The following is a 57,671-nucleotide window of genomic DNA, read 5'->3' on the forward strand; positions in this document are numbered from 1 at the left end:
GGGCGACCGGCGATGCGGTGACGACCTGTTCGACGTACGACGAGGTGAGCGCCTGATGGGCGCTGGTCACGGGCACGGGGCTGGTCCGATGTCGTCCGGGTCGATGTCGGCAGGGGCGCGTCATCGCACCCGGATGCTGATTTCGTTCGCGTTGGTGGCGTCCTTCTTCCTGATCGAGCTGGTGGCGGGTCTGGTGACGGGCTCGTTGGCGCTGATCTCCGATGCCGGTCACATGGCCGCCGACGTGGTGGCTCTCGGGGCGGCACTCCTGGCGACCCGGATCGCGGGCCGTCCGGACCGGACCGGTCGACGCAGCTACGGGTCCTACCGCGCCGAGATCTTCGCGTCGGGATTCACGGTGCTGTTGATGCTGGGCGTTTCGGCGTACGTCGTGATCGAGGCGTTGGGTCGGATGGGGGAGACCGTCGAGATCGACGCCGTGCCGGTGCTCGTCGTCGGAGCGATCGGACTGCTGATCAATCTGGTCACGCTGGTCCTGCTCCGTAGTGGGTCGAGGGAATCGTTGAACGTGAAGGGTGCCTACCTCGAGGTCGTGGCCGACGCCGTCGGCAGCGTCGGGGTGATGGTCGCCGCGGTGCTGGTGCTGACGACGGGCAACGGGGTCTGGGACACCGTGATCGCGCTGGCGATCGGCGCGTTCGTGTCCGTGCGGGCCGTCTTCCTGGGCCGTCAGGTGCTGGCCGTGCTGGGACAGCACGTGCCCGAGGGGCTGGACATCGAGGTGGTGGCGGCCGACCTGAGCGCTCTCGATGGGGTGGGGGATGTGCACGATCTGCACGCCTGGACCCTCACGTCGGGGATGAATGTGGCGACCGCACACCTCGTGCTGAGCGAGGGTGCCGACGCTCAGACCGTTCTTGGCGCGGCCCAGCAGGTGCTCAGCCGCGACCACGCCATCGACCACGCGACGCTCCAGGTGGAGGACCAACCGTTGGCGGCCTGCCACGAGGTCACCTGGTGAGGGATCACTTCCTGGGCTGACTGCGGCCATCTCGGGGACGTAGGGGCCGTGGCTGACGTACTTTGTTGCCACCGTTCAGCCAAGGGAGCCCCTGTGTCCACCGTCCGATCTCGTCTCGCGGCCAGCATGCTGGCCCTCACTCTTGCCGGCGCCGTTCTGGTGCCCTCCGCTGCCTCGCCTGCGGGCACGGAACGTCCCGGACCGCTGAGGTACGTCGCCCTCGGCGACTCCTACAGCGCCGCGTCGGGAGTCCTCCCCATCGACCTCACCGATCCCACCGCTTTGCAGTGCACCCGATCCACGCGCAACTATCCGAAGGTGATCGCCAAGCGGATCGGAGCCACGCTGACCGATGTCACGTGCGGCGCGGCGGACACCAACGACTTCACGGGGTCCCAGCAGCCGGGGGTCGCTCCCCAGCTGGACGCGCTGCGCAAGAACACGCAACTGGTGACGATGACCATCGGTGGGAACGACAGCAGTGTCTTCATCAACTCCATCCTGCGGTGCGGCGCGCTGGGGATCGCCTCAGCGGGCCAGGGGAGCCCCTGCAAGGACGAGTACGGCGCCTCGTTCGTTCGCACGATCCGCAAGAAGACGTTCCCTGCGTTGAAGCGTGCGCTGCGTGCGGTGCACCGGAAGTCGCCGCGCGCCCGAGTGGCGATCCTGGGCTATCCGAGGATCCTTCCGCCGACCGGCGGTTGCTTCCCGCTGATGCCGGTGGCGACAGGCGACGTGCCTTACCTGTTCAAGCTCCAGACGGTTCTCAACAACAAGGTCCGCCAGGCGGCCCGTAAGACCGATTCGATCTACGTCGACGTGCCCCGTGCGTCGCGCGGACGCGACGCGTGCCAGTCGATACCGAAGCGCTGGGTCGAGCCGGTGCTCGTGGGCACGAACCCGGTGATCGTGCATCCCAACGCCCGCGGGGAGGCCGCGATGGCGCGGTTGACCATGAAGCGACTCGGCTTGCGCTAGGCGCCAAGGACCAGCTCGTAGCCGCGGATGATGTCGATGACGACGCGTTCGGCGGGGGTGTGTGGTGGGTGTCCTTTGGCGGGTGTGGGTGCTCGGGGTGCGGTGGAGGTGTAGCGGTGGCCGCTCGGGGTGATCGTGGTGACTTGATGTCGGTGGCTGTGGGGGTCGGTGGTCTGGGTCCAGCCGGGGGCCTGTTTGGCGTGGTTGCAGGCCTCGCAGAGACCTTGACCGTTCTCTGCGGACGTTTCTCCACCGGTGTCGGCTGTGTGGATGTGGTCGGACTGGGCGATCGGGGCGTCACACCAGGGGGTGCGGCAGATCCCTTGGTCGCGTAGTCGCAGGAACTCGGCGATGGTTGCGGTGTGGAGGCGTTGTTTGGTGGTCATCGCGACCAGGCGGCCGTGGGGGTCGGCGTACAGGCCCCGGATGAACGTGATGGCCTCGGAGTCCATGGAGTTCGCGATGAGGTGGCGGGCGATCTCGGCCGGGACGGGTCCGTAGCCAGGGACGTCGGCGGGTTCGTGTCCGCCGCCGAAGAGGCTGGTATCGGACATCACGACGTTCACGGTGATCGGTGCTTCGGGCGCCTGTTCCTGACCGGTCAGTCGGGCGACGAGGGTGTCGGCCATGATCTGGCCCTTGGACCGGTCATCGCCAGCGGCTTTCGCGGCAGCGACTGCGTGTTGCAGCGCGGCCCAGCAGGCGATCCCCTGGGTGGCGGGGAGTGCCCCGGTGAGGTAGGACATCGTGTCGGGGGCCGGCCGCAAGGACACAGTGCGTTCGGATGCGGCCTTCCGGTTCCGACGGGTCACCGCGGCCGGGTCCAACCGGGCTGCGTGGGACCGGAGCATCGCGACCAGACGCCGGGTCCCGACTCCTTCCAGCACGGTCTCGTCGGCACACATCGCCTCATCGACCCATCGGCGGTCCTCGACGGTGAGGCAACTGGTTTCGCGGACCATCAGCGTCGCGGCGTACTCCGAGAGTCTGCCGGTGTGTAACGCGTCCGCGGTGTGGGGCATCTCGGCCCGCAGGGTCTTGGCGACGGCGAGAAACACCTGCCCCCGGTGCGGGGACTCCCGGCGGGCCAGGGCGACCTGGTGGGCCACCCCACGTCCCTGCCGTCGTGCGGGTTCCCCGGCCGCTGCCTGCTGGGCTCGTTGGGAGGTGTCGAGGTCGACGGCGAGGTCACCCTGGAGGGCGGAGATCGTGTTCTTCAGATCCTCCAACGTCTCCAGCATCGCGACCCGTTCGGCGTCGGTGACGCCGTCGCGACCTTGCGGCAACGCGGACTCCATCGCGTGGCGGTGCCACGTTTCGAGGGTTCCGAGAGCCAGGGTCATACCCTCAATTGTCGTCGAACACCTGTTCGATGACAAGGGGTCGAAGCAATCTGTGGAGAACTATTTCGCCCTGCACGAGGGCTCTCGCTCTCGAGGGTCGAACTCGGAATCAGATGGGTGCCCCCGACAGGATTCGAACCTGTGACCGGCGGATTAGAAGGCCGCTGCTCTATCCAGCTGAGCTACGGGGGCGGGGGATCGGAACAACAGTCGGAAGACCCGGAAGATTACCCCGCTGTAGTGCCGATCGGCTTTCTGAGCCAGCCAAGAGTATCGCCTGGCCGGCCGCATCGACTGACTGCTCCCTCTTCCGGGGCCGGCGGAGTGGTGTCAGAATCCGGGAATGAACGCACCGCTGACGGATCGTGTCGCACTCGTTGCGGGAGCGACTCGCGGAGCAGGTCGCGCCACGGGACCATCGGAGATCGATCGACCGGAGACCATCGAGGACACTGTGACCCCTGGGTGGTTACGGTCGGAGCAGATGCTCGAGAACTTCGACGTCACCGAGGCGAACTGGGCTGAGGCGGCTGATCGGATCCCCGGGTTCGGGGTGTCGGAAACGCCCACGTACGTCGCTCGGGGCGTGACCGCCCTTGCCGCCGACGCCGATCTGTCTCGACATCACGGCGCCGTCCTCACCGTCCGGGAGCCCCGCTAGATCCGACCCAAACGTCACCGAGCAGCGAGCGGGCCCCGGGCATCCGCGGTGTCGTCGGAACTCTCCGACTCACTGGGGTCCTCGCTCGGGTCCGCGTCCTCGGTCTCGTCGCCGGGCAGACCGGCCATCTCGCCGAGTCGTTCGACCAGGAGGTCGTTGAGTCTGACCAGTTCGGAGAGTTCGTCGGGGTTGGGGCCCACGGAGGCGATCTGGATGCCCACGACGTTGTTCTCGATGCGGGTCAGCGTGTAGCGGTAGGACAAGTCCTGCGTCACGCCGCTCTCGGTGATCGAACCGGTCCCGAGCACGTTGAGCTGGTCCTGGGCGTCGTCGTTCGTGGTGGTCTCGTTGAAGATGAGCTCGACGTCGTAGTCAACGCCGTTGCGGGTCTGGGTGAACTGTTTGCACGAGCGCAGGGCCTTGCGGAAGCGCAGGATGTCGCCCTTCGGGGCCCCCACCGTGGAGTACGTCGAGACTTGGCTGGTGACCGTCACCCCGTCCTCGACGAACTGTGACTCCACCTCGAACTGCTGGTTGGTCTGGGCCTGATCGAAGATGCCCAGGCAGCCGTTGGTGTCCGACTCGAGGTCCGGGATGTCCGGTTGGGACTCGAACCCCTTCCCGATGTCCGGCCCGGTGAGCAACAGGTCCTTGGCGTCGCTGATGCGGAGGATCTGGGGTCCGTCCGCAGCCACGGGCTTATCGGAGTCCTTCTCGGACGTCGTCGCGCCCTCGGTGGCGCAGCCCGCGAGGGCGGTCGTCAGGACTGCACTGAGCATCACAGCGGCATACCGCCGCTTCGTGAGGTGTTTCATCCGCGGGTGCTCTCCATCCACGCCTCGATGTCGTCAGCGGACCGAGGTAACGACGCCGACAGGTTCTCGTTGCCCGTGTCGGTGATCAAGATGTCGTCCTCGATCCGGATCCCGATGCCGCGCAGCTCCTCGGGGACCAGAAGATCGTCCTCCTGGAAGTACAGACCCGGCTCCACGGTGAGAACCATGCCGGCGGCCAGAGTCCCCTTGGCGTAGGACTCCGGGGCAGCGCGGCCACAGTCGTGGACGTCCATCCCGAGCATGTGGCTGGTGCCGTGCAGGGTCCACCGGGCGTAGACCTTCGATTCGGGGTCCAGAGCTTCCGCCGCGGGCACAGGCAGCAGTCCCATGTCCTCGAGGGCGTGAGCCAGCACGCTCATCGCCGCCTCGTGCCCGGCCATGAACGGTACGCCGGGCCGCACCGCCTCGATCCCGGCCTGTTGAGCGGCCAGCACGATGTCGTACAGCTCGCGCTGCAGCGGGCTGTAAGTGCCGCTCACCGGCAGGGTGCGGGTGATGTCGGCGGTGTAGAGGTTGTTGCCCTCGACGCCCATGTCCAGCAGCGCCAGCTCGCCCGGCGTGATCGGCCCGGAGTTCTCGATCCAGTGCAGCGTGGTGGCGTGCTTGCCTCCGGCCACGATCGAGTCGTAGCCGATGTCGTTGCCCATCGCCCGAGCACGGCGGAAGAAGGTGCCCTCCAGCCAGCGCTCACCGAACTCGATCACGCGGTCCCACTCACGTACGGAGTCCTCGAACCCGAGCGCGGTGATGTCGCAGGCCTCCTGCAACTCGCCGATCTCCCAGGCGTCCTTGATCAGGCGCATCTCCGAGACCACCCGGGCCAGCTCCTTGTCCAGACCATCGTCGGCGGAGACCATCCGGTCCACCGAGGACGACACCCCACGGTGCACCCGCGTCTTGGCCTGACCGGACAGGACGTCGGGCAGCCGGTCGATGTGGCGGACCTCCAGCCCCAGGGCCGAGGAGATCTCATCGAGGGAGGGTCGTCGCCCGGCCCAGAGTTCGCCGTACTGGCGGTCGCGGAAGAACTCGTCGGTGTCGCGGTCCGACCGCGGACGCGCGTACAGGACCGACTCGCCCCCTTCGATCACCACCACCGCATCGGAGGTCTGGTTGCCGGTGAAGTAGGTATGGGCGGTGTCGGGCCGGAACCGGTAGTCGGTGTCGTGCGAGCGGACCTTGAAACCGCCCGCGGGGAGAACCAGCCGCTCACCGGGGAACGCCTCGGCCAGACGAGCCCGGCGATCGGCGGCGAAGGAAGCCACGGGGTGGACGGGCACGTCCAGGTCGCGATCGCCCCAGCCCTGTCGCATGAAGGTCGAGTAGGCCTCGGGCACGGCGGGGTCGTGGGTTTCGACCGCGACCGGTCCGGCCTGCTCCCCGGCGGGGGCGTTCTGCGTGGAGGGGTCCTGCGGGGTGGGTGTCTGCTCGCTCACGCGCGGAAGTCTACGCCGGGGGGCCGGTCGAACCGAGGTCAGTGGATAGGCTGGGGCACATGCCGACGGCCCGACGAGACAATGCTGCCTTCACGGCGGTGGTCTCGGTCCTTGTCGGACTGGGCGGCCTCGCGATGCTGATCGTGCTGGCCCTCTCGGGGGCGCCCGCGATCACCTTCCTCGCCACGGCGTTGGCCGTGCTGCCGGTCTTGCCCCTGGTGGCGTGCTACCTCTGGTTGGACCGCTACGAGCCCGAACCACGGTCACTGCTCCTGATGGCACTCGCCTGGGGCGCCTTCGTGGCCACCATCGCCGCCATTCTGATCGGCGGCATCGGCGGCATGTTCGTCGGATTCACCGAAGAAACCTCGCTCGCGGTGGTCGCCCCGGTGACCGAGGAGGCCAGCAAGGGACTCTTCCTGCTGCTGCTCCTCTGGTGGCGACGAGCCGAGTTCGACGGTGTCCTGGACGGCATCGTGTACGCCGGCATGGTCGGCATCGGGTTCGCGTTCACCGAGAACATCCTCTACCTCGCGGCGGCCTACAACGGCAGCGACGGGATGGGACCCGGGGGAGTTGCGGGCATCACCACGACCTTCGTGATCCGCGGTCTGTTCAGCCCCTTCGCCCACCCGCTGTTCACCACGTTCATCGGCATCGGGATCGGGATCGCGGTGTCGACCCGCATCCCCGCGGTCCGGTTCCTGGCGCCCGTGATGGGGTTCGTCCTGGCCGTGCTGGCCCACGGCCTGTGGAACGGATCGACGATCTACGGGGTCAACGGATTCATCGGCGTCTACCTGATCTTGATGGTGCCCGCGTTCATCGGCCTGATCTGCCTGGCGGTGTGGATCCGCAGCAGGGAACGGACCCTGCTGACCCTGGCGCTCCAGGACGCCGCGAGCCGCGGACTGATGCCCGCGACGGACATCGGGTGGCTGGTGGACCTCAAGGCCCGTCGCGCGGCCCGCACCCACGCCCGTCAAACTGGTGGCGTCGACGGCCTACGTGCGATGAAGGACTACCAGCAGGCAGCCATCGAACTCGGCTTCCTCCACCACCGACTACTTCGAGGGACCGCACCTGATGACTACCGGGTCCGAGGCCAGGACTTTCTCCTGCGCATCGAGACGAGCCGTCCCCACGTTTCCTTTCCAGGGCAGGTGGCACCCACACGATGACCAGGGCTGAACGACGATCCGCCGAAACGGCTGCGGGTGCGCCCCGAGACGGCGACACGAACAAGATGCTCACCGCTCTGGTGCGGCTGCGTGGAGCGCTTCAAGCGGTCTCGCTGCCTCTGGAGACCCCCGGGGTGGAGCAGCATCGTGAGTCGCTCCTCGAAATGATCCACCAGCTCGAGGACTACATCATCCCGCGGCTGATGACCATCGAGGCGCCGCTGCTGACCGTGGTCGGGGGCTCTACCGGAGCCGGCAAGTCGACTCTGGTCAACTCCCTGGTCGGCCGCAGGGTCACGGCCCCGGGCGTGCTGCGCCCCACCACCCGCTCGCCCGTGCTGGTGCACCATCCCGACGACTCCCACTGGTTCGGGCAGGACCGGTTGTTGCCCGACCTCAACCGGGTCACCCACAGCACCAACGACCCGGACGCCCTCCAGCTGGTCGCCTCGGACACCGTCCCGGCCGGGCTGGCCATCCTGGACGCACCCGACGTGGACTCTGTCGAGGAGCGCAACCGTCAACTGGCCGCACAACTCCTGGCTGCCGCTGACCTCTGGCTGTTCGTCACCTCCGCCGCGCGGTACGCCGACCAGGTGCCCTGGGAGTTCCTCAAGCAGGCCGCCGAGCGCTCGACCGCGGTGGCCATCGTGCTGGACCGCACCCCGGACGAGGCGATCGAGACGGTGTCGACCCATCTCGCCCGGATGCTGGCCAGTCGGGGTCTCAAGGACTCGCCGCTCTTCACGGTCACCGAGGGAGAGGTCGACGACGAGGGGCTGCTCGACCCGGCCAACGTGGCCGACATCCGCCGTTGGTTGGACTCCCTGGCCGCGAACGCCGACGCTCGGACAGCGGTCGTCCGCCGGACCCTGGAGGGGGCGATCCGCTCCCTGACGCGGCGTACCTTCCCCGTGGCCGACGCCTGGACCGAACAACTCAAGGTCTCTCAACGGCTGCGTCACGGCGCCGACGAGGCCTACGACCAAGCGATCCTCGCGGTGGGCGAAGCATCGGCTGACGGCACGCTGCTTCGCGGAGAGGTCCTGGCCCGCTGGCAGGAGTTCGTCGGCACCGGAGAGCTGCTCAAGTCCCTGGAGACCCGGGTCAGTTGGGTCCGCGACCGCGTGGTCAACGCAGTGAAGGGCAAGCCCCAGCAGGCCGAACGCGTCACCGTCGCGGTCGAGTCGGGCCTCGAGACGCTGATCCTCGAGCACGCCGAGGCTGCGGCCGAGCGGGCCAAGGCCTCCTGGCAGCAGACCGCGGCCGGGCAGGCGCTCCTGGCCGGGACGCAGGAGGACCTCGGACGAGCCTCCCGCGACCTGCGCCGCCGGGCCGAACGGGCCGTGCGCGACTGGCAGGCCGATGTCCTGGACATGGTTCGTGCCGAGGGTGCCGACAAGCGCACCACGGCCCGGTTCCTGGCCTTCGGCGTGAACGGCCTGTCCGTCGCGCTCATGGTGGTCGTCTTCGCCCACACCGCCGGGGTCACCGGGGCCGAGGCCGGCGTCGCCGGCGGATCCGCGGTCCTCGGACAGAAACTTCTCGAAGCCGTCTTCGGCGACCAAGCGGTGCGCTCCCTGGCCGAACGCGCTCGACTCTCGCTGGAGGAGCGGGTACGAGCACTGCTCGAGCAGGAGCGGGCCCGTTTCCTGGCCCTTCTCGGCGATCCCGCTGTCGCGGGTCCCGACGTGGCCGAGCAGGTACGCACCGCGTCGCGTCGGGTCGAGGACCTGCGCTTCGCTTCCAAACGACCCCTGGGTGACTCATGAGTGGCTTGATCGAAGGCGCGCGGCGCCTCTTGACGCGCGAAGGCACGGACATCGGGAAGCAGATCGAGGGTCTGCAGACCGCCGCCCAGGCGGCGCGCGGACGGCTCGACGACAACGTGGTGGACCGCTGTGAGGGCGTGGCGCACCGGGCGGCCGAGCGGTTGCGGCTCTCGGCCGACCACACCGTGGTCGCGATTGCCGGTGCCACCGGTTCGGGCAAGTCCTCCACCTTCAACGCCCTGACCGGTCTCGAGTTGTCCTCGGTCGGGGTGCGTCGGCCGACGACCTCCTGGGCCACGGCCTGTGTGTGGGGACAGGAGGGGGCCGCAGGGCTCCTGGACTGGCTCGAGATCCCACCGCGGCACCAGACCATGCGCGACTCGATGCTGGACACGCGACGTCACGACGTGGCTCTGGACGGGGTGGTCCTGCTCGATCTGCCCGACCACGACTCCACGGAGGTCTCCCACCACCTCGAGGTCGACCGGTTGGTGCAGATGGCCGATCTGTTGATCTGGGTGTTGGACCCGCAGAAGTACGCCGACGCCGCCATCCACGATCGTTACCTCGCTCCGTTGAAGAGCCACGCCGGCGTCATGCTGGTCGTCCTCAACCACATCGATTCGGTGGCCGAGGACCGGCGAGAGGCGATGTTGGGCGACGTACGCCGCCTCCTCGACGCCGACGGGCTCAGCGAGGTCCCGCTCCTGGCGGTGAGCGCTCGGCACAACATCGGTATCGAAGAGCTGCGCCACGAGATCATCAGCCGTGTGGACGCCAAGAAGGCGACACGTGCCCGGATGCAGGCCGATCTGGTCGCCGCCGCGGCGGACCTGGCTGCCGAGGGGGGCCGGGACCAACCCCGTGGTCTGAGCGATCGGCAACTGCAGGATCTCGACCAGGCGTTGGCCGAATCGGCCGGAGTGCCGACCGTGGTGGACGCCGTCGAACGCTCCACCCGTCTGCGAGCCGGTCGAGCCACCGGCTGGCCGGTCGTGTCCTGGCTCTCCCGGCTGAAGCCGGACCCCTTGAAGCGTCTGCACCTCGACCTCGGTTCAGCCGGACGCGAACTGACCGGTTCGGCCCGGACCTCGATGCCCGAGACCGGCCCGGTCCAGCGCGCCCGCGTGGACACCGAGGTCCGCCTCTTGGCCGACGAGGCCGCGACCGGACTGGCCCGCCCCTGGGCGGACAGCGTCCGGCGTGCCTCGACCTCCCGCGTGGACGACCTGGGCGACAGCCTCGATCGCGTCCTGGGGGCCACCGACCTGGGAACCACCAATATCCCCGCCTGGGCCGGGGTCGTCCGGGCCCTGCAGTGGGCCCTGATCGTCACCGCCGTGGCCGGGCTCCTCTGGCTCGGTGGGATCGCCACGTTCGGCTACCTCGGACTACCGGAGATCGAGTCCCCCCGGATCGGGGTGGTCCCGGTGCCGACGCTGATGTTGGTCGGCGGCGTGGTGCTGGGGGTCCTGTTGGCGTTCTTCTGCCGCTTCCTGGTCGGGATCACGGCCCGGCGACGGGCCTCGGCGGCGGACAAGCGACTGCGTGCAGCGGTCCACGACGTGGCCACCGAACTGGTGGCCACGCCGATCGAGGCCGAGCTGGCGGCGTACGAGGCCTATCGCGGGGGCCTCACCGCAGCCCTGCACTAGCGCAGGGCTCCTGGGGGCAGACCACGAGGTGCCCCCCGGATGGCGCGGTTCCGTGCTCCAACTAGTCTCACGCCATGGCCGAATACGTCTTCACCCTGCGCAATGTGCGCAAAGCCCACGGCGACAAGGTCGTCCTCGACAACGTCACGCTGTCCTTCCTCCACGGAGCGAAGATCGGCATCGTCGGACCCAACGGCACCGGGAAGTCGACCCTGCTGAAGATCATGGCGGGGCTCGAACACGCCAACAACGGGGACGCCATCCTCGATCCCGGGGCCACGGTCGGGATGCTCCAGCAGGAACCCCCGCTGACCGAGGGCAAGACCGTGCTGGAGAACGTCGAAGAAGCGGTCGGCGAGCTGAAGGCCAAGATGGCCCGCCTCGAGGCGGCATACATGGAGATGGGCGACCCGGACGCCGATCAGGACGCTCTGATGGTCGAGACCGGCGATCTGCAGACCGAGTTGGACGACGCCAACGCGTGGGACATCGACAGCCGTCTGAACCAGGCCATGGACGCCCTGCAGTGCCCCCCACCGGACTCGATCGTGGACTCCCTCTCCGGTGGTGAGCGCCGTCGCGTCGCCCTGTGCAAGCTGCTGCTCCAGCAGCCCACCCTGCTGCTGCTCGACGAACCCACCAACCACCTCGACGCCGAGTCGGTGCAGTGGCTCGAGGGTCACCTCGCCTCCTACCCCGGTGCCGTCCTGGCCATCACCCACGACCGGTACTTCCTGGACAACGTCGCCGAGTGGATCTTGGAGCTCGACCGCGGAAAGACCCACCCCTACGAGGGCAACTACTCCACCTACCTGGAGACCAAGAAGGACCGCCTCAAGATCGAGGGTCAGAAGGACGTCAAGCGCGCCAAGATGCTCGAGCGCGAGCTGGAGTGGGTGCGGTCCAACGCCAAGGCGCGCCAGACCAAGAGCAAGTCGCGACTGGCTCGCTACGAGGAGATGGCCGCCGAGGCGGACCGGATGCGCAAGATCGACACCTCCGACATCAACATCCCGGCCGGACCGCGCCTGGGCGACGTCGTGCTCGAGGTCAAGAGCCTCACGAAGGGCTACGAGGGCCGGACCCTGATCGACGACCTCAGCTTCTCGCTCCCGCGGGCCGGCATCGTGGGTGTCATCGGTCCCAACGGTGTCGGTAAGACGACGCTGTTCAAGATGATCACCGGTGAGGAGCAGCCCGACGAGGGCGAGTTGAACGTCGGCCAGACGGTCAAGATCTCCTACGTCGACCAGAGCCGGGGGGGACTGGACCCCAAGAAGAACGTCTGGGAGGTCGTCTCCGACGGGCTGGACCACATCAAGGTCGCCAACTTCGAGATGAACTCACGCGCCTACGTCGCTTCGTTCGGCTTCAAGGGCCCCGACCAGCAGAAGCAGGCGTCGGTGCTCTCCGGTGGAGAGCGCAACCGCCTGAACCTCGCGCTCACCTTGAAGATGGGCGGCAACATGCTGATGCTCGACGAGCCCACCAACGACCTGGACGTGGAGACCCTCTCCGCCCTGGAGGACGCTCTGCTCGACTTCCCCGGGTGTGCCGTGGTCACCTCCCACGACCGTTGGTTCCTGGACCGGATCGCCACCCACATCCTGGCCTGGGAAGGCACGGATGAGAACCCCGCCCAGTGGTACTGGTACGAGGGGAACTTCGCGGCCTATGAGGAGAACAAGATCGAGCGCCTGGGCGCCGAGGCGGCCCGCCCGCACCGGGTCACGCACCGCCGCCTGACCCGCGACTGACGACTTTCCGCAGCGCGGTGGATCCGGGGTTAGTCCCCCCGGATCTCCATACCCGGCCGACTCGCGACCAGGTGGTCGGCCACGAGGTTCATCACGCGACCCATCGTCGCGAGGTCCGCGGGGTCCACGAGGTCGACCAGATGGGCCCGGACGCCTTCCACGTGGAAGGGGGCCAGGTTGTTCAGCATCAACCACCCCGTCTCGGTCAGGCTGGCGGTGATGCCGCGCCCGTCCTCGGGGGAAACGCACCGATCGACCAGGTGGGCCTTCTCCAGACGCTTGACCGTGTGGGTGACCCGGCTCCGACTGTGGGCCAGTGAGTCGGCCAGTTGGGCCATCCGCATCTGCCCACCCTCGCGCTCGGAGAGCCGGACGAGGATCTCGTACTCGGTGAGCGACAGGTTCGAGTGGCGGCGCAACTCGTCATCGAGTTGGTCGAAGAGCAGTTGACTACCCAGCACCAGGGCGCGCCACGAGTTCTGCTGGGCTTCGTCGAGCCACCGTGGCTCGTCTCCGATATCGGGCATTGGGCGAGTTTAGGGGCTGCCGATAAAAGCAGTTCGTCCGGCCGGGGAACCCGGCCGGACGAACTGTTGGTACTGACAAGCGGCGAAGCCTCAGATGCGCTCGAGGATCATGGCCATACCCTGGCCGCCGCCGACGCACATGGTGATCAGGCCGGTGGACTTGTCGTGCCAGTCCAGCGAGTTGATCATCGTGTTCTGCAGGCGGGCGCCGGTCATGCCGAAGGGGTGACCGACGGCGATGGCGCCACCGTTGACGTTCAGACGGTCCAGATCGATGCCGAGGTCCTGGTAGGACGGCACGACCTGGGCGGCGAACGCCTCGTTGATCTCGACCAGGTCGATGTCGCCGATGCTCATGCCGGCGTACTTCAACGCGTTCCGGGTCGCCTCGACCGGGCCGAGGCCCATGATCTCGGGGGACAGGCCGCTGACGCCGGTGGAGACGATGCGGGCCAAGGGCTTCAGGCCGAGCTCGGCTGCCTTGGTGTCCGACATGACGATGACCGCTGCGGCCCCGTCGTTCAGGGCGCAGCAGTTTCCGGCGGTGACGACCCCATCGGGACGGAAGACCGGCTTGAGGTCCTTGATCGCGTCGTAGGTGACGCCGGCGCGCGGGCCGTCGTCGGCGCTGACCACGGTGCCGTCGGGGGTCGTGACCGGGGTGATCTCGCGGGCCCAGAAGCCGTCAGCGATGGCCTTCTCAGCCAGATTCTGGGACCGGACACCGAACTCGTCGAGTTCCTTCTTGTCCAGACCCCGCATCTTGGCGACGTTCTCGGCGGTCTGACCCATGGCGATGTAGGCGTCGGGCAGCAGGCCGTCCTCGCGGGGGTCGTGCCAACCCTGGCCGCCCTCGGCGGTCTTGTCGGTGCGCGCCTTGGCGTCGTCGAAGATGTGGTTGTGGGTGTCGGGCCAGTGGTCCGAGGTGCCCTTGGCGAACCGGGAAACGGTCTCGACCCCGGCGGAGATGAACACGTCACCCTCGCCGGCCTTGATGGCGTGGAAGGCCATCCTCGAGGTCTGCACCGAAGAGGAGCAGTAGCGGGTGATCGTGGCGCCGGGCACCGCGTCGAGGCCCATCAGAACGTTGACGATGCGGGCCATGTTGTTGCCGGACTCGCCGCCCGGCAGACCGCAGCCGAGGTAGTGGTCATCGATGGTGTTCGGGTCGAGCTCGGGGATCTTGGCCAGCGCGGCCTGGATGATGGTCGCAGTCAGGTCGTCGGGACGCAGGTCCTTCAAGACCCCCTTGTTGGCGCGACCGATGGGCGAACGGGCGGCAGAAACAATGACGGCCTCGGGCATGGATGAATCTCCGATCTCGGGTTGGATGTGCGCCCTCACAGTAGCGCCCACCCGGTCGGCGGCTAGGAGCGGCGCAGGGGGCGGATGATCTCGCCGACGGCGAGGTCGAGGAACGCGGTCCGTGCCGCGGTTGGCTTCAGCAGTGCGGCCAGCAGCACCCCGTCGTACGCCGCCACCATGACCTCGGCCCGACGGGCCGCCCCATCAGCCTGGTCGCCCTGATCGGCCTGCTCGGCGCCGTGGGCCAGCAACACCTGCGCGACCAGGGCGACGATGCGTTCGCGTCCGCCGCGCAGGATCGCTGAGAGTTCGGGGTCGCGGGTGGCCTCGAGCACCAACTCGATTCGTGCGTGGATCAGGCGCCCGTCGTGAAGCCACTCGGCGAAGCGCGCCGCGATGAGTTCGACCGCTCGAGGATCGTCCAGATCGCAGGCCTCCAGGTCCTCGGCCAGGGCGGCCACGTCGTCACCGAGTCGCTCGGTCACGTAGGCGGCCAGCGCGGACTGCAGGGCCGACCGGCTGCGGTAGTAGGCGGAGGTCGTCCCCTGGGGCAGTTGCGCCTGTCGATCCACCGCGCGATGGGTCAGCCCGCGCAGTCCCTGCATGGTGATGACGTCCAGTGAGGCCCGGCGCAGCGCCTGATGGCGTTCGGAGACTGTCATGCGGAACACACTGCCACGGGGATGATCTCGATAGTGGAAGATCTTCTACAGATGTAGGCTTCTACACAAGTAGAAAACAACGAAAGGGTTCACCATGAGTTTCGAACTGCTTCCCGGTCTGGCCCCGTGGCTCTACGGCTTCATCGCCGTGAGCATCCTGCTCACCGCGATCGCCGTGGTTGGCCTGAGCGTGCTGGTGCTCGGCAACCGTCGGATCCGCGTCTCTCGTCACGAAGGTCTGGGCACCTACTACGGGCGAATGGTCTTCAGCCACTAACCTCGAGGGGTGCGACACCTTTACGAATGTCCGACGCGCTGGGCCGACCTCGACATGCTGGGTCACGTCAACAACGTGACCTACGTCGACTACCTCCAAGAGGCGCGGGTCGATTTCATGCGTTCGATCCTCACGCCCACCGAGGCGGACCAGGACCTCAGCGAGGGTGCGGTGGTCGTGCGACACGAGGTGTCCTACGTCCATCCCCTCGTCTTCGGGTTCAGCCCGGTGCAGATCGAGTGCTGGGTCACGGACGTGCGGGCCTCTCGTTTCACCATGGCTTACGAGGTCTTCCACGAGGACCCAGAGGCGCCCGGAGGCCGCAGGGTCTATCTGCGGGCGACCAGCGTGTTGGCCCCCTTCGTCTTCGCCACCGAGAGACCCCGACGGTTGTCACCCCTGGAGCGAACCGCCTTGGGGCCCTACCTCGAGGGGTCGGACCTCGAGCCCACCGCTCGTTGTGGGCGGATCGATCTCGACGGGCCGCACCTCTTCGAGTTCCCCGTGCACGTGCGTTTCTCCGATGTCGACGTCTACCGCCATGTCAACAACGTGAAGTACTTCGAATACCTCCAGGAGTCCCGTATCCGGTTGATCCACGACCTGGCAGCGGGACGGGACCTGCCTGCGATGAGTTTCGTGGTGGGCGCCACCGACGTGGACTACGTGACCCCGATCCTGTTGCGGGGTGAGCCCTACCGGGTGGTCTCCGAGATCTCCCGGGTGGGGCAGCGGTCCATGACGGTCGACTCCGAGATCCTCGATGGCGAGCGAACGCTGGCCAGAGCGCGGGTCGTCGTGGTGTTCTTCGATCTCGAGACCCAGCAGTCGACGAATCCGCATCCTGTGGTGCGGCAACGCCTACTCGATCTCGTGCGTCCGCTTTAGCGAGGCTGCGAGACCGACGAGGCGTCGCGAAGCGGCGGTGGCGACTCGAGGATGCCCCGAAGTCGACGTAGGCCGCGGTGTCGCGCCACTCGCACAGCAACAGGGGAGATCCCCAGGGCTGCGGCCGTCGACGAGATATCGAGTCCCAGTCCATCGACACATCCGACCACGTCCCGTTCACGTGGCGGCAGGCTCATGATCATCTCGCGCACCCAGGCGTCTCCTTCGGGCGAGTTCTGCTCAGCCGGGCCGACCAAAGTGTCGTCCACGGTGGTCGGGTCGGTGCGCCTGCGGTGACTGCGTCTGACGGCGTTCGACGCGAGATTGCGCGAGATGCCGAAGAGCCATCCGGCAAAGTCCGAGGAGGTGCCCTCGAACTCGGGGATCCGTTCAGCAGCCACCAGCCAGGCTTCGGAAGCCAGATCCTCGGGGGAGAGGGAAGCATCTCCAGTCGGTCGCGTGCGCAACCATGCGACCAGTCGCCCGGCGTGCGCTCGATACAGCTCACGCCACGCCTGAGCCTCGCCCTGCTTGGCTCGCTGAATCGTCTCGTCGTCTGTCACCTGGTCAGTCGTTCGTGCGTCCCTGGTCGGGAACGGGCAGGGGGATGGGTGCCACCGGGCCGGCACGATCGGCGTCTGCGGCTGAGCGATTGCCGTTGCCGCGCGGCGCTTGGTCGTCCTTGCCGGAGTTGTCACCACGGGCGATGTGGCCCTCTTCCCCGTTGCCGCGTGGTGCCGGATCGGCCTTGCCCTGGCCCCGGACGGGTCCCTGGGGGGTCCCCGGGTCGGTGTTCGCCTGCGTGGGGCGGTCCTCCGGGGGGCGGCCGGGGGAAGGGATCTCGGGGGAGGAGCGATCTGGCGCTGTCGACCGGTCCTTTCCAGGCGTCGGATCGGACTGCGCGGGAGCCCCCGGCATGCTCAGGTTCGGGCGGGGCGTCGGGCGGGGCGTCGGGCGGGGCGTCGGGCGGGGATCCGTCGTGGTCAGAGGAGGGACAGAAGGGGAGGGGGTACCCGCCGAGCCGGGGGGTAGCTCGGCGGGTAGTCCCTCCCCGGGAGCGCGCGGCGATGGATCAGCCGGCGAAGGAGTGGGGGGCGGTGTCTGCGGCAGGGTGATGTGGCCCGTGGCCCAAGCACCGCCGACCGAAACAGCGACCAGAGCAGCCGCCGCGGCGCCGATCCGAGCCGGACGGGTGCGAAGCCCGGTGGGCTGACCCGTGGGCTGTGCAGCCTCGGTTCGCGATCGAGCGGCAGCCGCCGCCGAGATGGCGGACAAGCGCTCGACGAACTCGTCGTCGGGCTCGTGCACGTCCACCGTCAACCGGTAACGCGCGGACTGCCTGCTCATGGTGCTCCGCTTCGGCCCGCGCTAGCGGACTACTGGTGGGTGGAGGCTACTTCTTGCCGGACTCGGCGCCGCGCTCTTCTCGCTGGTTCGATCGATCCTTCGACGCATTGTCGTTGGGGTGATCACCAGCATTCTCGCTCGGCCCACGGCGGCCCTTCGGTCCCTGCGCCGATCGGTCACCGGGGTGGGCGAAGGCGTTTTCGTCCGGCTTGTCGCCGGCCTTCTCGTTGGGTCCCTGCTTCGGGCCCTGCTGGTGATCGCGATCCTTCAGATCGGTGTCGTCGGCCTCCGCTGCATCGGATGAGTCGGCAGGGGTGGCTTCGTCGCTCGTGTCGTCAGTGTCGTCAGTGTCGTCAGTGCCGTCTGAGTCGTTCTCGGCCGGCTGGTCTTCCTTCTGATCGGCCTTGCGCGCGTCGCGTTCGGCCTTCTGCTCGGCCTTGCGTGCGTCGCGTTCGGCCTGCTTCTCGGCCCGCTTGGTCTCCCCGGTCGAGCGGGCCTCGGTGGCCCGGGCCTGACCGTCTGCGGCGTTCTCGTCGACCTCGTGGCCGGTCTTGTTGACCACGGAGATGGTCGGCTGGGCGTCAGGCTCGCTCGGAGATGCGGTGACGGCGTACGCGCCACCGGCGAACAGGGCGGCGACTGCGGCGCTGGCGACGGAAAGGGTCAGTGAAGACTTGCTGGGCATGAAGTACTCCTCGAATCGGTGTCATCTGTACATGTCACCCGACCCGCGGTCTGTTACGTGCTCGGAGAAACTTCTTCAGGGGGTTCCGGCAGCGTGTTCACCATGAACTGGGCGGCGTGTTCGACGTACGCCCAGAACTGCGCGTCCTGCTCAGCGGTCAACTCCACGGCGTCGAGACCGGCGCGGAAGTGCACCAGCCAGCGGTCCTTGGCCTCGGGCGTCACCGCGAAGGGTGCGTGCCGCATGCGGAGTCGGGGGTGACCCCTGGTGTCGGAGTAGGTCGTGGGTCCGCCCCAGTACTGCACCAGGAAGAGCAGGAATCGCTCCTCCGCGGGGGCGAGATCCTCCTCGGGGTAAAGAGGTCGCAGGATCTCGTCCTCGGCGACGCCGGCGTAGAACCGGGACACGATGGTGCGGAAGGTGTCGAACCCGCCGATCTCCTCGTAGAAGGTGGAGGTGTTCATCCGGCCATCATGCCGTTCGGCTCCTCGAGGGCGGTGTTCGCCCTCAGTCCTGCTGCTGCTTGGTCGCGGCCGGGCTCTCGCGGTGCCACACGACGCGCTGGGGGAAGGGGATCTCGATCCCCTCGTGATCGAAACGCGCCTTGATGCGCTCACGCATCTCGCGGGCCACCGCCCACTGGGCGCCCGGGGTGGTCTTGAGGACGACACGCATCGTGACGGCGTCGGCGGCCAGCTCCTGCACACCCCACACCGAGGGCTCCTCGATGACGTCGCGTTTGAGGTCCTCCTCCTCCCACAGATCGTGAGCGACCTCCTCGAGCACCTTCTTCACCCGGACCAGGTCCTCGCTGTAGGAGACGCCCACGTCGAGCACGGTGCGGGACCAGTTCTGGCTCTGGTTGCCGACCCGGACGATCTCCCCGTTCGGCACGTACCAGACGGTGCCGTTGATGTCGCGCAGTCGGGTCACCCGCAGACTGACCGCCTCGACGGTCCCGGTGGCCTCGCCGATGTCGATGATGTCTCCGACCCCGAACTGGTCCTCGAGGATCATGAAGACCCCGGAGAGGAAGTCCTTCACCAGGGATTGTGCGCCGAAACCCAGGGCGATGCCGATGATTCCGGCGCTGGCGATGATCGGGGCGATGTCGACGCCGATCTCGCTGAGCATCATGGTTCCGATGACGGCCACGATCAGGCCGGTGACGATGCTGCGGAACAGGCCACCCATGGTCTGGGCGCGTTGCGCGCGCCGGGCCGAGGCGTGGGGGTTGGCCCGGTCCGGCATCACTCCGTGCTCGGCGCGCTTGACCACCCGTCCGATTCCCTTGTGCAGACCCCATCGGAGCCCGAGGCCGAGGATCAGCAACCCCACCAAGGCCAACGGTTTGCCCACCACCACCTCCGCGGCGTTGGCGACCTGTTGGTTTCCGGTGATGTCATAGGTCAATCGACAGATGGATTCACCTTCGGCGGAGCACTCACGTGTAGCAATCACAAACATGGGCCCCAGTAAACAGGCCGGTCGATGGCGATAGGCTGAGGCATGACCACGTTGCGCTCGACTGTTGCTCGACTCACAGCCGGAACCCTGCTCACGTGCGGTGTGCTGGCGCTGACCGCCCTCCCCGCCGCCGCCGAACCCTCTGTGGGCTGGCCGGACAGCGCCCCTGTCGACGGGGTCCGTGCGGTGTTGTTGCTGGGCGGGATCCCGGTGCTGTTGTTTCTCGGGATCCTCGCGTTCGTGATGCTTCCACCGATCATGCGTGGCGAAACGGTGCGTCCGGAATGGTCCCTGCCCTCCTCGGATCAGTGGCTCGGCGGTCCGCAGCGGGACGTGGGACAACTCGCGGCTCCCGACGACAAGTCATCGGAGGCTGGTGGGGCAAGTGGCCGCTGGTGAAACGCTTTCCAGCGCGCAGCGAGGCGCGTTGGACGAGACGATCCGTCAAGCGGAGCAACTGTGCCGCTTCGAGTTCTCGGTCTTCGTGGGCGCGGCTCAGGAGAGTCCCCGCAACCACGCGACCAGCCTGCACAACTCTCTGGTTGCCCCGGCCCGCAGCATCCTGATCATGGTGGACCCGGGCCAGCGGGTCCTGGAGATCGTGACCGGAGGCTACGTACGCCGCACGCTGAGCGACCACGAGGTCGAACTGGCCGTCGCCACCATGCAGAGCCTCTTCGCCGCAGGTGACCTCGTCGAAGGGCTCAGGCGCGGCATCTCGTTCCTGGCCGACCACGCCGTGGCGGCGGACGCGCTACACACCGAGTAGCGCGCCCAACCGCTTATTGCGCGTCCGCGGCCTGGGCCGCGATGGCACGCGCCACGTCTGCCCGCGCCTCGCGCACGTAGCGCAGGGCTCCCGGGTTCGCCTCGGCCGTCTCCAACCACGAGTCCAGGGTGTCCAGCAGCGCCGGCGAGGCCAACACGTGCGGGAACATGTACTGCAGGGCCACCGCACCCTTGTGGGCGCCGAGTCGGTCCCAGGCGGTCGGCACGGCCTCGAGGTAGGCCTCGACGTACGGAGCCAACACCTCGTCCTGCCCGTTGCGGGGGAACGCCAGGGCGACGCTGCGGTGAGTCTCGTTGGCTGTGCCTGGGTCGACCATGACCTGTTCCCAGGCGCGGGCCTTGGCCGCAGCCGTCGGCATCGACGCCCGAGCGGCGGCGGCCTTCTCCTGGCCGGAGATGGTTTTGTCCGCTTCCAACTCCTCATCGAGGCGGGCGTCGTCGATGCGACCCAACCGAGCCAACGCGGTCACCAAGGTCCAGCGCAGGTCCGTGTCGATGGCGAGGCCCTCGAACGTCAGGCTCCCGTCCAACAGTGCTTCGAGCTCGGCGGCCGCATCGTCGCTGATGGCCGCCCCCGCGAAGGAACGCGCGAAGGTGAGTTGGTGATCGCTGTCCGGTTCGGCGGACTCGAGCAGAGCCCGTAGGCCGGACTCCCAGGTGTGCGACAGGGCGTCCCGATTCGCCGGGGACGAGTAGAGCGTGACCGCTTGTCCGGCCAGGGTCGGGATCCGGCTGACACCCCAGGCGTCGGACTCCTCCCCGATGTTGGCGAGTACGAGCGCCAGGTAGTCGGTGGCCGACATCTCGGCGTCGCGCGTCATGTCCCACGCGGCGCCCCACACCAGGGCCCGGGCCAGGGAGTCCTGCATGCGGGCAAGTCCGTCGATAGCGGTGGCCAGGGACCGGTCGTCGAGGCGGATCTTGGCGTAGGCGAGGTCGCCGTCGTTGAGGAGCAGCAGGTCGGGGCGTCGTAGGCCCACGGCCTCGGGAATCTCGGTGACGGCTCCCTCGACGTCGACCTCGATGTACTCGGTCCGGGCGATGGGGCCCTCAGCGCTGTCCGAGGCGTAGAAGCCGATGCCCAGTCGGTGGCGACGCAGGGTCGGCCAGTCCGGGTGGGCGCTCTGGTGGACCGCGAGGCGGGTCAGCACGCCGTCGTCGTCGGTCTCCAGCTCCGCGCGCAGGGTGTTGACCCCAGCGGTCTGCAGCCACTCCTCGGCCCATCCGGAGAGTTCCCGCCCCGATGCCTTCTCCAGGGCGGCGAGAAGGTCGGAGAACTCGGAGTTCCCGTACTCGTGGTTCTTGAAGTACTGGCGCAGCCCGGCCAGGAAGGGATCCAGGCCGACCCAGGCGACCAGCTGCTTGAGGACGGAGGCGCCCTTGGCGTAGGTGATCATGTCGAAGTTGACCTCGACCGCTTCGAGATCGACGTTGTCGGCCGCGATGGGGTGGGTGCTGGGCAACTGATCGGCGCGGTAGCCGGTCTGCTTGCGAGCGTTGGCGAACCCGGTCCACGAGTCGGTGTACTCGGTCGCCTCGACCTCGGCGTGATAGCAGGCCCACTCGGCGAACGACTCGTTGAGCCAGAGATCGTCCCACCACTTCATGGTCACCAGGTCGCCGAACCACATGTGTGCCATCTCGTGCAGGATCACCGAGCAGCGGAACTCATAGAAGGAGCGGGACTGACGGCTGCGGGGGAGGTACTCGTCGCGCAGGGTGACGCAGCCGGCGTTCTCCATGGCTCCCATGTTGTATTCGGGGACGTAGAGCTGGTCGTACTTCTCGAAGGGGTAGGGGTAGTCGAAGGCCTCCTCGAAGAACTCGAAGCCCTGCTTGGTCTGCAGCACGATCTGGTCGCGATCCCGCTCGAGGTACTCCACCAGCGACTGGCGGCAGTAGTGCCCGAGGGGGATGGTGCCGTTCTTGCCCTCGTAGACGTCCTGGATCTCGTGATACTCCCCGGCGACGACGGCGGTGATGTACGTCGACATCGGCTTGGTGGTCGGGAAGCTCCAGACCGCGGTCCCGTCGCCGGCCGGGGTCGGCTCGGGGGTGGGCGCGTTGGAGACCACCTTCCAGTGCTCGGGAGCCGACACGGTGAAGGTGAACACGGACTTCAGGTCGGGTTGTTCGAAGGTGACGAAGACACGCCGGGCGTCAGGCACCTCGAACTGGGAGTAGAGGTAGACCCGGTCGTCGGCCGGATCGAAGAACCGGTGAAGACCCTCGCCGGTGTGGGAGTAGGTGCAGTCCGCGCGCACGACCAACGTGTTCTCCGCGGCCAGATCGGTCAGAGCGATCCGACTGTCGGCGTAGGCCGAGAGGTCGACCGGCGCGCCGTTGAGTGTGATCTCGTGCACGGTGGCGTCGACGAGATCGACGAAGGTCTCCGCGCCGGGATCGGTGCAGGTGAACCGCATGGTGGTCGTGGAGCCGAAGGTGGGGGTGTTCCGATCGGGGGCCCCCGTCAGGTCCAGATCAACGGCGTACGAGGTGACGTCGACGAGGGCCGCGCGGGTGGCGGCCTCGTCCCGAGTGAGGTTGGTTCCAGGCATGCCCGCGATCATGTCATTGTGCGAAAATCGGGCGCCTCACCGGTCCGTGGCGGATGGGGCTGGAGGGGGTTGTCTGGCCAGTGGGATCAGAGTTACACCGTTGATCTTATGTGGATTTTGTTGCGAAACACCCCTGATGTGCTTGACAGTGCTCTGTGTGCCCCCCGACTCCCCTCGCTTTCGCTCGCCCTTCCGCGCCGTCGTTGCCTTCGCGGTGACCGGTTTGGTCGCCGTTCTGCTGCCCCTGATGGCGGCACCGTCGGCCCAGGCCGGTTCGACGATCCTGTGCAGCGGCTACTCGTCGTGCGCCCAGGAGCGGAAGTTCAACGGTGGCTACAAGGGCGACCAGGGCAACATGTACTGGCGGATGTACTCCGGAACGAACTGCACCAACTACGTGGCCTACCGCCTGATCAAGAACGGGATGACCAACGAACGCCCGTGGTCGAGCACCGGCAACGCCTACAACTGGGGCCTGGCCAACTCTCGGATCACAGACAACGTTCCCGCAGTGGGCTCGGTGGCCTGGTTCAACCGGGGCGTTTCCGGAGCTGGATCGGTGGGTCACGTGGCCTACGTCGAGGAGGTCGTGTCCCCGACGGAGATCGTCGTCTCGGAGAGCAACTGGCGCGGTGAGTTCGACTGGCGCCGCATCACCAAGGACTCCTCCTCCTGGCCGAGCGGCTTCATCCACTTCAACGACAAGGCCATGAAGAACACCGCTCCTCCGGTGATCACGGGTGATGCGGCGGTCGACGAGCGGATGACGGTCAGCGCCGGTTCGTGGTCACCGACCCCCACCACCGTGACCTACGCCTGGCTGGCCGATGGGGTCGCGATCGCCGGAGCGACCTCGTCCTCCTTCATCCCGACCGAGGCCGAGCGCGGCAAGCAGCTCAGCGTCCGGGTCGCCGCAGCCGCCACCGGCTACCCGGGCGGGGCGGCGTACTCCGCGCCGACCGACGCTGTGGCTCGGGCCCGCTTCGACCTCGCCGCGCCGCCCCAGGTCAGCGGTAGGGCCGAGATCGACGAGGTGCTGACCACGACCCCCGGTGGCTGGTCGCCGGCGCCGGCGACCATCGCCTACGCCTGGTCGGCGGACGGGAAGCCGATCCCCGGCGCCAACGGCCCGCAACTGGCGATCGACAACTCCCTGGCCGGCAAGCGGATCGTGGCCAGCGTGCTGGTCCGCCGTGAGGGCTACATCAAGGGCCAGGCAGGGTCATCCGCCGTCGGTCCGGTCGTCGCGGGAACCATCGAGACTCCCGAGCCGTACGCCGTGTCCGGTCGGCCGCGCGTGGGCAACACGGTCTCGTTGCGGGGTAGCTACACCCCCCAGGACGCGACGGAGACCTACACCTGGCTTCGAGACGGCAAGCCCATCGCGGGAGCCAACGACCCCTCTTACCGGTTGAGCGTTGCCGACGCCGGCCGGGAGGTCGTGGGACAGGTGGCGTTGTCGAAGCGCAACTACCTCACTCGGGTCGAGCGCGTCTCGCGCGGTCCGGTCACCTCGAAGGCCGACGTGCGTCTCAAGGCTGTCGGCAAGACCCGTCAGGTGTTGGTCGTAGTGCGTGTCAGTGGCCGTGGCTTCGGCCGCCCCCCGGGTGAGGTCAAGATCAAGATCGGTCGGCGCCAGGTCCAGGTTCCCCTGGTCCGGGGCAAGGCCAAGGTCTGGGTCCGCCAGGTGCGGCCGGGCAACGCCCGGGTCGTGGCGAAGTACCTCGGTTCCGACATCGTCGCGCGAGGCAACGCGGTTCAGCGGACCGACGTCCGACGCTGAGCCGCGGGAACAAGTCGGGCCTGCGTCGACTTGATCAGACATGACACAAGCTGACTTCTGGTTCGACCCCGTCTGCCCCTTCGCCTGGATCACCTCCCGTTGGATTCGAGAGGTGGAGCAGGTTCGAGACATCGACGTGCACTGGCACGTGATGAGCCTGTCGTACCTGAACAAGGACAAGGACATCCCTCAGGACTACCGCGACATGCTGGAGCCGGCGTGGGGCCCGGTCCGGGTGTGCATCGCTGCCGCCCAGAAGCACGGTGACGAGGTCCTTCTGCCGCTCTACGAGGCGTTCGGCACGCGGATTCACAACCAGGGCCAGGAACTCAGCCGCGAACTCGTCGCGGCTGCGGTTGCCGATGCGGGGCTCGAACCCGAACTGGTCGATGCCATGGACGACTCCTCACTCGACGAAGCCGTCGCGGCCTCGCACCACACGGGCATGGACCAGGTGGGCGACGACGTCGGCACCCCGGTGATCGCCATCGAGGGCGTCGCCTTCTTCGGGCCGGTGATGTCGTCGATCCCGCGCGGAGAACTAGCAGGTGAGCTCTGGGACGGGGCGGTGGCCCTGGCCAAGTTCCCGGACTTCTACGAGCTCAAGCGCTCCCGGACCGGGGACCTTGATTTCAGTTGACTTCAGCTAGAGGTCTGGGAGGCCGCGACCGCCGCGGCCTTGGCCCGGATGGTCGGCTTGTTCTCCTCGCTGGCGGCCGCCTCGAGGTCGTTGAACATCTCGATGAGGCGCCGAGGGATCTGCAGGCTGGAGGAGCCCCAATGGTCGATCTCATCCACGGCCAGATCGAAGAACTGAGCGAAGGTCCACTCCGAGGTGACCAGGCGGACCACGCCGTCGTCGTCGAGTTGCACTCCGACGGCGGCGGGTTCGCCGACCATCCGACGCAGGATGTCGTGCAGTTCGTCGAGGGCTTGCACGGCGGTGGTCGGGTCGTTCGTCCCGGGGGAGAGTGCGCGCTCGGCGATGTCGACCAGGCGGCGGAACCCGTAGCTGAGGTCCTGTTCCATCGAGCGTTCCCGAGCGAGAGTGATCCCGTCCGCGGTGAGCGTCTCCCAGTCCGCGGCAGCCACGTCGGCCTTTCCGTGGATCAGGGCGAGGGGTGAGCCCTCCGGGAGAAAACTCCCCAGGGGCCAGAGGATCTCGATGCGTACATCGTGCTGTCGGGCCAACGCGCACAGGGTGACGGCGTCCAGCCGGTTGAGATATCCGGTGTGGGGCGCGACCACGACACTCTGCCCGGGCAGGTGCGACAACTCCGGAGGGGTCGAGGGCATGGCCCCTCGACGATCAGCGCTACGCACCAGTAGTCGTCGGGTCTGGTCGCCGGCCTGATGGATGACGGTGGAGACCGCGATCGACTGGGTGATGTGGTGGATGAAGGCCAAGAACATGCCGACCGCCCCCAGGACCAGGAAGAACGAGACCGTAACGGCGAGTTGCGGAACCGAGTCCTTGATGTCGGACAGGGAGCGGATCACGGTGAGGGCGTACAGGAAGGAGGCCGAGAAGACTCCCAACGTGTGCTGGGTGACCCGGTCCTGCAGGAAGGTCTGCAGCACCCGCGGAGAGAACTGGCTGCTGGCCAGTTGCAGGACCACGATGGTGATCGAGAAGACCAGGCCGGTGACCGAGATCATCGCGCCGGCCGTCGTGGACAACAGCGTTCGGGCACTCTCGATGCTCCCGTTGAACAGCAGCGGGATGCCGTTGCCCACGGACTCGTCGAGCAGGGGAAGGCCCAGCCCGGCCAGGACGCTGAAGACCGACCAAGCCGCGGGCACGACCCAGAAGGGTTCGAGGAGCAGGCGGACGCGTCGGCGTACGCGGTCGGTCTTCGGCGGGGCCGACGGGGCCAGGATCGGTGTGGTCACGGGGCGGGTCGAAGGCACCATCTATTAGTACCGGGTTCGTGGTCTAAGTGTTGGCTCTGTGACGGATGTGGCGCATGATGTTTGTCTATGGCTATCTCGGGTACTCGCTCACTGCTCTCGTTGGCGATGATGGTCACCCTGTTCGTGGTGTCCGCGCCGCGGGAGCAGGCGCCGGCTTCAGCTTCCGCGGTCACGACGCTGGCGGCCACCGACGACGGCCTCGACGTCATCGATCTGCGGGTCACGCCTTCCCGACTCGACCGCACGATCGAGACCACGGGCTTCTCGATGGTCGGACTGACCTGGCGGGGGTCCTCGCCGGTCATCCGGGTGCGGGTGCGGGCCGGGGACAGGTGGCGGGCCTGGCGTACCCCAGCGGTGCTCGGCGACGGCCCGGACCGACGATCACGTGAAGGAGATGGGCGCAACGCCACCGCCCTGTTGTGGGTGGGCCCGGCCGACGCGATCCAGATCGACGTCCTGGGGTCCCGTCCGCGCGATCTGCGGCTGACGCTGATGCAGGCCGACGACGGCGCCACGTCTCGTCGGGCCGCCGCCGCGGCCTCCGCCTCTCCCGGGCCGACAACACCCCCGCAGTCCAGTAGGGCCGGCACGCCGACCTCTCCCCCCAGGCCGCAGTTGCGCGGACGACGCAAGTGGGGAGCCGATCCCCGTCTGCGAGACGGGCGCGCGACGTTCAACCGGACGATCCAGCAGGTCCACCTGCACCACACGGCGAGCAGCAATCGCTACACCGCCGGTCAGGTGCCGGGCATCCTGCGCGGGATCTACCGCTACCACACGGTCAATCTCGGCTGGTCCGACATCGGCTACAACTTCCTCGTCGACCGCTTCGGGCGGACCTGGGTCGGACGTGCCGGGGGAGCCAAGCGCCCGGTCCGCGGTGCGCACACCCTCGGTTTCAACAGCACCTCGACCGGGATCGCGGTCATCGGCAACTACGAGGTGACCCGGCCGAGCCGCAAGGTCCGCACCGCCCTGGTCCGGTTGATGGCCTGGAAACTGGCCCGTTACGACCGGCACGCCGCCCAGCGAGTGCTCGTCTACTCGCACGGCAGCGACAAGCAACCGGCCGGCCGGAAGTACCGGCTCCCCACGATCGACGGGCATCGGGACACCAACGCCACCGCCTGCCCCGGCGAGAAGCTCTACGACCGGTTGCGGGGGTTGCGTAAGCGGACGGGTGATCGGGTGCGTCGCTTCAGCTAGGCATCACTACGATCAGCCCATGAGTTCCGAGAGCACCACGAGCCCCGTGACGGGCGGCCGCAGAAACGTCCTGTCCGCGGTTGCCTGGCCCTACGCCAACGGCCCGCGTCACATCGGCCACGTCGCCGGTTTCGGCGTACCGTCCGATGTCTTCAGCCGCTATATGCGGATGGCCGGCCACGACGTCCTGATGGTGTCCGGAACCGACGAGCACGGCACCCCGATCCTGGTCGCGGCCGATCAGCAGGGTGTGACTCCCCGGGAACTGGCCGATAAGAACAACGCCCTGATCGTCCAGGACCTGGTGGACCTCGGACTGTCCTACGACCTGTTCACCCGCACCACGACCGGCAACCACTACAACGTGGTGCAGGAGATGTTCACGACCGTTCACGACAACGGCTACCTCGTCGAGCAGACCACGCGGGGGGCGATCTCCCCCTCCACCGGAAGGACCCTGCCGGATCGCTATATCGAGGGAACCTGCCCGATCTGTGGATACGCCGACGCGCGAGGGGACCAGTGCGACAACTGCACGAACCAGTTGGATCCGACCGAACTGATCGACCCGCGTTCCAAGATCAACGGCGAGACCCCCGAGTTCGTGGAGACCCAACACTTCTTCCTGGACCTCCCGGCTCTGGCTGACGCCTTGGGCGAGTGGCTCGACGAGCGTGAGGCGACAGGGCTGTGGCGGCCCAACGTCATCCGCTTCAGCCAGAACATCCTCAAGGAGATCCGACCTCGCGCGATCACCCGGGACATCGACTGGGGAATCCCCATCCCCCTCGACGAGTGGCGCGACCAGCCGACGAAGCGGCTCTACGTGTGGTTCGACGCCGTCATCGGCTACCTCTCGGCCTCCATCGAGTGGGCACGCCGTTCCGGTGATCCCGAGGCCTGGCGCGCCTGGTGGAACACCACCCCCGGCGAGGAGGGGCCTCTCACCTACTACTTCATGGGCAAGGACAACATCACCTTCCACTCCCAGATCTGGCCGGCCGAGCTGCTGGCCTACAACGGCGCTGGCAGCCGCGGCGGCGAACCCGGCCCCTACGGCTCCTTGACCCTGCCGACCGAGGTGGTGTCCTCGGAGTTCCTGACGATGGAGTCGCAGCAGTTCTCGACCAGTCGTGGCCACGTGATCCTGGTCAGCGATGTCCTGTCGCGCTATCAGCCCGACGCGCTGCGCTACTTCATCTGCGCGGCGGGCCCGGAGACCTCCGATGCAGACTTCACGTGGGCGGAGTTCGTGCTGCGCACCAACTCCGAGCTCGTCGCGGGCTGGGGCAACCTCGTCAATCGCACGGCGACGATGATCGCCAAGAACTTCGGTGAGATCCCTGCGTGTGGTCCGCTCGAGGAGGTCGACGAGTCGGTGCGCGCCGCAGTGCTGACCGGTTTCGAGGTGGTGGGGGATCTCATCGCCCGGCACCGTCAGCGGTCCGCGATCAGCGAGGCCATGCGCGTGGTGGGAGAGGTCAATCGGTACATCGCTCTGACCGAGCCGTTCAAACTCAAGGGAGAGGACCAGCGTGAACGACTCGGGACCGTGCTGCACGTGGCGGCCCAGTGCGTCCTGGACTGCAACACGATGCTCTCGCCCTTCCTGCCGCACTCCTCGAACGAGGTCTGGGCCGCCTACGGCGGGGAAGGGATCTACATGCCGATGCCTCACATCGAACGGGTAGAGGACCTCGATCCCGGTGACGGTGCGCCCGCGGTCGGCGCTGACTCCACCTACCCGGTCATCACCGGCGACTACACCGCCACGCCCAGGTGGGTCTCACGACCCGTGGAGGTCGGAACCCCCATCGCCAAGCCGAGCCCCATCTTCACCAAACTCGATCCCGAACTGGTCGAGGCGGAGCGGGAACGGCTCCGCAAGTGACCTCGTGACCCAACTGGTCTAGACCAGTTGGGTCGACTTTGTGGCTGCACCAGATTTATAGCCGACGATCCCGTTGAATTATCGGCGAAGCACATCCCCCCGTGGTTCGAAACTCCCCCCACGTTGCCCCCGCAACTCCGGTTTCGACGCCACCCTTCGAGAGGAGGGGTCATGCTCGCAGCCCTCGTGGTCACCGGTCTGATGATTCTGGCCTGGCCGCTCGCAGTCGGTGTCTCCCGACCCGCCACGGTGCGCACCCGCGGCCGAGACGCGGACCGGCGTACCCGGTTCGTGGCCCGCAACCCGCACGAGGTGAACGCCGGCGACATCCGCCGCATGCTGACGGCCGGCGGACTGGGACCCGAGCAGGTCGACTACGTCTCGAAGCGAGCAGCGGAACTGGGGATCGGGCCCTTCATGATGCTGGTGTGGCTCAAGCGGTTCGATGCCCAGGCGCTGGCCACCGTCGTGGCCGCCGATCTCTCCCAGCACGAACTGATCGCACATATCTCGAACGGGACGGTGCCGGACCTCGAGGAGTTGCGGGTTTTCGCCGAGCTCAACGGATACACCGCGGTGCCCGTTCCCCGATCGAGCCCGCTCGCGCCGACGCCCGAGCCCCCGACCGACCGGATGACCGCCGGCCCCTCTGCCGAGGAGTGGGCCATCGAGGACGGTGTCCCGGTCACCCTCGAGTCGATGGGCCTCTACCACGCGCCCTCGACCTCGCAGGACGGCGAGAGTGACGCCAATCAGCACATGACCTGAGTCGTCGCGCACCTACTCCACCATTGAAGGGGCGGGCCGCGTCGACGAGGTGTCGATCGCGACCGTTCACAGTCGGCCACCGGACATCCCCCCATCCGGTGGCCGACTGACATTTGTCCCACCCCGTCGAGACGGTCGAGGTGGAGGCGCAGGAGCGGTCCCGAGCGCTCTGCCAGACTGCGGTCATGCCGGACCCGTCGCCCACTGAGAGGCCACACATCGCCCGCGTCGTCGAGGACCGGTGGAACGCCGGACTCGGGGCGCTGCTGTCTCGACGCGGATGGGACCACCGGATCGTGCCGCATGTGGGGTACGCCGGCTCCGGATTCATCCGGGTGTTCGCGCGGGTCCTGTTCGCTCCCGAGAGCCGCGATGAGTCGCCCCGCCGGCAGCCGGAGGATCCCGATGCCTCCCTGGACCGCCGAGGCTGGCGCAACTTCATCACCGCCGAGGCCCAGTCGGTGGACATCGAGATCGGGGTCGGGGACGAGACCTACACGGCGCGCACCGACTCCTCGGGAAACCTGGATGCCCGCATTCCCAATCCCGGCCTCTCCCCGGGGTGGCACCGCATCGATCTGCGCAGCGAACGATCAGCCACCGTGCCGGCCCGCATCCGGGTGATCGATGACGAGGCGAGTTTCGGCATCGTCAGCGACATCGATGACACGGTGCTCTCGACGCTGCTGCCGCGACCCCTGGTGGCGGCGTACAACACCTTCGTGGCTCGGGAGGAGGCACGCAGCCCGGTGAGCGGCATGGCGGTCCTCTACCGGGACCTCCTGCGGCATCGATCCAACGCACCCACGATCTACGTATCGACCGGGGCGTGGAACACCGCAGGGACCCTGCGGAGGTTCCTGGCGCGCAACGCCTTCCCCGACGGTCCGATGCTCCTGACCGACTGGGGTCCCACGAACACCGGATGGTTCCGCTCCGGACGGGCTCACAAGGAGCAGTGCCTGGAAAGTCTCGCCGAGGACTTCCCGAACATCTCGTGGGTGCTCGTCGGGGACGACGGTCAGCGCGACCCGTTGATCTACGGCGACTTCGCACGGCGGCGACCCGAGCGGGTCCGGGCCATCGCGATCCGCGAACTCTCGTTGGGTCAGCAGGTGCTCGCGCACGGCACTCCCATCGCGGCCGTCGACCACGACTCCCACGCCGACGGGGTTCCCGAGGTGCGGGGACGCGATGGGGAAGAACTGGGCGTTGCCCTGACACCGGTCCTCTGAGCCGAGCATGTCAGAATCCGGGCCATGCGCGTTCACCTCGGCTCAGACCATGCCGGACTCGAACTCAAGGACCACTTGTCCGGTTGGTTGGCCGATCAGGGCCACGAACCGGTCGATCACGGACCCTTCGTCTACGACGCCCTGGATGACTACCCGGTGTTCTGCCTGCGGGCCGCCCAAGCGGTGGCGACCGAACGAGCCGCCGGCGAGGAGAGCTTCGCAGTGGTGATCGGCGGATCGGGCAACGGTGAGCAGATGGCGGCCAACAAGGTCGCCGGGGTGCGCGCGGCCCTGGTCTGGAGCGCGGACACCGCAGCCCTGGCTCGGGAACACAACGACGCGAACGTGATCTCGGTCGGTGGGCGATTGCACGAGATCGATGAGCTCACGGGCTTCATCGAGGTCTTCCTTGGAACCGTCTTCACCGGGGACGAGCGCCACGTACGCCGGATCGGTCAGCTCACGTCGTACGAGACGACCGGAGACCTCCCCGCCTTGCCGGCTTCGGCCGTGCGCCCCGATGCCTGAGGGTCACACCCTCTATCGACTCGCCAGAGACCTCGAGAACGCCTTCGCGGGATCGGTGCTCCGCGTCGGCTCTCCGCAGGGTCGGTTCGAGGAGTCGGCCGCGATCCTGGACGGCGCGGTTCTCGAGGAAGCCGACTCCTGGGGAAAGCACCTGTTCCTAGGGTTCAGCCAGTCGCGCATCGTGCACGTGCACCTGGGGCTCTACGGAACCTTCGAGATCCGTCAGGCCGAGGAGGGGTCAGCGGTCCCCGCGCCCGTGGGGGCGGTCCGCCTGCGGCTACAGGACGCCGTTGGCGCCTACGCCGACCTGCGCGGCCCCACCACGTGTGCCTTGATCGGTCCGGCCGAACGCGCCGCAGTCCTGGAACGGTCGGGTCCGGACCCGCTGCGCGGCAGTGACCCGACCGCAGCCTGGCACCGGATCCGGCGAAGCCGGACCCCGATCGGTGCCCATCTGATGGATCAGTCGGTCGTGGCTGGCGTGGGCAACGTGTACCGCGCCGAAGTGCTCTTCCGGCAGAAGTTGCATCCCCTGCGGCCGGGGAACAGCCTGCGGGTGGGCCAGTGGGAGGCGGTGTGGAACGACCTCGCCGAGTTGATGGCCGAAGGGGTCCGGCTCGGCCGGATCGACACCGTCCGACCCGAACACACCCCGGAGGCCATGGGCCGGGAGCCTCGTGTGGATGACCACGGGGGTGAGGTCTACGTCTACCGACGGACGGGTTCGCCGTGTCTGATCTGTGGCCGGGGGATCCGCACGCAGGTGCTGGCCGGGCGAAACCTGTTCTGGTGTGGCCAATGCCAGCGCACATTTCGGTCGCGAGCCCTATCCTGACTCTCACAGACCGTGGGGATGGACTCAGAAGGACATGTGCATGATTGCTCTGGTCGATACCCCGCAGCGCTCGAAGCGGCGATCGAAGCGACGACCGGGCCGCCCCAGCACCTCACTGTCCTGGGGTCGCCGGATCGCACGCCTGCGTCGCCGTGGCCTCAGCCTCGAGATGAGAGTGACGGCGTACCTGATCGGATTCAGCGTGGGGAGCCTCGCGCTCATCATCGCCTTCCCCGACGTCATGCCGTTCAGCAGCCTGATGCTGCCCCTGCTGCTGGGGAGTCTGCTGCTGGGGCCCAGGACCCTGCCTTGGTACGTGTTGTTCGACATGTCGATGTTGGCCATCGCCCTGACCCAACAGAGCGAGATGACCAGCCGCATCGTGGCAGCGGCCGGACTGCAGTTCGTCATGGGATTCGTGGTGATGGTCGTCGGCTTCCGACGTGGTCGGCTGGGTGTGACCGTGGTCCGGGGGGAGTCGATGCTGATCGACCTACGCGACCAGATCCTCGACCAGGGCCGGATTCCCGATCTGCCTGCGGGGTGGGACGTGCAGGCAGCCCTCCGGTCGGCCGGTGGTACTCCGTTCGCCGGTGACTTCGTGGTGGCCAGCGTGAACGACCCCCATCGCCTGGAAGTGGTGGTCGTCGATGTCTCGGGCAAGGGCGAGGAGGCGGGCACCCGTGCGCTCCTGCTGTCCGGAGCGTTCGGCGGCCTGCTCGGAGCGCTGCCACCGGAGCAGTTCCTGCCGGCGGCCAATCAGTATCTGCTGCGCCAGGACTGGGACGAGGGCTTCGCCACTGCGGTGCACCTCACCGTGGACCTGTGTTCTGGACGCTACGAGATCCGGACCGCGGGTCACCCGCCAGCCGCGCACCGCATCTCCGGTTCCGGGCGATGGCACGTCCTGAGGTCGGAGGGGCCGATCCTGGGTCTGATCGAAGGAGCCGACTTCATCACCGCGACGGGCGTCCTCAGCACCGGTGACGCCGTGCTGATGTACACCGACGGGATGGTCGAGGACCCCCGACGAGACATCGAGTTGGGGATCGACGCGATGTTGGGCGAGGCGGAGTCACTGCTGCGGGGGTCCTTCCGCGACGCCGCCGAGCGGCTCACCGATGCCCTGGGTTCCCGGGACGACGACCGTGCGATGCTCGTGGTGCATCGCACGTAGTCACCCGCCGAGTGGGTCCCGCATTCGGCCACTGCGAGGGGTGTGTGGCACGATGTGATGTCGCTCGAGCATGCGCTCTAGCGTGCGCGGATGTAGCTCAATGGTAGAGCCTCAGTCTTCCAAACTGACCACGCGGGTTCGATTCCCGTCATCCGCTCCAAGTGGCCCTCCACGACCTCTTTTGAGGTGGGGGAGGGGCTCTTGGCGGGGCGTAGCGTAGTGGCTAGCGCGCCTGCTTTGGGAGCAGGAGACCGCAGGTTCGAGTCCTGTCGCCCCGACGCACGTCCGAGTGGCTCGCCGCAGCCGGCGCCCGCCCGTCAATCCGACCAGCACCTAGCATGAGGAGATCACCTGTGAAGAGCGCCGTCGAGACCTTGAGCCCGACCAGGGCCAAGCTGACCGTCGAGGTGCCCTTCGAGGAGCTCAAGCCGAGCCTCGACGCGGCGTACAAGAAGATCGCCCAGCAGATCAACGTTCCGGGCTTCCGTAAGGGCAAGGTCCCGCCGATGGTCATCGACCGTCAGGTCGGCCGTGGCGCCGTCCTCGACGAGGCGATCAACGCCGTGGTGCCCGAGAAGTACATGGAGGCGCTGCAGGAGAACTCGCTGCAGCCGCTGGCCCAACCGGAGATCGAGGTCACGAAGTTCGAGGACAACGAGTCCCTGGAGTTCACCGCCGAGGTCGACATCAAGCCCGAGATCGAGCTGCCGCCCTACGACGGCATCGTCGCGCAGGTCGACGACCTCGAGGTGACCGACGAGGACCTCACCGAGCAGACCGACGCGCTGCGTCAGCGCTTCGCCAGCCTCACCGACGTCGAGCGCGCCGCCGCGGACGGCGACTTCGTCGTCCTGGACCTCAAGGCGACCCAGAACGGCGAGGTCCTCGAGGGGGCCGAGGTCAGCGACATGTCCTACCAGGTCGGTCGTGGCGGGATGATCGACGGCCTCGACGAGGCGCTGACCGGGATGAGCGCAGGCGAGGACAACACGTTCTCCACCCAGCTCGTCGGTGGCGACCTCCTCGGCGAGGACGTCGAGGTGGCCGTCACGGTCAAGCAGGTCCAGGAGCAGGAGCTGCCGGAGTACGACGACGACTTCGCCCAGGAGGCGTCCGAGTTCGACACCATCGAGGAACTCACCGCCGACGTGCGTGAGCGTCTGACCCGGGGCAAGCGCCTCGAGCAGGCTGCGGCCGCCCGGGACGCCGTGCTGGAGGCCCTCCTCGAGCAGGTCGAGGTGCCGCTGCCCGAGACCACCGTCACCGACGAGCTCAACGCCCGCCGCCAGAGCATCGAGCAGCAGCTCGGACAGGCCGGGATCTCGATGGCGAAGTACCTCGAGGACGAGGAGCAGACCGTCGAGGAGTTCGAGGCCGACCTCGAACGACGTGTCCGCGATGCCGTGGCCGCACAGTTCATCCTCGACGAGATCGCCAAGAACGAGGAGATCGGGATCGAGCAGGCTGAACTGTCCGACCACCTGGTCCGTCGTGCGCAGCAGTCCGGTCAGGACCCGCAGCAGTTCGCGAACCACATGTTCGAGCACAACCACATCCCGGAGATGGTCCAGGAGATCCTGCGCGGCAAGGCTCTGGCCACCATCGTCGAGACTGCGGTCGTGACCGATGCTTCCGGCAACCACGTGGAGCTGAAGAACCTGCAGCCCGACGGAACCATCGGCGAGCCCGTGGCCGACGTCGAAGTTGGGGCCGAAGCCGAGGTCGAGGAGACCCCGGCCGAGTCCGCAACGGACGCCGAGGCGACCGAGGACTGATTCCTCACCGCAGCATTGCGAGAGCCGATCCCGAACGATTCGGGGTCGGCTTTCGTGTTCCCTCGGCCGGGCCGCTAGCTTTCGTCGGCCCAGCCCGGGATAGCCACGAGCCCGGCCACGCGGCGTAGTTCACTCAGGGCCATAGCGATCTCAGGCTGTCCGCCGGTTCCCCGACGTACGGCGGTCCGCACCTGGCGTGAGGGTGTCGGATCCCCGAACAACGGCACCCGAACGGTCTCGTCGGCCCCCGGGATGCGGGCGAGCCGGGGGACCAGCGCCACACCGAGACCAGCAGCGACCAGCGCCGCACCACAGTCCCATTCGACGACCTGGTGTGCTTGGCGTGGTCGGAATCCGGCCGAGGTGCAGGCGGTCAGGACCAGCTCGAAGTGGGGGCTCCCCGGACGGTCCATGATCCACGGCTCGTCGGCGGCCTCCGAGAGGCCCACCCGATCCTGGTTCGCCAGACGGTGTCCGACGGGGACCAGGAGATCGAGTGCATCGTCGAGCAGGGGTCGTTGATCGAATCGCGGGTCGTTGGTCGGAGGGATCGCGCTGGTCGTCACCACCACGGCGACGTCAGCGGTGTCCGCCAGGAGCATGTCGAAGCACGTCATGGGATCGGCCTCGATGATGCGGACTTCCGAGCGGGGGAAGCGTTCGATCAGTTTTGCGGCCACGGGAGGAAGCAGGGCGGATGCGGCGGTCGAGAATCCGACCAGACGGACCCGCCCCCGTCCTTCACCGGCCGAGTGCTGGACCTCGGCGCGGATCTGCTCCCAGTGCTCGAACAGGTCGTCGGCGCGGGAGAGCAGTGTTCGCGCGGCCGGGGTCAGGCGGACCCGTCGACCATCGGGCACCAGCAGCCCCACCCCCAGGTCGTGGGCGAGGGTGCGCAGTTGGTGGGAGACCGCCGACGGGGTGTAGCCCAGGTCCTCCGCCGCAGCGGTGATCGTCCCCCGCTCGGCCACCATGCGGAGGACGAGGATGCGACGATCGATCATGCGATCATCCTGCACGATCATCGGTAAAAAGGTTCGCTTTTCTTTGAGAGTCGGGGAGGTCACTCTGTCCGTGTGCACCACCTGGACCCGCTCCTGGAGAGCTACCAACTGCGTAACGTCACCCTGCGCAACCGCGTGGTGAGTACCTCTCACGAGCCGGCCTACACCGAGGACGGCATGCCGAAGGACCGCTATCGGCTCTACCACATCGAGAAGGCGCGAGGAGGGGTTGGCCTGACCATGATCGGCGGGTCGGCGGTGGTCTCGCCGGACAGTCCGCCGGCCTTCGGAAACATGTTGCTCTACCGCGACGAGATCGTGCCGTGGCTGCGTCGTCTGACCGATGACGTCCACGAGGCCGGAGCGGCGGTGATGTGTCAGGTCACCCACCTGGGTCGTCGGACCAGCAACTTCACCGGCGACTGGTTGCCGTTGGTCTATCCCTCCCCGTTGCGGGAGTCCCAGCACCGGTCCTTCCCCAAGGCCGCCGAGTCCTGGGACGTGGACCGGATCGTGCGCGACTTCGCCGACGCTGCAGCCCGCTGCCAGGCGGCCGGGTTGGACGGCATCGAGATCGAGTCCTACAGCCACCTCTTCGACGCCTGGGTCTCCCCGGCCACCAACCTGCGCACCGACGAGTTCGGCGGCAGCCTGGAGAACCGAATGACCTTCCCCCTGCGGGTCCTCGACGCGGTGCGGGCCGCGGTCGGACCCGACTTCGTGGTCGGACTCCGGATGGCCATGGACGAACAACTGCCCGACGGACTCGGGTTGTCCGACACCCTCGAGGTCGTACGCCGCTACCTCGACCACGGCGTCGACTTCCTCTCGGTGATCAAGGGGGGCCTGGACAGCGACGCTCGCCTGGCCGCCACGATTCCCTCGATGGGGACGCCCTCTGCGCCGTTCCTGGCCTTCGCGGGGGAGGTACGCCGGGCCCTGGACGTCCCCGTCATGCACGCCGCGAGGATCGGGGATGTCGCCACCGCCCGATACGCGATCCGAGAGGGTCTCCTGGACCTGGTGGGGATGACCCGCCCGCAACTCGCCGACCCCCATCTGGTGGCCAAGGTGGCCCGGGGGGAGGAGGACCGGATTCGGCCCTGCGTTGGGGCGAGCTACTGCCTCGACGCGATCTATGAGTCCGGCGATGCCAAGTGCGTGCACAATCCCGCGACCGGTCGTGAGCAGACGATGCCGCACGTGATCACTCCGACCGTTGGGAGGCGTCGGCGAGCGGTCGTGATCGGGGCAGGGCCAGCGGGTCTCGAAGCGGCACGCGTGCTCGGGGAACGAGGTCACCGGGTCGTGGTCCTGGAGGCTGCGGACCGCCCGGGCGGCCAGGTGTTGCTGGCCTCTTCGACAACGCGCCGTCGGGACCTGATCGGCATCATCGACTGGAGGGTCGCTGAGGCCAAGTACAGCGACGTCGAGATGCGGTACGGCGTCTACGCGGACAAGGCCACGGTGCTCGCCGAGGACCCCGATCTCGTGGTGGTCGCCACCGGCGGGCTGCCCGACCGCAGCTTCCTGACCGAGGGTCAGGACCTGGTGCTCGACACCTGGGATGTGCTGGGTGGCACCGGCGGCACACCGAGACCCGGTCAACGAGTTCTGGTCTTCGACGATCACGGTGGGGAGCCCGGGCTCGACGCCGCCGAGCACCTCGCGAGAATGGGGTCGCAGGTCGAGCTAGTGACACCCGAACGCACCGTCGGGATCTCGGTGGGGTCGATGAACAGCCCGGCGTACCTCGCCGCCTTCGCCGAGTACGACGTCACCCTGACCCTCGCCCTGCGCCTGATCGCGGTCCGCCGGTCTGAGCCCGGAGCACCTCACCGCCTGGTGGCCAGCCTCGTGAGCGACTACCGGCCCGACGTCGTCCTCGAACGACAGGTCGACCACGTGGTGGTCGAGCACGGAACCCTGCCCAACGACGAGCTCTACCACGAACTCACGGCGGACTCGACGAATCTCGGTGAGGTCGACCATGACGCCCTCATCGCCGGGCGCCCGCAGCAGGTGGCCACCAACGCCGCCGGTCGCTTCGCCCTGTTCCGGATCGGCGACGCCGTGACCAGTCGCAACATCCACGCCGCGGTGTACGACGCGCTGCGCCTGTGCATCACCGTGTGAAGGAGGAGTTCCGATGACCGCGCTGACCTCGGCCCCCGCCGAAACCCTGCCCGGCGCCGCCGCCCGTGCGCGCCTGCTGGCGACCCTGGAGGGCCGCCGACCCGGGCACTCGCTTCCGGCCGGTTGCTACACCGATCCCGAACTGCACGAGCTGGACCTGCGTTTGTTGTGGTCGCGGCAGTGGATCTTCGCCGGCACCGCGGCCGAGGTGTCCGAACCCGGCGACTACCTCACCGTCGACCTCGGGACCTCCTCGATCATCGTGGTGCGGGACGACGACGATCAGATCCGCGCCTTCCACAACGTATGCCGCCACCGGGGCGCCCGCCTGGTCACCGAAGGCCGCGGAACCGTGGGGAACATCGTCTGCGGCTACCACCGCTGGACCTACACCACCGAGGGTCGACTGGTCAGCGCTCCCGGGCTGCCCGCAGGTGCCGATCCGGCCTGCCTGGGCCTGCGTTCGGCGCACGTACGCGACGTCGCAGGCCTGCTCTTCCTGTGTCTGGCACCGGAGCCTCCCGAGGACATCGAGGAGGTGGGGCGGATCCTGGGGCCGTACTTCGCGCCGCACGGACTGGGCGCGGCCAAGGTGGCCGTTCAGATCGACATGGTGGAGCAGGGCAACTGGAAACTCACCATGGAGAACAACCGCGAGTGCTACCACTGCGAGAGCGGTCACCCGGACCTGACCTGCACGTTCTTCCCGACCTGGGGGCTGCGTGATGACCAGGTTCCTGCCAGGTTGCGCCCCTCACACGACCGGTATCTTCTGGCCGACGCAGAGCTCCGACGACTCTGCGAGGCTCAGGCGCTGCCGTATCCCGCCGTCGAGGACCTCATCGACCGCCCGCTCGGGTTCCGGGTCGAGCGAACTCCCCTGGACGGTGCGGGGGAGTCGTTCAGCCTGGACGGGACCAGCCTGGTGGGACGGCTGCTGGGTTCGATCACCGAGAAGCGCTCGGGGCGGCTGGGACTGCACACGCAGCCCAACGGTTGGTTCCACGTCCTGTCCGACCACGCGGTCACGTTCGCGGTGTTACCGCTCGCGGTCGACCGCACGTTGGTGCGGACCACCTGGCTGGTCGACGCCGACGCCGTCGAGGGCGTCGACTACGACGTCGAGGAACTGACCCGGGTGTGGCGACACACGAACGAGGAGGACGCGGCCTTCGTCGCCCTCGCGCAGGCAGGGGTGAGCGACCCGGCCTACGAGCCAGGGCCCTACACCGAGAGCGAGCGGCAGGTGGACGCGTTCGTGCAGTGGTACGTCGCCCGCATGCGAGAGGAGCTGAACCGATGACTCATCCGTTGGTCGAGCCCGTCGAGACCCCCGTAGAAGACTCGACATCCCTCCACCTCGTGCCCGATCTTCCGGCCGCTCCACCCCGTCCTCTGGGCGACGGGGTGCTTCCCAGCGAGACGTCGATCGACCAGGAGTTCGGGGTCCGACGCAGGATCCAGGTCACCCACGATGTGGTCACGCTGGTCCTGGAACCGAAACGACCCCAGGTCTTCGCCTACTCTCCCGGGCAGTACCTCACCCTCAGGGTCGAAGTGGAGGGCGTGCTGGTCGAGCGCTGCTACACCATCTCGTCGCCTCCGACTCGTCCACATCTGCTCACCATCACGGTCAAACGACTGGACGGCGGCGCCTTGTCGCCGTTCCTGCACGATCGACTGGTCGTCGGGGACCGGGTGTCTGCCGTCGGACCTCTGGGCCGGTTCACGGTCGCCGCGCACCCGTCTTCGAAGCTGCTGCTCCTCTCGGCCGGAAGCGGGATCACTCCGACCCTGTCCACCGTGCGGGCGATGGCGGATCTGGGCGATCTCGACGCGGACGGCGTGGACGTCGTGGTGGTGCACAGCGCCCGGACACCCGATGACCTGGTCTGTCGTCCGGAACTGGAGGCCCTCGCTGCGACGTACGCCGGACTGCGGGTGGTGTGGGTCTGTGAGGAGGACTCGTCGGGTACTGCGGGGATGTGGGCCGGATGGCGCGGGAGGCTGGACGAGACGGTGCTGATGGCGAACGTCTCGGACATCGCCGACCGGGAGGTGTTCACCTGCGGTCCTCCGGGCTACATGGCCGCCGTGCACGATCTCCTCGGCCGGGTCGGCGCCGATCCGGAACGCTGCCATCAGGAGAGCTTCGTGATCGGCGCGGCAGCCGGCTCGACGCCCGAGTCGATCCTGTCGAACAGATCGGGTACGGCGGTCTCGACCGGATTCGCCACGATCCGGTTCGGCCGCAGTGGTCGCGAGGCCCTCTGCGCACCAGGGACCACCGTGCTGGCCGCCGCTGCCTCGGTCGGGGTGAATCTTCCTTCCTCCTGCGGAGAGGGCCTCTGTGGCACTTGCAAGGTCTCGCTTCTCTCCGGTCGGGTGGACATGGACCACCAGGGCGGCATCCGGCCCCGGGAGATCGCCGCGAACAAGTTCCTGCCCTGTTGCTCTACACCCGACGGCGACATCGTCGTCGATGCCTGAGGAGACGTCATGACTGCTTCCACCACTGTGACCGCCGACGCCGTCGTGGTCGGTTCGGGAGTCATCGGCTCCGCGGTCGCTTTCGAGCTCGCTCGCGGTGGTCGCGACGTGCTGGTCCTGGACAAGTCCGCAGGGCCCGGACACGGATCGACCTGTGCCTCCAGCGCGGTGATCCGATTCCTCTACTCGACCTTCGACACCGTGGCCACGTCCTGGGAGGCGAAGTTCATGTGGGAGCAGTGGGAGGAACATCTGGGTCTCGTCGGGGTCGAGGACCCGCCTGCGCTGGCCCGCTTCCACCGGACCGGGATGCTGCACCTCGACGTACCTGCCGTACCCCGGGAGCAGAGTCGCGAGTTGCTGCGAGCAGCGGGAGTGCCGTTCGAGGACCTCGGTCCCGACGAGCTGATCGCCCGGTTCCCCCATCTCGACGGCGGGGCCTACTGGCCCAACAAGCCGGTCAGCGACGACGCCTTCTGGGAGGAGACCCCCGTTCGGCTGGGGGCGCTGTTCACCCCCGACGCCGGCTACATGGACGACCCGCGTCTGTGTGCGGACAATCTCGCTCGTGCGGCCAAGGAGCGGGGGGCACGGGTGCTCTGCCGGACCGAGGTCGTCAGTGCCGAGTTCGTGGGGGACACCTGGCGCCTGGGCCTGGCCGACGGCCGGACGGTCGAGGCGCCCGTGGTGGTCAATGCTGCGGGACCCTGGTCCGGCGCCTTCAACGCCATGGCCGGGATCGGTGCCGAGTTCACCGTCGGGGTACGCCCCCTACGTCAGGAGGTGCACCAGGTCGCCCAGCCCGAGGGCTACGGCACCGATACGGCCCCGGGCCCGGGTGTGTTCGATCTCGATCTCGGGACCTATATGCGTCCAGGACCCGCGCAGACCTGGGTCGTGGGCGGCACCGAACCCGAGTGTGACCCCTTCGACTGGATCACCGACCCGGACGACGTGGACCTGCACGTCAGCACCGGTCGCTACGAGTCACAGGTCACCCGGGCAGCCCGCCGTCTGCCGGAACTCAGAGTGCCGAACCGGCCATGCGGGGTCGTGGGGGTCTACGACGTGGCCGACGACTGGACTCCGATCTACGACCGGACCGATGCGCCCGGCTTCTACGTGGCCATGGGAACCAGCGGCAACCAGTTCAAGAACGCGCCGATCGCCGGCCGGTTCCTGGCCGCGATCATCGATGCGGTCGAGAACGGCGAGGATCATGACACCGCGCCGGTGACCTACGTCGGGGAACACACCGGGTTGAAGATCGACCTGAGTGCCTTTTCGCGCAAGCGACCGATCAACGACGCCAGCAGCAGGACCGTCCTGGGGTGAGGCAACCGACAGCGGTCGAGGCGTCGAATGAGTGCACATTCGTTCACTGAGCCGTTACGCTGAGGTTCATGACGATGACTGCTCCGGGGCCCAGTGTGCTCGACTCGCTCTCCCTACTCTCGCAGGTGGCTGACGACGTCGTCATCAAGACAGCGCGCGACACCCACTTCGCGATCGCCGACCGCGTGCACGCCGTCGCTCGGCGGGGGACCGGCGGCGCCTCTACGGTTCCTGAGGTCGTGCACCGCGGAATCGCCGGCGCGGTGTACGGCGGGCTGGGCGTGGGTTTGCGCGCCGCGTCGACCGGGCTCGACCGCGTGGCCGCGACGGGAGTCGGGCCGCGTCTGGAGGACGGGCCCAAGGGGCGGTTCATCAGCTCGGCCATCAACGGGCTGATCGGGGACAAACTGTTGGAGGAACGCCCCCACATGGCGATTCCGATGGCGGTACGGGCCCACGGCCGGGACGTCATGCTGACCGAGGCGGGCGTGGCCGAGGCCTTCCCCGATGCCCAGGGTCGGATGGTCGTGTTCCTGCACGGCCTGTGCGAGAACGAGTCCTACTGGAACTTCCAGCGCGACCAGCGGGGGCCGACGTACGGCGAAGCCCTGGCCGAGCGGGACTGGAGTCCCGTTTTCCTGCGGGCCAACTCCGGGCTGTCCATGCGGGAGAACGGGGTGGCCCTCGCTGCGCTGCTGCAGCGACTGGTGGACGCCTGGCCGGTGCCGGTCACCCGGATCGCGCTGGTCGGCCACTCGCTCGGCGGACTCATCATCCGCGCGGCCGGGGCGGTCGCCGCCGAAGCTCCCGGATCGGGCGTCGCCTGGTCCCCGCTGGTGAGCGACGTCATCACCCTGGGCACCCCGCACCTCGGGGCCCCCATCGCCTGGGGCATCGGGCACGGCAGCCGCGGACTCGCGCGCCTTCCCGAGACGGCCGCGTTCGGTCGGATCCTGGACTGGCGATCGGTGGGGGTCCACGACCTGGTGGCCGGCCTGACCCATGACGTGCCCCCGATGCCCGACGCGCGCTACCGACTGGTCTGCGCCACGCTCACGCAGGATCGCCAGCATCCTGTGGGGCGCGTGGTGGGGGATCTGCTGGTCCGCCCCCGGTCGGCGTACGGAACCGATCGGCAGGGGCGGCGGCTTTTCCCCGACGCGGAGGTGCTGCACGTCGGCAACTGCGACCACTTCGGGATCTTGAACCATCAGCGGGTGCACGAGGCGATGCGGGACTGGCTGGCTTGACCTAGCCTTGCCCCTCGTCGAGGCGGCCGTTGGGGCAGTCGTGGAGAGAGGGTGCATCCGTGGAGACCCGCGACCTCCTCCCGGGGGCCCTGAGCAGGACCGGCCTACGACGGGTCGTCGTAGTGCTGTCGGTCACCGAGATCACCAGCTGGGGAGTGCTCTACTACGCCTTCCCGGTGCTCCTCACCTCGATGAGGCGCGACACCGGTTGGAGTACGACAAGCCTGGCGGCGGCGTTCTCCTCGAGTCAGATCGTCGCTGCGGTGCTGGGTCTCGTCGTGGGGCGGATGATCGATCGTTACGGGCCGCGGATGTTGATGACCGGTGGATCGGTGCTCGCGGTGCCGGCACTCCTCGTCATCGCCTACGCCTCCACGTATGCGGTCTTCCTCAGCGGCTGGCTGCTGGCCGGGGTCGCGATGGCGGGCGTGCTGTACCCCCCGGCGTTCGCCGCGCTGACCCATTGGGGTGGCGCCTCGCGGGTCGCTGCCCTGACCACCCTGACCCTGGTCGCCGGACTTGCGAGCACGGTGTTCGCCCCGCTGACCGCTGCGCTGAACTCCATGCTGGGGTGGCGGGACACCTACGTCGTCCTCGCCGTCGTCTTGGCGGTGGTGACCATCCCGGCCCATTGGTTCGGGCTGAGGGCGGCGTGGACACCGGCGCACCTGATGGGTGACGGGGGGCTGGCGGAGGCCAGGCGGGTGTGGAGGACCCGCCCCTTCCTCGTGCTGATGTTCTGCACCAGCGCGGCGGCCTTCACCATCTATGCCGTCCTGATCAACCTCGTCCCGCTCCTGGTCGACCGGGGCCTGAGCGCCGGCGGGGCTGCGATCGCGCTCGGCGTGGGTGGCCTGGGCCAGGTCTTCGGTCGGTTGGGCTATGCCCGCTTCGCGGCCCGGGTGCCGACGGTTGCGCGGACCGTGATCGTCTTGTCCGCCGTAGCGTTCAGCACTGCCCTGCTTGCTGTCTTGCCGGGCCCGACCGCTGCCTTGTTCGTCGTTTCGCTGCTGGTCGGCGTCAGCCGCGGCGTCTTCACCCTGATCCAGGCCACTGCCGTCAGTGACCGCTGGGGCGTGGCCGGCTTCGGTGGGCTGAACGCGATCCTGACGGCTCCGCTGCTGTTCGCCGCGGCGGTGGCGCCCTTCGCCGGAGCGGCCCTCACGGAGGCGACCGGCTCGTTCGCCGTCTCGTTCCTGATCTTGGCGCTCGTGTCGGCGATCGCGGCCGTGGCCGCATTGGCCACCCATCCTTCCGCTGTCGGCGAACAGAGGGGTCCAGCCCGTGGAGTTGTCGGTTCTTCGGGCTAGTGTCCTGGATGTGAACCAGAACCCCTTCGATGCCAATGTCTCGATGTCCGAGCTCACGTTGTCGCCCCACATGAACGGCGGCGGAGGCCTGAACATCCTCGACGATCACATCTACCAACGCCTGCTGCGTGAGCGCATCGTGTTCCTCGGTTCCGAGGTCCGCGACCAGAACGCGAACGCGATCTGTGCTCAGCTGCTGCTGCTGTCGGCCGAGGACCCCGAAGCCGACATCTTCCTGCACATCAACTCTCCGGGTGGCTCCGTCGACGCGGGCATGGCCATCTACGACACGATGAACTACATCCCCAACGACGTGGCGACCGTCGGCATGGGTCTGGCCGCCTCCATGGGCCAGTTCCTGCTGTGCGCTGGCACGAAGGGCAAGCGATACGCGCTGCCCCATGCGCGAATCATGATGCACCAGCCCTCCTCGGGCATGGGCGGTTCGGCCTCGGATATCAAGATCCAGGCCCAGCAGTCGCTGCACATCAAAAAGGTGCTGCTCGACCTCATCGCCGAGCACACCGGCCAGGAGATCGACCAGGTCATCGCCGACGCGGACCGCGACCGGTGGTTCACCGCTGAGCAGGCCCTCGAGTACGGCCTGGTCGACCGGGTCGTCAAGAGCGCGCGTGACGCCGCCGACCAGGGCCGCCCGGCTCACAACAACGACAAGGACTGACGCAGATGAACTACTACATCCCCCAGTGGGAAGAGCGCACGTCCTACGGCGTCCGTCGGATCGACCCCTACGGCAAGCTGTTCGAGGACCGCATCATCTTCCTCGGCACCCCGATCTCCGACGACATCGCCAACGCCGTGATGGCGCAGCTGCTGTGCCTGGAGTCGCTGAACCCCGACCAGGACATCAGCATCTACATCAACTCTCCCGGTGGCTCCTTCACCGCACTGACCGCCATCTACGACACGATGCGGTTCATCAAGCCCGACGTGCAGACGGTGTGCCTGGGCCAGGCCGCCTCGGCGGCGGCGATCCTGCTCGCGGCAGGTGCTCCGGGCAAGCGGATGGCGCTACCGAACAGCCGGATCCTGATCCACCAGCCCTACACCGAGGGCACCTTCGGTCAGACCTCGGACATCGAGATCCAGGCCAACGAGATCCTGCGGATGCGCGAACTGTTGGAGACCATGATCAGCGAGCACTCCGGGAAGGACGTCGCCGAGGTCAGCAAGGACATCGAGCGCGACAAGATCCTCACCGCCGAGGGCGCGCTCGAGTACGGCCTGATCGACAGCATCCTGGACTCGCGCAAGACCTCGCTTGCTCTGACCTGATCCGGAGGCCGGGCTCCCGCAGCCCGGCGTTCGGCTTCTGCTGAGCGCGAACAGCCGCAGGTTTCTCGGGTGTCATCCACTCAACGGGGGTGGCAGCGGGTACGTTCGAAGAGTTTTCACCCGGTCTGACCCGACCGGAAGACCGACCCAGAGGAAAGGATGGCCGCCCGTGGCACGCATCGGGGATGGTGGCGATCTGTTGAAGTGCTCTTTCTGCGGAAAGAGTCAGAAGCAGGTCAAGAAGTTGATCGCCGGACCGGGCGTCTACATCTGCGACGAGTGCATTGATCTGTGCAACGAGATCATCGAGGAGGAGCTCAGCGAGGGCACCGAGGTCAGCCTCGAGGAGCTGCCCAAGCCGCGCGAGATCTTCGAGTTCCTCAACTCCTACGTCATCGGTCAGGAGCAGGCGAAGAAGTCGCTCGCGGTGGCGGTCTACAACCACTACAAGCGGGTTCAGGGCGGAGTCGCTCCGGTCGGGGGCAAGCACTCCAAGGACGAGTCCGTCGAGGTCGCCAAGTCCAACATCTTGGTGATCGGTCCGACCGGGTGTGGCAAGACCTACCTGGCTCAGACGTTGGCCCGGATGTTGAACGTCCCCTTCGCGATCGCGGACGCCACGGCACTGACCGAGGCCGGCTACGTCGGTGAGGACGTCGAGAACATCCTGCTCAAGCTGATCCAGGCCGCCGACTACGACGTCAAGAAGGCCGAGACCGGCATCATCTACATCGACGAGATCGACAAGGTGGCCCGCAAGGCGGAGAACCCGTCGATCACCCGCGACGTCTCCGGTGAGGGCGTTCAGCAGGCACTGCTGAAGATCATCGAGGGCACTACGGCCTCGGTGCCTCCGCAGGGTGGACGCAAGCACCCGCACCAGGAGTTCATCCAGATCGACACCACCAACGTCCTGTTCATCGTCGGCGGTGCCTTCGCCGGGCTGGACACGATCGTGGAGCAGCGGGTCGGCAAGAAGTCCCTCGGCTTCGCGGCCGAGGTGCGCGGTGCCGACGAGCGGGAGTCCGAGGACCTGTTCGCCCAGGTGCGACCCGAGGACCTGACCAAGTTCGGTCTCATCCCCGAGTTCATCGGTCGGTTGCCCCTGATCGCCAGTGTCAGCAAACTCGATCAGGCCGCTCTGGTGCAGATCCTCACCGAGCCTCGCAACGCCCTGGTCAAGCAGTACCAGAAGCTCTTCGACCTCGACGGGGTCGAGCTCGAGTTCACCGAGGGCGCGGTCGCTGCGATCGCCGACAAGGCGCTCGAGCGGGGCACCGGTGCCCGTGGTCTGCGCGCGATCATCGAAGAGGTGCTCCTCTACGTGATGTACGACGTCCCCTCACGCGGTGACGTGGCCAAGGTGATCGTGACCAAAGAGGTCGTCATGGACGAGGTGGAACCCACCTTGGAGCTCCGCGAGACGAAGAAGAAGAAGTCTGCCTGAGATGCGGCTCAGCGCCGTTGAGGTCCGCCGCTCCTGAGGCGGCCTCAGCGGTGTGTGCTGGCGACGTCCGAGTCCAGTAGCGCTGGTCCGGTCTGCTTCCACCAGGTTGCTCGAGCGGAAAGTTCGCAACTGCCGTGGATCAGTGTCTCGAGGTTCTCGTCTCCACTCATCCCCAGCGCGAACAAAGCTGCGTGACGAGTGTCCTGGCGGGGGGAATCGGTCGCCTCGACCCTCAGATGCCGAGCGATCTGTTGGTTCATCGGACCGCGGGCCAGACCCATGGTGATCATGCCGGCCGTCTCGCAGGAACTGTGCGGGGAGGCCCTGAGGGTGTCGCCGATCTCCTCGCGAGTGATCAGGTGGCCGAGCCGACGCAGGATCGACCATGAGGTGCGGGCCGTCAGTTCGTCGCCCTGACCGGTCAGTGCGAGGGCAGCCTTTGCGATGGGAGGTCCGTAGGGGCTGACGCTGATGACCGTGGCCGCCAGGTGGCGCCGTTCGCGCTGGACATGGAACAGCGCCTCACGAAGAAGGCGTCGCAGCATGAGGTCTGGATCCTGGGCGTGTCGTCCGAGCGCGGTCTCCGCGGCCTCAGCCATCCGATCGGCCACCGGGCGAGCGATGGCAGGGGAGGCGAGTTCGCCGGTCATCCGCACTCTGATGAGTTGACGTCGGGTGCGGGCGTCGCCGACGTCGAGCAACCGTTCGAACGCGTCCTCCGGCAGCTGGGTGGCGATGTCGAAAACATCCAGTCTGCGGGCGATGACGCTAGGCGTATGAAGTTCGTGGGCGACGTACTTCTCCAACAGAACGAGCGAATCGCCGGTGAAAGATCCTTGAGCCGCCAAGCCTCCGGCCGCGATGCTGGCCCCGCGCCGAAGCAAGTTGTCCCGACCCATGATGAGCCGCATCACCAGGTCAGCTGACTCTGTGCCTCGCACCTCCCGAAGCAGCGTGAGAGCCGGGACGACACTTTGCGCGTGGGGATGAAGCACGAACCTCCCCAGGGCGCGCATCACATGTCGCGGAGCGCGTCGCTGCTGGAGTAGCTGGACAATCGCCTCGTGGCGCCGCACGAGGGCGATGCCGCTACTGCGGGTGAGTTCGTTGACCAATCGGGTACACAAGGTGTTCCAAACAGCGGGGGGTAGATAGACCGTTCCCGCGTGCGCGATTCCCGTCGAGAGTTGTAGCCAGTCACCGCCGGTAAGGGCGCGGTCCTGATCGAACCGATCGAAGAGATCGTCGAGGTGATTCTCGTCGGGCACGGCGGCCCGAGGCTTGTCATCCGGATCATGGGCTTGGGCCGAGCGACGTAAAAGGCAGTTGACAGAAACCAGGGAATTGTCAGGTAATCCGCATCGTGTTTCGTAGGCAGCCAGGACGGAAGTCGACGGAGCGACGGTGCCTGACTCCCATCGGCTCAACCGAGCATGGTCGACCGACAGGCCGTCCGCCTGCAGAGCAGTGATGAATCGACTACGGCCCGCCCAGGACGCCTCGAGAGCCATCATCCGGTTGGTGGCCAGAAGCCACGCCAAACGACGCTGGGCGCTGAAACTGCCCGACTCCACAGAGTCTTCATCTACCGGTAGCCGTTGTGGGCGGCCCGGCGGGCGGCCCACGGACTCCAATCGGTCACCCGACATCGAATTCACCCCCAAGTGTGAACCGTTAGTGACTCATTTTAACTAGACCGTCATTGCCGTTTTTGCAGACTTCGGTACGCAGAAACAAATAAACCTGTGAACGTCCGTAAAAGAGTAATGATCTGCGGGGTTCCGGGGGTGAAGTCCTCCGGTCTCGGTCAACCGACCGTGGCGTGACGGATCAGCCTCACGTCGAAGGTTTCCTCCGAAGGGACAAGAATGAACAGCAGCGGCATCAAGCGCGGCTTGGCGGCTACCGCCATCGGCGCACTCGCAGTGACTGGCCTTCCGGCCTTTACCTCCTCGGCCTCCGCCGAATCCATCAACGCCGAGGTCGGCCCCAACAACGTGGAGCTGTACTCGCAGTACTCGGGCTCCGCCTCGACCCAGAACGACGGCGAGAACAACACCGTGCGGCTACTGGCCGGCGGTGGCAACAACGTCACCCAGGTCCAGTTCCGCTACAACACCACCAAGATCGGTGCCCCCGTCACCCGCCAGAACGGCGTCTTCTCCATGGAGTGGACCCCGCCCGCGGCCATCAACAACACGACGGTCGTCATCTCCGCCGAAGGTCTGACCGCTGCGGGCGACCCCGTCGGCGTCCCGGACACCATGTCGACGACGATCTCGCCGGGTGCTCCCGCCGTGAACATCGCCAACGCGGCCGGCTCCGTCCTCCCGATCTTCGACCAGCCCTACGGCCTCGAGGACCCCGAGGCCAACGACCCGGCCAACAACCCCCCCGCGGGGCAGATCAACCACGACACCACGCAGGGCATCGTGTCGGGCACCGCGTCCTCCGCGGCCCCTGTCACGCTGTCCGACCGGTCGGAGAACTCCCCGACCCGTCCCCCCGTCACGCCGACCGACGCTGACAACAACAACGTCTTCGACTACACCGGCGCGGTGGACCTGCAGAACTACCTCGACGCCAGCGGCGACGACTCCGGTGCGCCCGACGCCACCCCGGCCAAGGGCCTCAGCACCGGCGCCAACGCGGTCAACGAGGCCATCATCGGCGCCGACAACGGCACCGACGAGACCGAGGTCGTCAACCTCGTCCAGCAGAAGATCACCACGGTGACCGCCGTGGCCAACCCGGCCCAGGTCCCCAACGGCTCGACCTCGTCGGCCGTCGTGACGGTGACCGACGCCAACGGTGCCCCGATCGCGGGCGCCCAGGTCATCTTCGACCAGGACAAGGACGACGTCTGGGACGACTACGACAACTCAACCCCGGCCAAGGCCGCGGCCAGCGACCGCTCGGCATACACCAACGCCAAGGGCCAGGCCACCTTCGGCAACCTGACCGGCACCGCCGGTGGGTCGAGCTACAACTTCTTCGTCAACACCGACGACGAAGACGACTACCAGGCCAGCAAGGACTTCAAGCGCACGGTCACCGTCACGTCGTTCGCTCAGGTGGCCACCACGGTGACCGCGACCTCGAAGGACGGCAACGCCTTCGACGTCGACGAGAACGCGGCTGGCGACCTGCAGGTCAAGGTCACCGACCAGAACGGTGCTGGAGCGCCCAACCAGACCGTTTCCTACTCGCTGTCCATCGTCCCATTCGTCGCGCCGGTTCCGCCCGCCACGACCCCGGCCCCGACCACGGGCCAGGTCACCACGGGTGCCAACGGTGTTGCGAACATCCCCTTCACCAACAAGGGCAACGGCACCTACACGCTGCGCACCTTCGTGGAGAAGAACGGAACCCCGGGCCAGCAGGAGGGCGACCTCTCCGGTGCCGATCTGGTCTTCAAGGCCGGCGACTCGTCGCTGACCTTCGACGACGCGCCTACGGTCAACAAGATCTCCGGGACGACCGCCACGTTCGGTGCCACCCTCAAGCTGAGCGACGGCACCCCGCTGCCGGGCCGTCTGGTGGGCTTCACCTACGCCCCGACCGGCAACTCGATCGTCGCGGCGCAGGGCGACCAGCCCGCTGGCACCACGCGCAGCAGCGCCACGACGGCTCAGGCCACGACCGGTGCCAACGGCGGAGTCTCCGTCGCGGTCACCGACCCGGCCTCGCCCAACGCGGCTGAGCTGAACAACAAGCTCGATGCCGACACGCTGAGCAACACCATCGGCAACGCCGCGGAGGACGCGCCCGACCTGGACGTCGACTTCGTGCGCAACAACCCGGCAGGCGACGCAACCGTCGTCGTCAAGACCGACAACATCGGCAAGCCCGGCGAGGCCACCAGCGGCACCGTCACGGTCACTGAGGACGCCGACAACAACCCGGCAACCGCCAAGACCCCGGTTCCGGACGGTCAGGCCGTCACGGTGACCATCGAAGGGGAGGCCTTCTTCACCGATGGTCGCCTCGCCGGTGGCGCCACCGGAGACGATGCCCAACTCGACAACGACGGCAAGAGCAAGGTCCTCGTGGTCGACGGTGGCAACGGTCAGGCCACCTTCCAGATCTCGGTGGGCCGCGATGCGGGCTTCGACGATGACGGCATGGCCGAGTCGACCGTGACCGGCAAGGCCGGCACGTTCACGGGCTCGGACGAGCAGGTCTTCAACTCGGCGAACCCGCTCAACGGTGGCGAGGTCTCCTTGGAGCTCACGCCCAACCAGAACGTGCCGACCACCCCGGCTCGGACCGGCGACTCTGTGGCGTACGACGTCTTCACCACCGACCAGTTCGGCAACCGCGTGGGCAACGAGCCGGTGACCATCACCGACTCGAGCGCCACCGCGACCACGTCGGGCAACGCGACCTCGGACTTCGACGCGGACGGCGACTTCACCGTCACCGACACCGCTGAGGAGACCGTCACCCTGACCGCCTCGTGGACGCAGACCACCACGACGTACTCGGTGGCCACTCCGGCGAACTCGGCCCCCACGGCCACCAACCCGGCCACGGGCACCGAGACGCTGAAGGACACCGCCGACCAGGTGTTCTTCGAGGCGAACTTCGACGACTTCAACTTCGAAATCGAGCAGATTCCCGACGGTGACGTCAAGGTGGGATCTGCGGTGACCGAGGTCGTCACCGTGGTCGACGAGAACGGGAACCCGGTCCAGGGGCTGAACGTGGCCTTCATCCGGTCGGGCCCTGGAGACCAGCAAGATGGTGACGCCAACGACTTCGACCAGACGAACCAGAATGGTCAGGCGTTCTACACCTTCACCGGTACCGAGGCTGGTACCGCCCAGATCAGCGCCGTCATCACGGAGAACGCCCCTAAGACGGGTCGGACGATCATCTCCGATGACGTCACGTTCGTGGGCGAGCCTGGCGGTCCGGTGGTCAACCAGCCGAAGACCCCGATCGCTGCTCAGGTCAACGGCCAGAACAACGGTGCGAAGAACGACCGCGTTCGGATCAAGACCACGCCCAGCGCCGGCAACGCCCGGGTGAAGCTCTTCACCCGCGCGAAGAACGGCTTCAGCGGCAGGAAGGTTCTGCTTAAGGAGACCCGTTTGAACGGTAACGGTCGCAAGACCTTCGTGCGTCCCGACAACAACGGCAACGCCATCACGAAGTACTGGGTGGTCGTCCGCGGTACCGACACCACCAAGCGTGACCGCTCGAACACCAAGAAGCTCCGCTGATCCCGGGCTCGATGTGACGGGAGCCCCGGGCCGACACCAGTCGGTTCGGGGCATCCGCCCGTCCGACGGTCTCACCGTCGGGTGACATCACCTGTTTTCGACGGACCCTAGACGCGGTCCGGGCCATCCCTGCTGTCGCTGCCGAGGATGACCCGGATCGCCCTGTCATTTTAACCCAGGGCGCCCCCGACGTCTGCCAAGTGGGGCGGCCGGCGGCCAATGCTGACGCTTGGTCGTCGAACCGCCCCGCCCCGTCGCCCAGGCGTCCTCAAACGAACTTTGAGGTTGGACGCATGAAGATCAAGAAATTCCGCCCATCGCTCACCCGATTCGCTTCGACGGCCGTTGCCGTCGTGCTCGCCGCGACGCTCGCCGGTTGCTCGGGTGATGAAGACCAAGACAGCGACGAAAGTGCTGAACAAGGCACTGATGCTCAACCGGCGGATGGCACGGAGGAGACTGTAGAGCCGATCGTCGGGGACCAGAGTCTGATCTGCACCGCCAAGGTCGACGTCAGCGGTGCCGTGACGCTCTCGTGGAAGCAGCCTGGTGAAGCGATCGTCAAGAGCGCGGATTCTGAGGGCGACGGACCCTTGGCGTTCTACCGTTCGACGAATCCGAACGGCAAGACCATGGTCCTGCTCTACTCCGAGGGCCCCAACTTCGAGCCGTCGGTGACGCTGAGTAGCAACGGGACGAACTTCTCGACTGTGGGAACCGAGCTCACGGGGCTCGAGGCCTCGTCGGACGGCTCCGAGGTAACGGCTGACAAGGTCACGGTCCGCGGAACGGACGGCAAGAAAAAGGCTCAGGTCAGCGCCACCTTCACCTGCGGTGAGAAGGCGGGGAAGAAGGGCGACAAGAAGAACTGACGCCCGGCGGCTTGGTTTCGAGGCTCGGGCCTGGGGGCCTTCGCACCTCAAGCAGCGCGGCGTGCCGCTGGCTGAGGTGTGACGAGCGCCAGCGAGGAGCCTCGAAACCTGGTTCTTCTTACGCGAACTCTGGGCACGCCGGCTGCTTGGTTTCGAGGCTCAGGCGTCGGTGGGGACTTCGGCCAGCTCGGCGTGGACGGAGAGCTCGTTGGACGTCTCGTCCTCGGTGAAGACCAGGTCGCCGGTGATCTTCCCCGAGGCGCGCAGGTCGCGACTCGCCGACTCGGCGGCGCGGACGAGCGCGGCCGGACCGGTCACCTCGACCCGGGACAGCTCGGCTCGCATGGAGACCTTCGCCGCCGACTTGGCCGAGCGGATCCCGATCAGGGTGGTCGCCACCGCGTCGACGGTGATCGGGCTGGCCGCTGCCGCCGAACCGAGGGCGGTCGTGACGGGCCACTCGCTGCGGTGGATGGATCCCGGACGCCACCAGGACCAGACCTCTTCGGTCACGTAGGGCAGGAAGGGCGCGAGCAATCGGAGCTGTACGTCCAGGGCGATGGCCAAGGTGGCACGCGCCGACGTGGTGGCGGGGGAGTCGTCCTCGGCGTAGGCGCGTTCCTTGACCAACTCGAGGTAGTCGTCGCAGAAGGCCCAGAAGAACTTCTCCACGGTTTCCAGTGCGGTGGTGTAGTCGTAGCGCTCGAAGGCGTCGGTGGCCTTCTCGATGACGTTGGCAAGGCCGCCGAGAAGGGCGCAGTCGACGGGTTCGGTGACGTCGATCGGGTTCAACGAGGTGGCGCTGACGCCCACGACGAACTTCGAGGCGTTCAGCACCTTCATGGCCAACCGGCGCCCGACCTTCATCTGGGTCTCGTCGAAGGGGGAGTCGAGGCCAGGACGGGTCATGGCGGCGCGCCAGCGGACCGCGTCCGAGCCGAACTTGTCCAGGATCTCGGTGGGCACCACGACGTTGCCCTTGGACTTCGACATCTTCTTGCGGTCCGGATCGAGGATCCAACCCGACATCATCGCGTGGGCCCAAGGGGTCTGACCGTGTTCGTAGTGGGCGCGCACGACCCGGGAGAAGAGCCAGGTGCGGATGATGTCGTGGGCCTGGGTGCACAGGTCCATCGGGAAGACGCGCTCGAACAGGTCGGGGTCGGACTCCCATCCGCCGGCGATCTGGGGCGTCAGCGACGAGGTCGCCCAGGTGTCCATGACGTCGGGATCGCCCATGAAGCCACCGGGCTGGTTGCGCTGGTCCTCGGTGAATCCCCGGGGTGCGTCCGTGGAGGGGTCCACGGGCAGTTCGGCCTCGCTGGGCATCAGGGGGTGGGCGTAGTCGGGTTCACCCTGGTCGTCCAGCGGGTACCAGACCGGGAAGGGGATGCCGAAGAACCGCTGGCGGGAGATGAGCCAGTCCCCGTTGAGACCGCTGACCCAGTTGTCGTAGCGGTGCTGCATGTGGGTCGGCAGCCAGTCGATCTCCCGACCGCGGTCGAGCATCTCTCCGCGCAGGTCCTTGTCGCGGCCGCCGTTGCGGATGTACCACTGACGCGTGGCGACGATCTCGAGTGGCTTGTCGCCCTTCTCGAAGAAGTTGGTCATCCGCTGGGTCGGCTTGGGTTCCCCATCGAGGTCGCCGGACTCGCGCAGTTGCGCGACCACGGCTTCGCGGGCCGAGAACGGAGTTTTGCCCTTGAGGTCCTCGTACGCCGCGGAGGCGACGTCGCCGGACAGCCATTCAGGGGTCTCTCGGCTGAACCGACCGTCGCGTCCGATCACGGTGCGGACAGGCAGGTTCAACTCACGCCACCAGGTGACGTCGGTGAGGTCACCGAAGGTGCAACACATCAAGATGCCCGACCCCTTCTCGATCTCCGCTAGGGGATGAGCGATCACGGGGACCTCGACACCGAAGACGGGTGAGGTGACCGTGGTCCCGAACAGCGCCTGGTAACGCTCGTCGTCGGGGTGGGCGATCAGGGCCACGCAGCTGGGTATCAATTCGGGACGGGTGGTCTCGATGTGGACCGACTCCCCGTCAGGGCGGTGGAAGGCGACCCGGTGGTAGGCGCCGGCGTACTCGCGGGCCTCGAGTTCGGCCTGGGCCACGGCGGTCTGGAAGGTGACGTCCCACAGGGTGGGGGCGTCCTGGAGGTAGGCCTCGCCGCGGGCGAAGTTGCGCAGGAAGGCGCGCTGGCTCACGGTCTGGGCGGGCTTCCCGATGGTCGTGTAGTGCTGGCTCCAGTCGACGGAGAGGCCCAGCGTGCGCCAGAGCGACTCGAAGACCTCCTCGTCCTGCTCGACCAGTTGCTCGCACAGGGCGATGAAGTTGGGTCGGCTGATCGGGACCTGCTTCTTCGGGTCCGGCTTCGCCGGGGGAGTGAAGTCGTCCTCGTAGGGCAGGGAGGGGTCGCAGCGCACCCCGTAGTAGTTCTGCACCCGACGCTCGGTCGGCAAACCGTTGTCGTCCCAGCCCATCGGGTAGAACACCGACTTGCCCTGCATCCGCTGGTAGCGGGCGATCAGGTCGGTGTGGGTGTAGGAGAAGACGTGCCCGACGTGCAGGCTGCCGCTCACGGTGGGCGGCGGCGTGTCGATGGAGTAGACGTTTGCGCGCGGTTGGGTGCGGTCGAAGGCGTAGGTCTCGTCGGCCTTCCACTGGGCGGACCACTTGGCTTCCAGACCCTCGAGCTTCGGCTTGTCCGGTACTACGACGGCACCGGCGTCGGTGCTCGTCGGGTCCGGGGCCTGCGTCGAGGTGTCGTCAGTCATGCGACAAACACTAGTGGGGCGACGCCCTCGGATGAACTCGCGGTCCAGCGGCCGCGATCCGCATCACCAGACCAACACCGGCTTGACCACTCGGCCGGCCAGGACGTCGTCGATGGCCTGGGTGATCTGGGTGTGGGGGTAGGTCTTCACCAGGTGGTCGACGTCGAAGTCGCCTGCGGCACGCATCTCGATCAGGCGGGGGATCATCTCGAGCGGGTCGGAGTCGCCTTCCACCGAGGAGCGGATGATCTTGCCGCTCTGGAGGAGGTCGATGGCGTCGACGGCGTACTCCTCGGCGCCG

50 protein-coding genes and 3 tRNA genes (2 of these 53 running past the window's edge) are annotated in these 57,671 nt (G+C 67.4%); 35 read left to right on the top strand and 18 right to left on the bottom strand.

The window, feature by feature from the left end:
- From ACYVLV_RS08210 to ACYVLV_RS08220, 3 genes are all read left to right on the top strand, one after another.
- Positions 1–56, top strand: partial view of an ArsR/SmtB family transcription factor gene (locus ACYVLV_RS08210; RefSeq protein ID WP_460809063.1) — the end only. 286 nt of this gene lie to the left of the window's left edge; the window shows 56 of its 342 coding nt (coding positions 287–342); its start codon lies beyond the left edge, outside the window; it ends in the stop codon at positions 54–56.
- Positions 57–133: 77 nt separating this feature from the next.
- Positions 134–982 carry a cation diffusion facilitator family transporter gene (locus ACYVLV_RS08215; protein WP_460809064.1) on the top strand — a complete coding sequence of 283 codons (849 nt, stop codon included), beginning with the start codon at positions 134–136 and terminating at the stop codon, positions 980–982.
- A 93-nt stretch (positions 983–1,075) separates the two neighbouring features.
- Positions 1,076–1,960, top strand: a complete 885-nt coding sequence (locus ACYVLV_RS08220) for an SGNH/GDSL hydrolase family protein (RefSeq protein WP_460809065.1) — start codon at positions 1,076–1,078, stop codon at positions 1,958–1,960.
- Here ACYVLV_RS08220 and ACYVLV_RS08225 read toward each other — a convergent pair.
- Both ACYVLV_RS08225 and ACYVLV_RS08230 read right to left on the bottom strand, forming a co-directional pair.
- A complete protein-coding gene (locus ACYVLV_RS08225) occupies positions 1,957–3,303 on the bottom strand; it encodes an HNH endonuclease (protein ID WP_460809066.1) in 1,347 nt (448 codons plus the stop codon). The genes ACYVLV_RS08220 and ACYVLV_RS08225 overlap by 4 nt on opposite strands.
- A gap of 118 nt (positions 3,304–3,421) precedes the next feature.
- Positions 3,422–3,495: transfer RNA gene (locus ACYVLV_RS08230), tRNA-Arg, on the bottom strand.
- Between the two features lie 292 nt (positions 3,496–3,787).
- Here ACYVLV_RS08230 and ACYVLV_RS08235 point away from each other — a divergent pair.
- Positions 3,788–3,964: a hypothetical protein gene (locus ACYVLV_RS08235; protein WP_460809067.1), complete on the top strand. Its 177-nt coding sequence runs from the start codon at positions 3,788–3,790 to the stop codon at positions 3,962–3,964.
- Positions 3,965–3,978: 14 nt separating this feature from the next.
- Here the strand turns inward: ACYVLV_RS08235 and ACYVLV_RS08240 are convergent, their stop codons facing one another.
- Positions 3,979–4,779, bottom strand: a complete 801-nt coding sequence (locus ACYVLV_RS08240) for a hypothetical protein (protein ID WP_460809068.1) — start codon at positions 4,777–4,779, stop codon at positions 3,979–3,981.
- Positions 4,776–6,236, bottom strand: a complete 1,461-nt coding sequence (locus tag ACYVLV_RS08245; protein ID WP_460809069.1) for an aminopeptidase P family protein — start codon at positions 6,234–6,236, stop codon at positions 4,776–4,778. Before ACYVLV_RS08245 ends, ACYVLV_RS08240 begins: the two co-directional genes overlap by 4 nt.
- Before the next feature lie 59 nt (positions 6,237–6,295).
- Between ACYVLV_RS08245 and ACYVLV_RS08250 the strand changes: the two genes are divergently transcribed.
- From ACYVLV_RS08250 to ettA, 4 genes are all read left to right on the top strand, one after another.
- Positions 6,296–7,417, top strand: coding sequence for a PrsW family intramembrane metalloprotease (locus tag ACYVLV_RS08250; RefSeq protein ID WP_460809070.1), 1,122 nt, complete (start codon positions 6,296–6,298; stop codon positions 7,415–7,417).
- Positions 7,414–9,189: a dynamin family protein gene (locus ACYVLV_RS08255; RefSeq protein WP_460809071.1), complete on the top strand. Its 1,776-nt coding sequence runs from the start codon at positions 7,414–7,416 to the stop codon at positions 9,187–9,189. The genes ACYVLV_RS08250 and ACYVLV_RS08255 overlap by 4 nt, the downstream gene beginning before the upstream one ends.
- On the top strand, positions 9,186–10,844 hold the full coding sequence (locus ACYVLV_RS08260) for a GTPase (protein ID WP_460809072.1): 1,659 nt from the start codon (positions 9,186–9,188) through the stop codon (positions 10,842–10,844). Before ACYVLV_RS08255 ends, ACYVLV_RS08260 begins: the two co-directional genes overlap by 4 nt.
- A gap of 74 nt (positions 10,845–10,918) precedes the next feature.
- The gene (ettA, locus tag ACYVLV_RS08265) at positions 10,919–12,601 is read left to right on the top strand and encodes an energy-dependent translational throttle protein EttA (protein ID WP_460809073.1); all 1,683 of its coding nucleotides are present in this window, start codon (positions 10,919–10,921) and stop codon (positions 12,599–12,601) included.
- A 29-nt stretch (positions 12,602–12,630) separates the two neighbouring features.
- Here the strand turns inward: ettA and ACYVLV_RS08270 are convergent, their stop codons facing one another.
- From ACYVLV_RS08270 to ACYVLV_RS08280, 3 genes are all read right to left on the bottom strand, one after another.
- Entirely contained in the window at positions 12,631–13,128 is a 498-nt protein-coding gene (locus ACYVLV_RS08270; protein WP_460809074.1) for a MarR family winged helix-turn-helix transcriptional regulator, read from the bottom strand.
- Positions 13,129–13,218: 90 nt separating this feature from the next.
- Positions 13,219–14,433, bottom strand: coding sequence for an acetyl-CoA C-acetyltransferase (locus ACYVLV_RS08275; protein WP_460809075.1), 1,215 nt, complete (start codon positions 14,431–14,433; stop codon positions 13,219–13,221).
- A 62-nt stretch (positions 14,434–14,495) separates the two neighbouring features.
- Entirely contained in the window at positions 14,496–15,095 is a 600-nt protein-coding gene (locus tag ACYVLV_RS08280) for a TetR/AcrR family transcriptional regulator (protein ID WP_460809076.1), read from the bottom strand.
- A 94-nt stretch (positions 15,096–15,189) separates the two neighbouring features.
- Between ACYVLV_RS08280 and ACYVLV_RS08285 the strand changes: the two genes are divergently transcribed.
- Together ACYVLV_RS08285 and ACYVLV_RS08290 are read left to right on the top strand one after the other, a co-directional pair.
- Positions 15,190–15,372: a hypothetical protein gene (locus tag ACYVLV_RS08285; protein WP_460809077.1), complete on the top strand. Its 183-nt coding sequence runs from the start codon at positions 15,190–15,192 to the stop codon at positions 15,370–15,372.
- Between the two features lie 9 nt (positions 15,373–15,381).
- Positions 15,382–16,260, top strand: a complete 879-nt coding sequence (locus ACYVLV_RS08290) for an acyl-CoA thioesterase (protein WP_460809078.1) — start codon at positions 15,382–15,384, stop codon at positions 16,258–16,260.
- On the opposite strand, the gene ACYVLV_RS08295 is transcribed toward ACYVLV_RS08290, so the two are convergent.
- Genes ACYVLV_RS08295 through ACYVLV_RS08315 form a run of 5 tightly spaced genes read right to left on the bottom strand, consistent with a single transcriptional unit; the run spans position 16,257 to position 19,705 of the window.
- A complete protein-coding gene (locus ACYVLV_RS08295; RefSeq protein ID WP_460809079.1) occupies positions 16,257–16,823 on the bottom strand; it encodes an RNA polymerase sigma factor in 567 nt (188 codons plus the stop codon). The two genes, ACYVLV_RS08290 and ACYVLV_RS08295, sit on opposite strands and share 4 nt — an antisense overlap.
- 4 nt (positions 16,824–16,827) lie before the next feature.
- Entirely contained in the window at positions 16,828–17,607 is a 780-nt protein-coding gene (locus ACYVLV_RS08300) for a hypothetical protein (protein WP_460809080.1), read from the bottom strand.
- Positions 17,608–17,653: 46 nt separating this feature from the next.
- Entirely contained in the window at positions 17,654–18,292 is a 639-nt protein-coding gene (locus tag ACYVLV_RS08305; RefSeq protein WP_460809081.1) for a hypothetical protein, read from the bottom strand.
- A gap of 53 nt (positions 18,293–18,345) precedes the next feature.
- The gene (locus tag ACYVLV_RS08310) at positions 18,346–18,756 is read right to left on the bottom strand and encodes a globin (protein ID WP_460809082.1); all 411 of its coding nucleotides are present in this window, start codon (positions 18,754–18,756) and stop codon (positions 18,346–18,348) included.
- A 43-nt stretch (positions 18,757–18,799) separates the two neighbouring features.
- Complete coding sequence (locus ACYVLV_RS08315; protein ID WP_460809083.1) at positions 18,800–19,705, bottom strand: mechanosensitive ion channel family protein; 906 nt, start codon at positions 19,703–19,705, stop codon at positions 18,800–18,802.
- Between the two features lie 96 nt (positions 19,706–19,801).
- On the opposite strand from ACYVLV_RS08315, the gene ACYVLV_RS08320 reads away from it, so the two are divergent.
- Together ACYVLV_RS08320 and ACYVLV_RS08325 are read left to right on the top strand one after the other, a co-directional pair.
- Positions 19,802–20,158, top strand: coding sequence for a hypothetical protein (locus ACYVLV_RS08320; RefSeq protein WP_460809084.1), 357 nt, complete (start codon positions 19,802–19,804; stop codon positions 20,156–20,158).
- Positions 20,145–20,528, top strand: coding sequence for a DUF5130 family protein (locus tag ACYVLV_RS08325; RefSeq protein WP_460809085.1), 384 nt, complete (start codon positions 20,145–20,147; stop codon positions 20,526–20,528). Before ACYVLV_RS08320 ends, ACYVLV_RS08325 begins: the two co-directional genes overlap by 14 nt.
- 13 nt (positions 20,529–20,541) lie before the next feature.
- Here ACYVLV_RS08325 and pepN read toward each other — a convergent pair whose 3' ends face one another.
- Positions 20,542–23,106: an aminopeptidase N gene (gene pepN, locus ACYVLV_RS08330; protein ID WP_460809086.1), complete on the bottom strand. Its 2,565-nt coding sequence runs from the start codon at positions 23,104–23,106 to the stop codon at positions 20,542–20,544.
- Between the two features lie 157 nt (positions 23,107–23,263).
- On the opposite strand from pepN, the gene ACYVLV_RS08335 reads away from it, so the two are divergent.
- Together ACYVLV_RS08335 and ACYVLV_RS08340 are read left to right on the top strand one after the other, a co-directional pair.
- On the top strand, positions 23,264–24,889 hold the full coding sequence (locus tag ACYVLV_RS08335) for a CHAP domain-containing protein (protein ID WP_460809087.1): 1,626 nt from the start codon (positions 23,264–23,266) through the stop codon (positions 24,887–24,889).
- 40 nt (positions 24,890–24,929) lie between these two features.
- Positions 24,930–25,529: a mycothiol-dependent nitroreductase Rv2466c family protein gene (locus ACYVLV_RS08340; RefSeq protein WP_460809088.1), complete on the top strand. Its 600-nt coding sequence runs from the start codon at positions 24,930–24,932 to the stop codon at positions 25,527–25,529.
- Positions 25,530–25,531: 2 nt separating this feature from the next.
- Here the strand turns inward: ACYVLV_RS08340 and ACYVLV_RS08345 are convergent, their stop codons facing one another.
- The gene (locus ACYVLV_RS08345) at positions 25,532–26,782 is read right to left on the bottom strand and encodes a DUF2254 domain-containing protein (RefSeq protein WP_460809089.1); all 1,251 of its coding nucleotides are present in this window, start codon (positions 26,780–26,782) and stop codon (positions 25,532–25,534) included.
- 87 nt (positions 26,783–26,869) lie between these two features.
- Here ACYVLV_RS08345 and ACYVLV_RS08350 point away from each other — a divergent pair, with 87 nt between their 5' ends.
- The 10 genes from ACYVLV_RS08350 (at position 26,870) to tig (ending at position 36,221) form a co-directional block, all read left to right on the top strand.
- The gene (locus tag ACYVLV_RS08350) at positions 26,870–28,012 is read left to right on the top strand and encodes an N-acetylmuramoyl-L-alanine amidase (protein WP_460809090.1); all 1,143 of its coding nucleotides are present in this window, start codon (positions 26,870–26,872) and stop codon (positions 28,010–28,012) included.
- Positions 28,013–28,031: 19 nt separating this feature from the next.
- A complete protein-coding gene (gene metG / locus ACYVLV_RS08355; protein ID WP_460809091.1) occupies positions 28,032–29,903 on the top strand; it encodes a methionine--tRNA ligase in 1,872 nt (623 codons plus the stop codon).
- Between the two features lie 171 nt (positions 29,904–30,074).
- The gene (locus tag ACYVLV_RS08360) at positions 30,075–30,671 is read left to right on the top strand and encodes a hypothetical protein (RefSeq protein WP_460809092.1); all 597 of its coding nucleotides are present in this window, start codon (positions 30,075–30,077) and stop codon (positions 30,669–30,671) included.
- 185 nt (positions 30,672–30,856) lie between these two features.
- A complete protein-coding gene (locus tag ACYVLV_RS08365; protein WP_460809093.1) occupies positions 30,857–31,906 on the top strand; it encodes an App1 family protein in 1,050 nt (349 codons plus the stop codon).
- A gap of 24 nt (positions 31,907–31,930) precedes the next feature.
- Positions 31,931–32,434, top strand: a complete 504-nt coding sequence (locus tag ACYVLV_RS08370) for a ribose-5-phosphate isomerase (protein ID WP_460809094.1) — start codon at positions 31,931–31,933, stop codon at positions 32,432–32,434.
- Positions 32,427–33,269 carry an Fpg/Nei family DNA glycosylase gene (locus ACYVLV_RS08375; protein WP_460809095.1) on the top strand — a complete coding sequence of 281 codons (843 nt, stop codon included), beginning with the start codon at positions 32,427–32,429 and terminating at the stop codon, positions 33,267–33,269. The genes ACYVLV_RS08370 and ACYVLV_RS08375 overlap by 8 nt, the downstream gene beginning before the upstream one ends.
- Positions 33,270–33,309: 40 nt before the next feature.
- Positions 33,310–34,446, top strand: coding sequence for a PP2C family protein-serine/threonine phosphatase (locus tag ACYVLV_RS08380; RefSeq protein WP_460809096.1), 1,137 nt, complete (start codon positions 33,310–33,312; stop codon positions 34,444–34,446).
- Between the two features lie 86 nt (positions 34,447–34,532).
- A tRNA-Gly gene (locus ACYVLV_RS08385) sits at positions 34,533–34,606 on the top strand.
- A gap of 45 nt (positions 34,607–34,651) precedes the next feature.
- Positions 34,652–34,724: transfer RNA gene (locus ACYVLV_RS08390), tRNA-Pro, on the top strand.
- Between the two features lie 75 nt (positions 34,725–34,799).
- A complete protein-coding gene (gene tig / locus ACYVLV_RS08395; RefSeq protein ID WP_460809097.1) occupies positions 34,800–36,221 on the top strand; it encodes a trigger factor in 1,422 nt (473 codons plus the stop codon).
- 74 nt (positions 36,222–36,295) lie between these two features.
- On the opposite strand, the gene ACYVLV_RS08400 is transcribed toward tig, so the two are convergent.
- Positions 36,296–37,225 (bottom strand): LysR family transcriptional regulator, encoded by a 930-nt coding sequence (locus tag ACYVLV_RS08400; RefSeq protein WP_460809098.1) that lies wholly within the window; start codon positions 37,223–37,225, stop codon positions 36,296–36,298.
- Positions 37,226–37,297: 72 nt separating this feature from the next.
- Here ACYVLV_RS08400 and ACYVLV_RS08405 point away from each other — a divergent pair, with 72 nt between their 5' ends.
- The 9 genes from ACYVLV_RS08405 to clpX all read left to right on the top strand — a co-directional run bounded on the left by ACYVLV_RS08405 (position 37,298) and on the right by clpX (position 48,489).
- Positions 37,298–39,361 carry an oxidoreductase gene (locus tag ACYVLV_RS08405; RefSeq protein WP_460809099.1) on the top strand — a complete coding sequence of 688 codons (2,064 nt, stop codon included), beginning with the start codon at positions 37,298–37,300 and terminating at the stop codon, positions 39,359–39,361.
- A gap of 13 nt (positions 39,362–39,374) precedes the next feature.
- Positions 39,375–40,664 carry an aromatic ring-hydroxylating oxygenase subunit alpha gene (locus tag ACYVLV_RS08410; protein WP_460809100.1) on the top strand — a complete coding sequence of 430 codons (1,290 nt, stop codon included), beginning with the start codon at positions 39,375–39,377 and terminating at the stop codon, positions 40,662–40,664.
- A complete protein-coding gene (locus tag ACYVLV_RS08415; protein ID WP_460809101.1) occupies positions 40,661–41,851 on the top strand; it encodes an FAD-binding oxidoreductase in 1,191 nt (396 codons plus the stop codon). The genes ACYVLV_RS08410 and ACYVLV_RS08415 overlap by 4 nt, the downstream gene beginning before the upstream one ends.
- Positions 41,852–41,860: 9 nt before the next feature.
- Positions 41,861–43,186 (top strand): NAD(P)/FAD-dependent oxidoreductase, encoded by a 1,326-nt coding sequence (locus tag ACYVLV_RS08420; protein WP_460809102.1) that lies wholly within the window; start codon positions 41,861–41,863, stop codon positions 43,184–43,186.
- Positions 43,187–43,254: 68 nt separating this feature from the next.
- Entirely contained in the window at positions 43,255–44,436 is a 1,182-nt protein-coding gene (locus ACYVLV_RS08425) for an esterase/lipase family protein (RefSeq protein WP_460809103.1), read from the top strand.
- 59 nt (positions 44,437–44,495) lie between these two features.
- Entirely contained in the window at positions 44,496–45,746 is a 1,251-nt protein-coding gene (locus ACYVLV_RS08430) for an MFS transporter (protein ID WP_460809104.1), read from the top strand.
- A 70-nt stretch (positions 45,747–45,816) separates the two neighbouring features.
- Positions 45,817–46,428: an ATP-dependent Clp protease proteolytic subunit gene (locus ACYVLV_RS08435; protein WP_460809634.1), complete on the top strand. Its 612-nt coding sequence runs from the start codon at positions 45,817–45,819 to the stop codon at positions 46,426–46,428.
- A gap of 5 nt (positions 46,429–46,433) precedes the next feature.
- Positions 46,434–47,042 (top strand): ATP-dependent Clp protease proteolytic subunit, encoded by a 609-nt coding sequence (locus tag ACYVLV_RS08440; protein WP_460809105.1) that lies wholly within the window; start codon positions 46,434–46,436, stop codon positions 47,040–47,042.
- A gap of 169 nt (positions 47,043–47,211) precedes the next feature.
- Positions 47,212–48,489, top strand: coding sequence for an ATP-dependent Clp protease ATP-binding subunit ClpX (gene clpX / locus ACYVLV_RS08445; RefSeq protein ID WP_460809106.1), 1,278 nt, complete (start codon positions 47,212–47,214; stop codon positions 48,487–48,489).
- Positions 48,490–48,533: 44 nt separating this feature from the next.
- Here clpX and ACYVLV_RS08450 read toward each other — a convergent pair whose 3' ends face one another.
- Complete coding sequence (locus tag ACYVLV_RS08450; RefSeq protein WP_460809107.1) at positions 48,534–49,757, bottom strand: hypothetical protein; 1,224 nt, start codon at positions 49,755–49,757, stop codon at positions 48,534–48,536.
- 600 nt (positions 49,758–50,357) lie between these two features.
- On the opposite strand from ACYVLV_RS08450, the gene ACYVLV_RS08455 reads away from it, so the two are divergent.
- On the top strand, positions 50,358–53,717 hold the full coding sequence (locus ACYVLV_RS08455; protein ID WP_460809108.1) for a beta strand repeat-containing protein: 3,360 nt from the start codon (positions 50,358–50,360) through the stop codon (positions 53,715–53,717).
- A gap of 353 nt (positions 53,718–54,070) precedes the next feature.
- Positions 54,071–54,589, top strand: a complete 519-nt coding sequence (locus tag ACYVLV_RS08460) for a hypothetical protein (RefSeq protein WP_460809110.1) — start codon at positions 54,071–54,073, stop codon at positions 54,587–54,589.
- Between the two features lie 159 nt (positions 54,590–54,748).
- Here ACYVLV_RS08460 and valS read toward each other — a convergent pair whose 3' ends face one another.
- On the bottom strand, positions 54,749–57,370 hold the full coding sequence (gene valS, locus ACYVLV_RS08465) for a valine--tRNA ligase (protein ID WP_460809111.1): 2,622 nt from the start codon (positions 57,368–57,370) through the stop codon (positions 54,749–54,751).
- A gap of 63 nt (positions 57,371–57,433) precedes the next feature.
- Positions 57,434–57,671 carry the end of an NAD(P)-dependent alcohol dehydrogenase gene (locus ACYVLV_RS08470; protein WP_460809114.1) on the bottom strand. The gene runs 860 nt beyond the window's last position, so the window shows 238 of its 1,098 coding nt (coding positions 861–1,098); the start codon falls outside the window, past its right edge; its stop codon occupies positions 57,434–57,436.

This window comes from Nocardioides salsibiostraticola (assembly GCF_054783655.1).

Bases quoted from the DNA above. Each gene is read 5' to 3' on its own strand.
- ACYVLV_RS08215 (WP_460809064.1), top strand. From the start codon at position 134: ATGCTGATTTCGTTCGCGTTGGTGGCGTCCTTCTTCCTGATCGAGCTG.
- ACYVLV_RS08225 (WP_460809066.1), bottom strand. From the start codon at position 3,303: ATGACCCTGGCTCTCGGAACCCTCGAAACGTGGCACCGCCACGCGATG.
- ACYVLV_RS08235 (WP_460809067.1), top strand. From the start codon at position 3,788: ATGCTCGAGAACTTCGACGTCACCGAGGCGAACTGGGCTGAGGCGGCT.
- ACYVLV_RS08240 (WP_460809068.1), bottom strand. From the start codon at position 4,779: ATGAAACACCTCACGAAGCGGCGGTATGCCGCTGTGATGCTCAGTGCA.
- ACYVLV_RS08250 (WP_460809070.1), top strand. From the start codon at position 6,296: ATGCCGACGGCCCGACGAGACAATGCTGCCTTCACGGCGGTGGTCTCG.
- ACYVLV_RS08255 (WP_460809071.1), top strand. From the start codon at position 7,414: ATGACCAGGGCTGAACGACGATCCGCCGAAACGGCTGCGGGTGCGCCC.
- ACYVLV_RS08260 (WP_460809072.1), top strand. From the start codon at position 9,186: ATGAGTGGCTTGATCGAAGGCGCGCGGCGCCTCTTGACGCGCGAAGGC.
- ettA (WP_460809073.1), top strand. From the start codon at position 10,919: ATGGCCGAATACGTCTTCACCCTGCGCAATGTGCGCAAAGCCCACGGC.
- ACYVLV_RS08270 (WP_460809074.1), bottom strand. From the start codon at position 13,128: ATGCCCGATATCGGAGACGAGCCACGGTGGCTCGACGAAGCCCAGCAG.
- ACYVLV_RS08275 (WP_460809075.1), bottom strand. From the start codon at position 14,433: ATGCCCGAGGCCGTCATTGTTTCTGCCGCCCGTTCGCCCATCGGTCGC.
- ACYVLV_RS08280 (WP_460809076.1), bottom strand. From the start codon at position 15,095: ATGACAGTCTCCGAACGCCATCAGGCGCTGCGCCGGGCCTCACTGGAC.
- ACYVLV_RS08285 (WP_460809077.1), top strand. From the start codon at position 15,190: ATGAGTTTCGAACTGCTTCCCGGTCTGGCCCCGTGGCTCTACGGCTTC.
- ACYVLV_RS08300 (WP_460809080.1), bottom strand. From the start codon at position 17,607: ATGAGCAGGCAGTCCGCGCGTTACCGGTTGACGGTGGACGTGCACGAG.
- ACYVLV_RS08305 (WP_460809081.1), bottom strand. From the start codon at position 18,292: ATGCCCAGCAAGTCTTCACTGACCCTTTCCGTCGCCAGCGCCGCAGTC.
- ACYVLV_RS08310 (WP_460809082.1), bottom strand. From the start codon at position 18,756: ATGAACACCTCCACCTTCTACGAGGAGATCGGCGGGTTCGACACCTTC.
- ACYVLV_RS08320 (WP_460809084.1), top strand. From the start codon at position 19,802: ATGACCACGTTGCGCTCGACTGTTGCTCGACTCACAGCCGGAACCCTG.
- pepN (WP_460809086.1), bottom strand. From the start codon at position 23,106: ATGCCTGGAACCAACCTCACTCGGGACGAGGCCGCCACCCGCGCGGCC.
- ACYVLV_RS08340 (WP_460809088.1), top strand. From the start codon at position 24,930: ATGACACAAGCTGACTTCTGGTTCGACCCCGTCTGCCCCTTCGCCTGG.
- ACYVLV_RS08350 (WP_460809090.1), top strand. From the start codon at position 26,870: ATGGCTATCTCGGGTACTCGCTCACTGCTCTCGTTGGCGATGATGGTC.
- metG (WP_460809091.1), top strand. From the start codon at position 28,032: ATGAGTTCCGAGAGCACCACGAGCCCCGTGACGGGCGGCCGCAGAAAC.
- ACYVLV_RS08360 (WP_460809092.1), top strand. From the start codon at position 30,075: ATGCTCGCAGCCCTCGTGGTCACCGGTCTGATGATTCTGGCCTGGCCG.
- ACYVLV_RS08365 (WP_460809093.1), top strand. From the start codon at position 30,857: ATGCCGGACCCGTCGCCCACTGAGAGGCCACACATCGCCCGCGTCGTC.
- ACYVLV_RS08370 (WP_460809094.1), top strand. From the start codon at position 31,931: ATGCGCGTTCACCTCGGCTCAGACCATGCCGGACTCGAACTCAAGGAC.
- ACYVLV_RS08375 (WP_460809095.1), top strand. From the start codon at position 32,427: ATGCCTGAGGGTCACACCCTCTATCGACTCGCCAGAGACCTCGAGAAC.
- ACYVLV_RS08380 (WP_460809096.1), top strand. From the start codon at position 33,310: ATGATTGCTCTGGTCGATACCCCGCAGCGCTCGAAGCGGCGATCGAAG.
- ACYVLV_RS08400 (WP_460809098.1), bottom strand. From the start codon at position 37,225: ATGATCGATCGTCGCATCCTCGTCCTCCGCATGGTGGCCGAGCGGGGG.
- ACYVLV_RS08410 (WP_460809100.1), top strand. From the start codon at position 39,375: ATGACCGCGCTGACCTCGGCCCCCGCCGAAACCCTGCCCGGCGCCGCC.
- ACYVLV_RS08415 (WP_460809101.1), top strand. From the start codon at position 40,661: ATGACTCATCCGTTGGTCGAGCCCGTCGAGACCCCCGTAGAAGACTCG.
- ACYVLV_RS08420 (WP_460809102.1), top strand. From the start codon at position 41,861: ATGACTGCTTCCACCACTGTGACCGCCGACGCCGTCGTGGTCGGTTCG.
- ACYVLV_RS08425 (WP_460809103.1), top strand. From the start codon at position 43,255: ATGACGATGACTGCTCCGGGGCCCAGTGTGCTCGACTCGCTCTCCCTA.
- ACYVLV_RS08435 (WP_460809634.1), top strand. From the start codon at position 45,817: ATGAACGGCGGCGGAGGCCTGAACATCCTCGACGATCACATCTACCAA.
- ACYVLV_RS08440 (WP_460809105.1), top strand. From the start codon at position 46,434: ATGAACTACTACATCCCCCAGTGGGAAGAGCGCACGTCCTACGGCGTC.
- ACYVLV_RS08455 (WP_460809108.1), top strand. From the start codon at position 50,358: ATGAACAGCAGCGGCATCAAGCGCGGCTTGGCGGCTACCGCCATCGGC.
- valS (WP_460809111.1), bottom strand. From the start codon at position 57,370: ATGACTGACGACACCTCGACGCAGGCCCCGGACCCGACGAGCACCGAC.